The organism is Bacteroidales bacterium (genome assembly GCA_021157585.1).
Taxonomy (GTDB): Bacteria; Bacteroidota; Bacteroidia; order Bacteroidales; family UBA12170; genus UBA12170.
Genome location: JAGGWH010000078.1, coordinates 1 through 46578, shown reverse-complemented (window position 1 = coordinate 46578; position 46578 = coordinate 1). Strand labels below are relative to the sequence as shown.

The 46578-nt window shown below is 31.9% G+C and carries 41 protein-coding genes; 18 read left to right on the top strand and 23 right to left on the bottom strand.

Annotated elements, in window-relative coordinates; all coding sequences use genetic code 11:
- Positions 1-76: 76 nt before the first annotated feature.
- On the bottom strand, positions 77-2209 hold the full coding sequence (locus J7K39_05330) for a histidine kinase (GenBank protein MCD6179307.1): 2133 nt from the start codon (positions 2207-2209) through the stop codon (positions 77-79).
- A 350-nt stretch (positions 2210-2559) separates the two neighbouring features.
- Between J7K39_05330 and J7K39_05325 the strand changes: the two genes are divergently transcribed.
- Together J7K39_05325 and J7K39_05320 are read left to right on the top strand one after the other, a co-directional pair.
- The gene (locus J7K39_05325; GenBank protein ID MCD6179306.1) at positions 2560-3792 is read left to right on the top strand and encodes a peptidoglycan DD-metalloendopeptidase family protein; all 1233 of its coding nucleotides are present in this window, start codon (positions 2560-2562) and stop codon (positions 3790-3792) included.
- A gap of 281 nt (positions 3793-4073) precedes the next feature.
- A complete protein-coding gene (locus tag J7K39_05320) occupies positions 4074-6230 on the top strand; it encodes a S46 family peptidase (GenBank protein ID MCD6179305.1) in 2157 nt (718 codons plus the stop codon).
- Between the two features lie 72 nt (positions 6231-6302).
- Here the strand turns inward: J7K39_05320 and J7K39_05315 are convergent, their stop codons facing one another.
- The 3 genes from J7K39_05315 to J7K39_05305 all read right to left on the bottom strand — a co-directional run bounded on the left by J7K39_05315 (position 6303) and on the right by J7K39_05305 (position 10039).
- Entirely contained in the window at positions 6303-7367 is a 1065-nt protein-coding gene (locus J7K39_05315) for an aminoglycoside phosphotransferase family protein (protein MCD6179304.1), read from the bottom strand.
- Between the two features lie 25 nt (positions 7368-7392).
- Entirely contained in the window at positions 7393-9351 is a 1959-nt protein-coding gene (locus J7K39_05310; GenBank protein MCD6179303.1) for a CHASE domain-containing protein, read from the bottom strand.
- A 247-nt stretch (positions 9352-9598) separates the two neighbouring features.
- Entirely contained in the window at positions 9599-10039 is a 441-nt protein-coding gene (locus J7K39_05305) for a DoxX family protein (protein ID MCD6179302.1), read from the bottom strand.
- 445 nt (positions 10040-10484) lie between these two features.
- On the opposite strand from J7K39_05305, the gene J7K39_05300 reads away from it, so the two are divergent.
- From J7K39_05300 to J7K39_05280, 5 genes are all read left to right on the top strand, one after another.
- Positions 10485-11270, top strand: coding sequence for a hypothetical protein (locus J7K39_05300; GenBank protein MCD6179301.1), 786 nt, complete (start codon positions 10485-10487; stop codon positions 11268-11270).
- Positions 11271-11425: 155 nt separating this feature from the next.
- The gene (locus J7K39_05295) at positions 11426-12442 is read left to right on the top strand and encodes a ketopantoate reductase family protein (GenBank protein ID MCD6179300.1); all 1017 of its coding nucleotides are present in this window, start codon (positions 11426-11428) and stop codon (positions 12440-12442) included.
- A 328-nt stretch (positions 12443-12770) separates the two neighbouring features.
- Positions 12771-12956 carry a helix-turn-helix domain-containing protein gene (locus J7K39_05290; protein MCD6179299.1) on the top strand — a complete coding sequence of 62 codons (186 nt, stop codon included), beginning with the start codon at positions 12771-12773 and terminating at the stop codon, positions 12954-12956.
- Positions 12928-13248: a HipA N-terminal domain-containing protein gene (locus J7K39_05285; protein MCD6179298.1), complete on the top strand. Its 321-nt coding sequence runs from the start codon at positions 12928-12930 to the stop codon at positions 13246-13248. The genes J7K39_05290 and J7K39_05285 overlap by 29 nt, the downstream gene beginning before the upstream one ends.
- On the top strand, positions 13241-14167 hold the full coding sequence (locus J7K39_05280) for a HipA domain-containing protein (protein ID MCD6179297.1): 927 nt from the start codon (positions 13241-13243) through the stop codon (positions 14165-14167). The genes J7K39_05285 and J7K39_05280 overlap by 8 nt, the downstream gene beginning before the upstream one ends.
- On the opposite strand, the gene J7K39_05275 is transcribed toward J7K39_05280, so the two are convergent.
- The 6 genes from J7K39_05275 to rsgA all read right to left on the bottom strand — a co-directional run bounded on the left by J7K39_05275 (position 14157) and on the right by rsgA (position 19472).
- Positions 14157-14900, bottom strand: a complete 744-nt coding sequence (locus J7K39_05275; GenBank protein ID MCD6179296.1) for a putative DNA-binding domain-containing protein — start codon at positions 14898-14900, stop codon at positions 14157-14159. The two genes, J7K39_05280 and J7K39_05275, sit on opposite strands and share 11 nt — an antisense overlap.
- Complete coding sequence (locus J7K39_05270) at positions 14887-15717, bottom strand: DUF692 domain-containing protein (protein MCD6179295.1); 831 nt, start codon at positions 15715-15717, stop codon at positions 14887-14889. The genes J7K39_05275 and J7K39_05270 overlap by 14 nt, the downstream gene beginning before the upstream one ends.
- 100 nt (positions 15718-15817) lie before the next feature.
- Entirely contained in the window at positions 15818-16216 is a 399-nt protein-coding gene (locus J7K39_05265; GenBank protein ID MCD6179294.1) for a hypothetical protein, read from the bottom strand.
- Between the two features lie 242 nt (positions 16217-16458).
- Positions 16459-17877, bottom strand: a complete 1419-nt coding sequence (locus J7K39_05260) for a hypothetical protein (protein ID MCD6179293.1) — start codon at positions 17875-17877, stop codon at positions 16459-16461.
- A gap of 1 nt (position 17878) precedes the next feature.
- Positions 17879-18541, bottom strand: a complete 663-nt coding sequence (locus tag J7K39_05255; GenBank protein ID MCD6179292.1) for a CBS domain-containing protein — start codon at positions 18539-18541, stop codon at positions 17879-17881.
- A 1-nt stretch (position 18542) separates the two neighbouring features.
- Positions 18543-19472: a ribosome small subunit-dependent GTPase A gene (gene rsgA / locus J7K39_05250; GenBank protein MCD6179291.1), complete on the bottom strand. Its 930-nt coding sequence runs from the start codon at positions 19470-19472 to the stop codon at positions 18543-18545.
- A gap of 81 nt (positions 19473-19553) precedes the next feature.
- Between rsgA and J7K39_05245 the strand changes: the two genes are divergently transcribed.
- Positions 19554-20234, top strand: coding sequence for a hypothetical protein (locus tag J7K39_05245; protein MCD6179290.1), 681 nt, complete (start codon positions 19554-19556; stop codon positions 20232-20234).
- Positions 20235-20283: 49 nt separating this feature from the next.
- On the opposite strand, the gene J7K39_05240 is transcribed toward J7K39_05245, so the two are convergent.
- Both J7K39_05240 and J7K39_05235 read right to left on the bottom strand, forming a co-directional pair.
- Positions 20284-21429 carry a glycosyltransferase gene (locus tag J7K39_05240; GenBank protein MCD6179289.1) on the bottom strand — a complete coding sequence of 382 codons (1146 nt, stop codon included), beginning with the start codon at positions 21427-21429 and terminating at the stop codon, positions 20284-20286.
- Positions 21422-22426, bottom strand: a complete 1005-nt coding sequence (locus J7K39_05235) for a flippase-like domain-containing protein (GenBank protein MCD6179288.1) — start codon at positions 22424-22426, stop codon at positions 21422-21424. Before J7K39_05235 ends, J7K39_05240 begins: the two co-directional genes overlap by 8 nt.
- A gap of 10 nt (positions 22427-22436) precedes the next feature.
- On the opposite strand from J7K39_05235, the gene ruvC reads away from it, so the two are divergent.
- Complete coding sequence (ruvC, locus tag J7K39_05230) at positions 22437-22994, top strand: crossover junction endodeoxyribonuclease RuvC (protein ID MCD6179287.1); 558 nt, start codon at positions 22437-22439, stop codon at positions 22992-22994.
- 22 nt (positions 22995-23016) lie between these two features.
- Here ruvC and J7K39_05225 read toward each other — a convergent pair whose 3' ends face one another.
- From J7K39_05225 to J7K39_05205, 5 genes are all read right to left on the bottom strand, one after another.
- Positions 23017-23712 (bottom strand): response regulator transcription factor, encoded by a 696-nt coding sequence (locus J7K39_05225; protein MCD6179286.1) that lies wholly within the window; start codon positions 23710-23712, stop codon positions 23017-23019.
- A gap of 7 nt (positions 23713-23719) precedes the next feature.
- On the bottom strand, positions 23720-25162 hold the full coding sequence (locus tag J7K39_05220) for a HAMP domain-containing histidine kinase (protein MCD6179285.1): 1443 nt from the start codon (positions 25160-25162) through the stop codon (positions 23720-23722).
- A gap of 228 nt (positions 25163-25390) precedes the next feature.
- Entirely contained in the window at positions 25391-25942 is a 552-nt protein-coding gene (locus J7K39_05215; GenBank protein MCD6179284.1) for a CvpA family protein, read from the bottom strand.
- Positions 25943-25945: 3 nt separating this feature from the next.
- A complete protein-coding gene (locus J7K39_05210) occupies positions 25946-26692 on the bottom strand; it encodes an ATP-binding cassette domain-containing protein (protein ID MCD6179283.1) in 747 nt (248 codons plus the stop codon).
- Positions 26689-27429 carry an ABC transporter permease gene (locus J7K39_05205; protein ID MCD6179282.1) on the bottom strand — a complete coding sequence of 247 codons (741 nt, stop codon included), beginning with the start codon at positions 27427-27429 and terminating at the stop codon, positions 26689-26691. The genes J7K39_05210 and J7K39_05205 overlap by 4 nt, the downstream gene beginning before the upstream one ends.
- Positions 27430-27740: 311 nt before the next feature.
- Here J7K39_05205 and J7K39_05200 point away from each other — a divergent pair, with 311 nt between their 5' ends.
- From J7K39_05200 to J7K39_05190, 3 genes are all read left to right on the top strand, one after another.
- Positions 27741-28355 carry a SprT-like domain-containing protein gene (locus tag J7K39_05200; GenBank protein MCD6179281.1) on the top strand — a complete coding sequence of 205 codons (615 nt, stop codon included), beginning with the start codon at positions 27741-27743 and terminating at the stop codon, positions 28353-28355.
- A gap of 25 nt (positions 28356-28380) precedes the next feature.
- On the top strand, positions 28381-30210 hold the full coding sequence (locus J7K39_05195) for an ABC transporter ATP-binding protein (protein ID MCD6179280.1): 1830 nt from the start codon (positions 28381-28383) through the stop codon (positions 30208-30210).
- A gap of 355 nt (positions 30211-30565) precedes the next feature.
- Positions 30566-31570, top strand: a complete 1005-nt coding sequence (locus J7K39_05190) for an aspartate--ammonia ligase (protein MCD6179279.1) — start codon at positions 30566-30568, stop codon at positions 31568-31570.
- A 63-nt stretch (positions 31571-31633) separates the two neighbouring features.
- Here the strand turns inward: J7K39_05190 and J7K39_05185 are convergent, their stop codons facing one another.
- Entirely contained in the window at positions 31634-34753 is a 3120-nt protein-coding gene (locus tag J7K39_05185; GenBank protein MCD6179278.1) for a hypothetical protein, read from the bottom strand.
- Positions 34754-34954: 201 nt separating this feature from the next.
- On the opposite strand from J7K39_05185, the gene J7K39_05180 reads away from it, so the two are divergent.
- The 3 genes from J7K39_05180 to J7K39_05170 all read left to right on the top strand — a co-directional run bounded on the left by J7K39_05180 (position 34955) and on the right by J7K39_05170 (position 37370).
- A complete protein-coding gene (locus J7K39_05180) occupies positions 34955-35725 on the top strand; it encodes a TatD family hydrolase (protein ID MCD6179277.1) in 771 nt (256 codons plus the stop codon).
- 15 nt (positions 35726-35740) lie between these two features.
- On the top strand, positions 35741-36766 hold the full coding sequence (locus tag J7K39_05175; protein MCD6179276.1) for an asparaginase: 1026 nt from the start codon (positions 35741-35743) through the stop codon (positions 36764-36766).
- A gap of 115 nt (positions 36767-36881) precedes the next feature.
- On the top strand, positions 36882-37370 hold the full coding sequence (locus J7K39_05170; protein ID MCD6179275.1) for a dihydrofolate reductase: 489 nt from the start codon (positions 36882-36884) through the stop codon (positions 37368-37370).
- A 96-nt stretch (positions 37371-37466) separates the two neighbouring features.
- Here the strand turns inward: J7K39_05170 and J7K39_05165 are convergent, their stop codons facing one another.
- Complete coding sequence (locus J7K39_05165) at positions 37467-39947, bottom strand: polysaccharide biosynthesis tyrosine autokinase (GenBank protein ID MCD6179274.1); 2481 nt, start codon at positions 39945-39947, stop codon at positions 37467-37469.
- A gap of 14 nt (positions 39948-39961) precedes the next feature.
- Complete coding sequence (locus tag J7K39_05160) at positions 39962-40756, bottom strand: polysaccharide biosynthesis/export family protein (protein ID MCD6179273.1); 795 nt, start codon at positions 40754-40756, stop codon at positions 39962-39964.
- Between the two features lie 294 nt (positions 40757-41050).
- Between J7K39_05160 and J7K39_05155 the strand changes: the two genes are divergently transcribed.
- Positions 41051-41413, top strand: coding sequence for a hypothetical protein (locus J7K39_05155; GenBank protein ID MCD6179272.1), 363 nt, complete (start codon positions 41051-41053; stop codon positions 41411-41413).
- A 155-nt stretch (positions 41414-41568) separates the two neighbouring features.
- Entirely contained in the window at positions 41569-42615 is a 1047-nt protein-coding gene (queA, locus tag J7K39_05150) for a tRNA preQ1(34) S-adenosylmethionine ribosyltransferase-isomerase QueA (GenBank protein MCD6179271.1), read from the top strand.
- Between the two features lie 120 nt (positions 42616-42735).
- On the opposite strand, the gene J7K39_05145 is transcribed toward queA, so the two are convergent.
- The gene (locus J7K39_05145; GenBank protein ID MCD6179270.1) at positions 42736-43140 is read right to left on the bottom strand and encodes an Hsp20/alpha crystallin family protein; all 405 of its coding nucleotides are present in this window, start codon (positions 43138-43140) and stop codon (positions 42736-42738) included.
- Positions 43141-43340: 200 nt separating this feature from the next.
- On the opposite strand from J7K39_05145, the gene J7K39_05140 reads away from it, so the two are divergent.
- Positions 43341-44402, top strand: a complete 1062-nt coding sequence (locus J7K39_05140; protein MCD6179269.1) for a flippase-like domain-containing protein — start codon at positions 43341-43343, stop codon at positions 44400-44402.
- Here J7K39_05140 and J7K39_05135 read toward each other — a convergent pair.
- Entirely contained in the window at positions 44399-45781 is a 1383-nt protein-coding gene (locus J7K39_05135) for an iron-sulfur cluster-binding protein (protein MCD6179268.1), read from the bottom strand. The genes J7K39_05140 and J7K39_05135 overlap by 4 nt on opposite strands.
- A 13-nt stretch (positions 45782-45794) precedes the next feature.
- Positions 45795-46244 carry a ribose 5-phosphate isomerase B gene (gene rpiB / locus J7K39_05130; GenBank protein ID MCD6179267.1) on the bottom strand — a complete coding sequence of 150 codons (450 nt, stop codon included), beginning with the start codon at positions 46242-46244 and terminating at the stop codon, positions 45795-45797.
- Positions 46245-46578 lie beyond the last annotated feature (334 nt).

Below are 46578 nucleotides of genomic sequence, written 5' to 3'. Positions count from 1 at the left end.
TTATTTTTTTCAGCGGTAAAAATACAGAAAAATATAATGAAGTCTTTACGAAAATGGTAGGTGTTATGATTTGTTTTTAATTTTTTTGTGCTTTAGTCGGCAGTAAAACTTCAACCCTTGTACCTACCGCTTTTTCCTCTTCAAATAAATCAATGGTATTGTAAGTTATTTTTGTTTTTTGTAGTTTATTATAGAGTTTAACAAGTTCTTTAATTATACCTAATCCTTTGCCGTTATTGGTGGTTTTTAACTCTTTGCTTTTAGCTCTTCCTACACCATTGTCTTCAATATTTATTTGGATGTTTTTTTCATTCTCCTTGACTTCAATCTTCAAAAAACCGCCTTTACCTTTCGGGAAGAGACCGTGCTTAATAGCATTCTCAGCAAAAGTGTGGATAAGCATTCGCGGAAGCTGAACCTGTTCCGTATCAATTGCTTTATCCACTTTAATGAAATAATCAAAACGCTCCTCGTAGCGGAACTTTTCTAAAGCCAAAAAATTCTCTACAAAATCCAATTCATCTTCTAAAGAAATAGCTATTTTCTCTGCATTCTGCAAGGCGTTGCGATTTAGCTTTCCGTATTTAGAAAGCAAGCCTTTTGCCTTGTCAAAATCTTTTTGATAGAACAGAGATTGGATTGCATTTAAAATATTTAAAGTAAAGTGAGGGTCTAACTGATTGCGTAAACCTTGGTATTGGTATTTGCTAATTTGTTTCTCGGCTTTATACCTCTTTTCCAATTTTTGCTTCTGAACTTTAACCAAAAGATAAAATAACAAATAGCTCAATAAAAAAACGAATGTAATTGTAGGGAATTTCAACCAAGTATAAGGATTTTTATAATAGCGATATTCTATAAAAGCATCTTTTGTGGAAATTCCAAGAACAGCTTTTTCATTTGGCATTAAGGCTACAGAGATTTTAGGTCGAATTGGTAAAGCATTAATCTTAAGTCGATTTAGGTGTTTTAAATCGTCACTCAAAATCATCAAGTCGCCTTTGCTCGATTTCAATATATACTCATTAAACCCATTACCATCTAAATCAATACTTTGATTATAAAATAAAGATATGATTTCGTCATCTTCAATAGATAATTGGTGGATTTTGTTCAAATTTAATTTTTTATCAAGTTCAAAAACGCCCCCTTTATTAGATATTAAACGTGTTTCGCTTTTTCTTTTATCAAAACAAATGGCACTTATTTTTTCCTGCGGATTTTTGGTTGCCGGAATCCTCGTTTTAAGCAAATTCCCCTGCAAATCATAGAGTCTGATTTCGTTAGTGTAAATTTTCTCGTTTAGTAACTGATACTGACATAAACTTAAAATATAGGTTTCATTTTCAAGTTCTATAAAGTCAGAGATAAAATTAGAATATGGGTGCGGCAGCTCAACAGGAGGAAATAAAAACTCCGAATTTTTGGTGTAAACCATTAACCAAGAACTGCTATCTGGATAAGGAATTGGCAAATGATAATTATAGGGCGCCGTTATAACACCTAATACTTCCGGGAAACCATCATTATTTACATCTTTAAACTTGAGTCCGCCTATGAGTCCTGAACCAGATTTTGGCGATCGATAAATACTATCCACATCAATATCATAGACATAAAACGCTCTTGGGCTTTTGGAATATCCTGCAAGAAGAGCAAATAATAATTCTTTATTCCCGTCATTATCAATATCGTGCAGTTCTCCTCCGGCTAACGCTACGTCATATTCATTCTCTTTAAAAGCGGGGACTAAATCAATAAAAATATCACGCCTATCTAAGCCGTTCTTCAACATTACTTCCGTAATATTTAAAAATACAGAATCTTCTACACGATTAAAAGCATAAATTTCATCTTGGATATTGTTATTATAATCTCCAATAATAACTTGGCCGTATTTTAACCAGTGACCACGATAATTAAATTGATCAATACCATATCCACCTTCTCTTGAATTATAATAAATACACGTTGGGGCATAAGCTGAGGGGTTCATCAAATTCACTATTTGGGCTTGTCCGTCGTGATTTAAATCCGCAAAAAAAGTTGATTTTTTTTGATCGGTATTCAAATAGGTATTTGAAACTTCTTCTAAAACATAGACTTCAAACTGAGGAAAAATAAACCAAACGGAAACAAGGCTTACAAGAAGAGCTAAAGTTATTGGATGAAAAAGCTTGGAGAGGAAATCATTTTTAGAAAGGTTCATAATAGTCTTATAAAATTCGTCTAAAAGTTCCCCACAAACTTTTAATTAAATGATAAATACTATTTCTCCTCCCGATTCAACGTGTTATACAGCCAAAATTATATGAAAAATATTGAAAATCAAAATAATTTGTTAAAATAAAGCTGAAATATGACGGTAAATAACAAGAATATGAATCTTAATTATTTCCCCATCTTGAAAAACACTCTTACATTATAATTTCTTAGGATGGTAAAATTTGTAAAATTCTTAAACCCTGCATTTCGCTCCTATGGAGCTGTAAATTTATAAAATCCAATCTGCCAAAAAATAAGCTTTTCTCTTACCTTTGCAACTCAAATTTTTCAAGAATGAATAAATCTTTTATATATATTTTATTATTTACTGTAATAGTATTTGCAGTATCTTGTAATTCACCACAAAAACAAATCAATAATTCTGAAAAAGAAACTGTATTAGCCAAACCCGTATTGCTTTTTAATATTCCAATAGATTCTTTTTTAGTTGAAAAAGAAAAGGTAAAACGTAATCAAAACCTATCGGATATTTTACTTAAACAAAATGTGTCTTATTCTAAAATTGCACAATTGGTTAAGGTGGCAAAACCCGTTTGTGATGTTCGGAAAATAAAAGCAGGAAATAATTATTACCTTTTTAAAGATCTGGATTCGCTACAAACACTTCATTATTTTGCTTATGAAAAAAATAGAGTTGAGTATGTTATTTTTGATTTAAGTGATACTATTAGTGTAACTGCCGGAAAAAAAGAAATAATCCGCGTATTAGATACTATTGAAGGCACTATAAACTCTTCCTTATGGAATTCTATGATTGATAATAAGGTCAATCCTGAATTAGCTAATGAGTTATCGGACATTTACAGTTGGACCATCGACTTTTTTGGAATTCAAAAAGGTGATTCGTATTGTGTTTTCTACGAAAAAATGATAGTTGATAAAGATACTTTTGGCATTGGAAAAATATTTGCTGCTCGATTTAATCATATTGGAACCGACTATAATGCTTATTATTTTGAACAGGATTCTGTTGGAGAATATTTTGATGAAGAAGGTAAAAGCTTAAGAAAAACATTTTTAAAAGCACCACTAAAATTTAAACGTATCAGCTCGCGTTTTTCAAATAGTCGTTATCATCCTGTTTTAAAAATTCGCCGACCTCATCATGGAGTTGATTATGCAGCAGCTTCCGGAACACCTGTTCACACTATTGGTGATGGAGTAATTATTCGTAAAGGCTACCAAAAAAGAGGTGGTGGTAATTATCTTACTATCAAACATAACGGAACTTATTCTACAACATATATGCATCTTAGAGGTTTTGCTAAAGGAATTTCTGTAGGAAAAACAGTAAAACAAGGCGATTTGATAGGCTATGTCGGGCAAACGGGATTAGCTACCGGTCCTCATCTCGATTTTAGGGTTTATAAAAATGGTCATGCTATCGATCCTTTGAAGTTGAAATCACCATCAGCAAAACCTGTAGACTCATTGCATTTACAAGATTTTTATTCTTTAAGGGACAGCTTAAACAGAATTATTGCCTCAAATAAAACGAAAAAATAGTTTTACAGAAAATAAATGTGTTAGTGAGAAATGGGTTTATCTTTTTCTTAAAATTGGAATAACCATCTTACCATAGATGAGAAGATTATAAACCCAGCGTTCATTATCGTGCAATTTAGAGTTAATAAAAATTTGGTAATCAAGCTGTTTGACGGCTTAAATATTTTTGAAACTGCAAAAAATTCAGTTTATTTGCAATACAATTTTAGAATCACAAAAAACACAACTAACAAAATATTTATTATAAAAGACAAATAAATTAAATCAAAACTAATCAACACATGAAAAAATTACTCATTTTTATTTTTGTGCTTAGCCTTGGATTCCAATCCAGTGTTAAAGCCGATGAGGGTATGTGGGTTCCTATGTTCCTCAAACAGCTAAATATCAAAGATATGCATAAAAAAGGCTTTAAGCTTTCTGCAGAAGATATTTACAGCATTAACAAAGCCAGCTTAAAAGATGCTATTATCATTTTTGGTGGTGGTTGTACCGGTGAAATTGTTTCGCCTGAAGGTTTGATTTTTACTAATCACCATTGTGGTTATAGTTCAATTCAAAAAGTAAGTACCATAGAACACGATTATCTAAGCGATGGTTTTTGGTCTAAGAACAAAGATGAAGAAATACCTATTGACAACCTAAGCGTTAAATTTATGAGAAGCATGAGCGATGTTACTGCTCAAATGCTTGCCGGTGTTAGCGATACTATGACAGAAAGCGAACGCTCTGCTGCCTTAGCTAAGATTGAAGCTAAACTTATTAAAGAAGCTACAGATGGAAATGATTATCAAGCTATTATTCGTAGTTTCTTCGCAGGAAATGAATATTATATGGTTGTCTATGAGGTGTTTACCGATATTCGCTTAGTAGCAACACCTCCCGAAGCTGTTGGAAAATTTGGTGCCGATACAGATAACTGGATGTGGCCTCGTCATACCGGCGACTTTTCTATCTTCCGTGTTTATACTGCTCCCGATGGAAGTCCTGCAAAATTTGCTGAAGAAAATGTTCCAATGAAATCGAAATGGCATTTACCTATTTCTATTAAAGATACTAAACCCGGCGATTTTGTTTTTATTATGGGTAATCCGGGAAGCACTCAGCGTTATTTAACTTCTTACGGTATTGATTTAGCTATTAATGAAAGTAATCCTACGATAGTGAAAATACGTACAGAAAAATTAAATATTATGCGCGAATTTATGGATGCCGATCCTGTTGTTAGATTACAATATGCATCTAAATTTGCCGGTATTGCTAATTACTGGAAATATTTTCAAGGTCAAACAAAAGCCTTAAAAGCAAATAAAGTAGCCGATATAAAACGTCAGATTGAAACTGAATTTCAGGCTTGGGCCGATGCCGATGAAAATCGCAAAGCTAAATACGGCAACGTAATGACCGAATATAAAGAGGCCTACGAAAGTTTAAAAGAATTTAATTTAAGCAATTGGTATTTCAGAGAAGCTTTTTACCGTGGCTCCGAATTATTGCCTTATGGTGCACGTTTTGCTAAGTTAGGCAGATTATTAGCTGCCGATACTGTTGATCAGGAAAAAGTAGACGAAACAATTACTCATTTAAGGGAAGGCATTAAAGATCATTTTAAAAACTATTATATGCCTTTAGATAAAAAGATGCTTGGTGAAACTATGCGTTTATATTATTGGGGCGTTCCTTCCGATCAAGTTCCTGCAATTTTAAGCAAACACGCTAAAGAATTTGAGGGTAAATTTGAAAACTGGGCAGACGAAATATTTAAAAAATCTTCTTTTACTTCTGCTGAAAAAGTAAATGCTCTTTTAGATAATCCTACTGCAGAAAAAATTAATTCCGATCCTGCAATAAAAATTTGGAATGCTTTTTTCAAAACTTATCGTACTATGCAACCAAAAGCTGCTCCTGCTTATGAAAAATTAGCAAAAGCTGAACGTTTGTATGTTGCCGGTTTAAGAGAAAAAGATCCAAATAAAAAATATTATCCCGATGCTAACTTTACCATGCGTTTAACTTATGGAAAAATTGGTGGGTATCGTGCTTCTGATGCCGTTGAATATAAATTTTATACAACTACAGACGGTATTTTAGAAAAAGAAGACCCAACAAATCCAGAGTTTGTTGTTCCGGCTAAACTAAAAGAACTTATTCTGAAAAAAGATTTTGGTCGATGGGCTAATAAAAAAGGTGAAATGCCTGTTGGCTTTTTAAGTAATAACGATATTACCGGTGGTAATTCCGGAAGTCCTATTATGAATGCTCGCGGACAGTTAATTGGTCTTGCATTTGATGGTAACTGGGAAGCTATGAGTGGCGATATTTCTTTTGATAACAAACTACAGAAAACTATTAATGTGGATATACGTTACGTTATGTTTATTATCGATAAACTTGGTGGAGCTCAAAATATTATTGATGAATTAACAATTATTGAATAATCAGGTTTTTATCAAAACAAAAAAAGCGACTCCTGTTTATGGAGTCGCTTTTTTGTTTAATATAAGATTCTCTTATATTGTCTTCTGAATAATTTTTTGCATTTCTCTTTCGTGCAACTTCATACTTTTAAGTAAAGCAAATTGGTTTTTTGCGCGTATTAGGTTATGTTCTGTATATTTAATTTTATAATAAATATCGTTATTAAGGTAGTCCGTTAAAAACCTAAGCCCCATAATAAACACCATATATTTTGTTCCTAAAACCAAACTTTCAATTTCATCTTTTAATAAGATGCTTTTACAAGAATGAAGAAATCCTTTAGCAAAAGCTTCAAAATTTTCCGTAAGGAAATACACTTTACTAAGGTCGCCATCATCTTCTTCTGCTGAAGAACAAATTGTTCTTACCGAATCGCCAAAATCATAATGTACCAAGCCCGGCATAAGAGTATCTAAATCAATAACAGCTATAGCTTTTTCATTTTTATCAAAAAGCGCATTCGATAATTTGGTATCATTATGTGTTACTCTTAATGGAAGCTTTCCTTTATCTTTTAGTTTTTGCAAAACGAGTATTTCTGCTTTGTTTTTATTTACAAATTCAACAGCTGCCTTTGCAGATTCCAATCGCTTATCTCTGGCTTGTTTAATTGCACTTTCAAACTGATTAAGGCGATAATGCATATCGTGAAAGCGAGGGATTGTTTCTGTTAGTTTTTCAGATTCAAAATCGTTGAGTAAATAAAAAAACTGTCCGTATAAACGCCCTGCTTCTTCTGCAATTTTAGTATTGGGTGCTTTTAAATACACACGACTATCGAATATAAAAACCATTAAATTCCAATAGTCATTATTTGTATCTACAAAATAATATTCTCCGCTTTTTGTTGGAATTAAGCGGATGATATTTTCTTGCACTTTCGTTCGTAAAAAATCGGTAACTAAAACTTTGTTTTTGATTAAGTCGGGAATATTTTTAAAAACGTTTGAATTTATTCTTTGTAAAACATAATCGGGCGAAGCCGAACTAAGTGTACGAATAAGTATGGTAGTATTTATATGTCCGCTTTCAATTGCTTCGGCTTTTTGAAAAACACCTTCGTGATTAAACTGATTAAAAATACTTTCTATACTCATAATTTCATGTGCCAGCGGTCTTATTTTATCCTTTAGAGATAGGTATTGTGAAACAAAATTTACTTCCTTTTTCCGGCTCACTTTCAGCCCAAATTTTTCCATTGTATTTTTCTACAAACTCTTTGCAAAGCAGTAATCCTAATCCCGTTCCTTTTTCATTCTCAGTACCTAAGGTTGATATATTATCATTAACCTGAAAAAGCTTGGGAAGTACTTCTTCCGAAATACCAATGCCATTATCAGTAATACAAATCTCAACGGCGCCTTCTATTTGTTTAACATCAATTATAATTTTTCCTTTTGCATACGTAAATTTAATAGCATTATTAAAAAGGTTTGCAATTATAGTTTGTAGTGTAAATTTATCAGCATTGATATTTAATTGAGGAGGAACATTTATTTCAATAGTAATATTCTTGTTTTCGGCTGCAAACTGATGGGCTTCAATAGACTCAATAATTAGTTTTTTTAAATTCAATGATTCTTTAGATAATTTAATATTATCACTTTGAGAATTAGCCCAAAGCAATAAATTTTCTACTAAATTGAAAGCGTTTTTTGATGACTCGTAGATGTTGTTTATCAGTTTTGTTCTTTGATGGGGTTCGAATTGTTTATATTCTGATTTTAATAAATCGCTATAGCCAAGAATAATATTAAACGGACTTTTTAAATCGTGAGCAATTATAGAAAATAGCTTATCTTTTGTAGCATTTAGGGCTTTAAGTCTTTTTTCCGACTCAATAATTTTTTCGCGAGCATTTTTCTGTTCTGTAATATCAACCGCATGAAAAATAACACGATGTTCCGATTTCCACGATATTCTTGTTGCAAACCATTTCTTATCAGCTCCAATTTGTAAAGAATATTCTATTTGCACCAGATTTTTTGTTTTTAAACACTTTTTTATTGCACTATGGAAAAAATCAGCCTCTTCTTTATTGAAAATATCGGAAATAGTTTTTTGAAGCATCTCTTCTTTTGGACGTATTAACAGTGCTGTATTTGAAGTAGGAATTTTAATATATCTACCTTCCTCATCATATTCAATAATCAAACTGTTCAATGAGTGAAATATAGCTCTTAATTCCTGTTCATTTTCTTTTATTTTAATAATAGACCGACTTATAAACCAGATTAATACGCTGATAATAAAAGTGCTAAGTAGTAAAAAATATAGCAATACATGATCTTGATTGAGATAAGAAGACCAACCTATTTCGGGAACGGCAGCAAGAACCCAATTTCCGTAGGGTAAATCAATATTTACCGTAACGGGATTTTTTGTAAAAACACTTTCGTTTCCCCACCAAATATCACCCTGATCACCTTTGCCATCATACCCTCGAATAGAGAATAAAAAGCCCGCCTCACGCTCTAAAAGCGAAGTCTCCTCAAGTAGCTTATCTCGGCGAATAACAATATCGGTTACTCCCCAAAAGTTACTACCTTTTGGTTTTGTTTTATCAAAAATAGGCGTATAACTGATAAAGGCAATACCACCTTCCACCAGTTGTACGGGACCTGCAACAAAAGTCTTCTGGGTTTCAATGGTTTTTTCAACAATCTCTCTCCTTTTAGGATGTGCCAACAAATTTAAACCTATGGCGGCTTCATGTCCTTTTTTCGGAAATATAGCATCAATAATACAGTCTTTCGCCAGAGCCATTGTGCTAATTACAGAATCGTTTTTTATAAGTTCTGCCGCTAAATTATAAAACTCACTAGTGGATATATCAGGTCTTAACGAAACATATGCTGCAACACTTTTTGTATAATAAACCCGAGAATACAAGGCTCTTTCTAAAGAGGTCTTTTTGGTCATTAAGGTTTCAAGCAAACGTGTTTTTACATCTTTTTCCCAATAATCCTTTTTATAGTTGGAATAGCTTAATGCCATTATGGTAAGGATTGAAAAAGAAAATAGCGCAATAAGAAAAGGTAATATCTTTTGAATCCTATTTTTAAGCTTGATTTGTTTCATATTGAGGTATTTTGACCTTAAGTAATTCCCTGCTTCGTGTTTTTGTTAAAAGTAAATCATTGATACTAAATAAACTATTATGCTTCGTTTTCAAAACTAATTATTTTTCAAATACAAAACACGATATCAGGATTTCCCCGATATGTTTACTATAAACAGGTACGGTTAGAAAACAAAAAAAGACAAATAATATCTGCCTTTTTATTTTGATGTCTTACCATTTAATCAAAATTTCCGGTTCTTTCATTTATTGTAAGCGTTTAGAAATTAAATGGTCGATACTTATTTTCCCGGCACCATTAATAAGCAAAGCGAAAAGCATAAGCATATAATAAAGTGGAATTTCAAAACCATTATTTCCGGCTTCAAAGCCATTACTAAAATGAACTGTAACAATAGCCACAATCATAGTAATGATTAAAGGAATAGAAATAAAACGCGTGGCTAAACCAAGAGGTAATAAAATTATGGCTGCCATTTCTGTACTCGCTGCTAAATAAGCATTAAGTATTGGGAATGGTATTCCCATAGAAGCAAACCATTCGGCTATACCGCTGATATTTCCCCATTTCATAGTTGCCGGACCATAGAAGCCGTAGGCTAAAATAATACGGAAAAATAAGGCCGGAATGTCGTTTAAAACCGATAAACTGGCTATTGCTTTTTGATAAATTGCTAATACATTCATTTTTATATGTTTTTAAATATTAATTGTTTTTTATTATTAGTCTGCAAAAATGGATTTCCTGACAGCATCGAGATTTAAAAAAACAACTTAAAAACAAGCCGTAGATTTTTCTTATAATCTATAAAAGTTTTATCTTTGGAAAAAGGAAGTAAATACGGTACTATATATCCTTCCAAATATAAGAGATATATACATGTTTTTAAAAAAACATTAGCAAAATATATACAATAGAAACAATGATTAAAGTAATTGTAAACCTAATAAAAAAAACTAATGTAGGGTAATCAAGTAAACGGTTTTCGCCTTAATCAATAGCGGTTACACCTCTTGCTAAAACAAATAATATTTTGAGGAGAATAAGTATATTTTTCATAAGAATTATAAAATGGCAATAAAATCTAATCCATATAAAACGACCGCCACAAGGTGTTGGTTTTTACTAACAATGTCACTATTTTCTTTTATTGGCTTGGTAATACTTAATATCTATATTGCTTATTTGGCAATAGAACAATTTCGAGGAGACGGTTGGTCATTTTTGGGAGGACTAATTATAGGCACATCTTATTTAGCAACAATACCTATACTAATATTCTCCGGCTTGTCAATTCGTATGATTCAAAATGATAATAAAAAGAAATATTATTTCCCTATCATTTTGGGGATTATTAGTATAATAATGGGCATATTACTGCATAATGCAACAGCATTGTATGTTTACATTATACTTGCCGGCTTTTTATTGCTTATTTCAACTTTTATTTGTGCTAAGGAAAAAGATATATCTGATGATTCAGACAAAAAAGAGCAAACACAAAAGAAGCTGATTACACCTGAGAATGGCATATTTAAATTACTCAAGGCTTTTCAGGTAGTTGGTTTAATATTGTTATTTTTTTTAGCATCTTCTGCTATTGGTAGTTTTTTTATACCAAAGGAAACAGCTGATAATAACCGTTCATTTGCAATGTATTATATAATATTCAGCTCTGTGATTTTCATTTTACATCTTGTTGTAACTTTTGCCTTCTTTAAAAAGAAAAAGTGGGCGTTACACTTTAAATATATCGAAAGTTATATAGTATTATCAATATTGATTATCACAGCTGTTGCGGGGGAAATATCAGAAGGAGGAAATCTTCTGATTATACTTGGGTTTAGTCCTTTTATTGCAATGTTTATCTATTTAATCATAAATTACAAAAAACTAAAAAAATCAAATACCTTTTAATTCTATTCACAGATATATTTTTGTTTTTCCACACGATAAATTATCATCCTAAATTACAAAACACACAAATATTATAAAGAAGAAGAAATCTTCCTTAAATTTGAATGCACAACAACATATATATCATTGAACGGATGCTAATTAAATAAAAGATTATGAATATAGCAATTTACGGAGCAGGCTCATTAGGAACCATTTTAGGTGCATATATCACTAAAAAAGGAATAGATGTCGATTTAATTAGTCGTAACAAATCTCATATTGCCGGATTAAAAGCAAATGGAGCTCATATTATTGGCACTGTTGAAATGACTGTTGCTGTAAAGGCACTTCTTCCCGAAGAAATATCAAAAAAATATGATATCATATTTTTAATGACCAAAACCATAGATAATACAAACACTATTAAAAAATGTGCTTCTATGCTAACTAATGAAGGTGTTATCTGTACAATGCAAAACGGATTACCCGAAATTTCAGTAGCAGAGATAATAGGCGAAAATAAAACCTTTGGGTGTTCTGTTGCCTGGGGAGCAACACTAATTGGAAATGGCGTATGCGAACTAACATCAGAGCCCGATAGTATAACATTTAGCTTGGGTTCGTTCAGCAAAAATGCTGATGTAAATAAAGTTAATACTATAAAAAATATTTTAGAATCTATGGGTCGCGTTGAAGTTGAAAACAACTTTATTGGTGCTCGATGGTCAAAATTATTAATTAATAGTTCATTCAGCGGTATGTCTGCGGTTTTAGGCTGCACTTTCGGCGAAGCGGCAAAAAACAAAGCTTCAAGATTATGCATTCAAAGAATAATTAAAGAATGTATTGATGTTTCGGATAAAGCAAATATTAAAATAGAGCCTGTTCAAGGTAAAGATATTCGCAAATTGCTTGATTATAAAACAAAAATAAAAGAATACATTTCTTTTTTAATAATACCTATTGCTATTAAAAAACACAGACTTTTAAAAGCCAGTATGCTTCAGGATCTTGAAAAAGGCAAAAGATGTGAAATTGATGAGATAAATGGAATCATCTGTAAATACGGGGAAAAATATCATTTTCCAACACCATATAATGATATGGTTGTTGACATTATTCATAAAATGGAAGACGGTAAAATAAAACCCGGTTTTGATAATTTAAAACTGTTTGATAGCCTTAGATAAATAATTCCAAGCTTCTCAGTATCTATTCCGAAAGCCGTTAATTTATTGCAAATCCAAGAATAAGTTTGGAATTCAAAGCCGCTTTTAAAAATTGCCTTAAAGCAATTATAACACTTCCTTTTTACTGCTGTAACGGTAATAACAATAAAATATCCTTGTATTGTAATCATAGCAATCTTGTAAGTCATTATTTCCCTCTATAGCGGTAATTATTGTCTGATTTTAAATAAAAATCTTGCATTCTTATTATTAATATATTATATTTGCTGCTATGACAGTAAAATACGAATTACATAAGATAATTCTTTTTCATAGAAAACAAGCCAAATTGAGTAGAAACGAACTGGCGGAATTAGCAGGCTTGGGTAAAACAGTGATTTACGATCTTGAAAAAGGCAAAAAAACTGCTCGGTGGTCAACTATAATAAAGATTCTAGAAGCCCTGAATATAAACATACATTTTCAAAGCCCTTTAATGGATGATTATGAAAAAAGCGCTAATAAAAACACATAATGTTATAGCCGGAATTCTAAAGGAAGAAAGCCGGAACCACTACATTTTTCAATATGATCAGGCTTACGAAGGTGCTCCAATATCACTTACCATGCCGGTAAGGGATACGTCTTATGTATTTGATTCGTTTCCCCCATTCTTTGATGGTTTACTACCCGAAGGTGTACAGCTAGAGGGATTATTAAAAAAATATAAAATAGATAGGAAAGATTATTTTGAACAATTATTAGTGACAGGACAAGATTTAGTAGGGGCTGTAACCGTAGAAAAAATCAACTCCGCAGATGAATAGATGTCCAATAACATACGAGTTATGTCAAGATAAATACAGTAAATCCGGTCTTGCAAAACTGTCACCACGCTTGACAGATTTAACAGATTTGCCTTTTACGGCTCAAGAACAAAGACAAGAGGCTGCTTCAAGGTCTGGTAAGATGTCTATACAAGGTGTTCAACCCAAACTTAGTGCTAAATTATCAATAAAAAATAGAAGATTTGAGATTGTAGATAACAGAGGTACTTTTATAATCAAACCACAAAGCGATATTTTTAGAGAAGTTCCGGAAAATGAAGATTTAACTATGAAAATGGCTAAATCTTTTGGAATAGAAGTTCCTCTCAGCGGTTTGGTATATTCTAAAGATGGGAGTCTTAGCTATTTTATTAAACGCTTTGACAGATACGCAAAAAACAAAAAACGTCATCAAGAAGATTTTGCTCAATTAACGGGGAATACGCGAGAAACCAAGTATGATTGGTCGATGGAAAGGCTAATTCCCGTTATAGAAAGCCATTGTACATTTCCTTTGCTCGAAAAAAGAAAGTTATTTCGAAGAGTGCTATTTTGTTTTCTAACAGGAAATGAAGATATGCACCTCAAAAATTTCAGCTTGATAGGGCGCAACAATAAAATAGAACTAAGTCCGGCTTACGACTTGCTTAATTCCACTATTTCTATGGGTACAGCCACCGAAGAATTGGCTCTGCCTATCAATGGAAAAAAAAGAAAAATTAAAAAAGAATTACTGTTTGATTATTATGGAAAAGACAGATTGAAATTAAGCGAAAAAACAATATTGTCAGAAATAGAAAATCTATTTATCAAAAAACAGGAGCTAAAAAACCTGATTCAGATTTCATTTCTATCCACAGAAATGAAAAAACAATATACTGAATTATTTGAGGAAAGATATAAAAGACTTATTTCGTAAACCCAAGAATAAGTTTGGAATTCAAAGCCGCTTTTAAAAATTGCCTTAAAGCAATTATAGCATTTTCTTCCGAAGCATATTTTTTAAATATTTCGAGCAAAGCCTTAAAATCAGCCTTTTCATTAGCAAGCTTTTCAAGAATTTCCAAATGTGGATATTTGATATCTGTAAACAGAACCTTTCCCGTTTTCGGCTCTCTATGTAAGGAAACAAAATACTGTCCCGCATCTTTATCCGTAATATTTGATGCGTTTTTTAGATGAACAGGGTAAGACAATGGAATAATGGTTAGTTCAGGATTTATTACAAAATTATCCGTGCTCAGAGTACCCGTTGTGACATGGATTTCGACTTCCTTATCTTCCATCATATATATTTCAACTTCAAACCACTCCAATAAGAGTAAATCTTTAAGTTGAGGATATTTATGAAGAAGGGGATAATTAGCCTCCTGTAGATAGTTGGGCAGTTCTTTTGGCATTTTCCAAACCAATGGCGATTGGCATTTATGACTGCTGAAAAAATTATCTACCATATTATTCCACTCGTGTTTTTCCAAAAGATCATAAGTAAGCGGAAAAGCAGATTGCAGGCTGTCGTCGACAATGCTGTAAATAAGATTACGGTATCTGTCCACCCTTTTTTCATTTACACCGGGGATGGAAATGTAATTTCCACTACGGCAATACTGCGCTAAATTACTTTGATATTTATGGGTTTTAAGCAGTTGCATAAGTCGGTATTTTAGTTGCGTTTGCTATTATGGCTTTCAATCGCATAATTTCTTCTTGTAATTCCGGCAACTCGGGAATATTAAAATCTCTTTCTAAAAGAACCGGGACATCACGTTGAATTTGTTTTAAGGTAAAGTCGAATAAATCATAAACAGTATCGATAATAGCTTCGCCATGAGTATCAATAATAAGATCATCGGATACTTTTGTATGTCCCGCCATATGGATGTATTTTACCCTTTCCAGCGGAAGCTGTTTTATAAATTCATTAGGATTGTATTGATGATTAAAACTATTTACATATACATTGTTTACATCAAGAAGCAAATCACAATCCGCTTCAGCTAAAACGGCATTGATAAATTCTATTTCGCTCATTTCAGCGGCAACAGACGTATAATAACTTACATTTTCGATAGCAATTTTTTGCCCCAAATAATCCTGTACTTGACGTATTCTATTAGCCACATGTTTTACTGCATCTCCGGTAAAAGGAATGGGAAGTAAATCGTAGAGGTGGGCATTATCGCATTTAGAAAAGCTTAAATGCTCTGAATAAACCAAGGGTTTATACTCTTGTATAAATTCTTTTACTGATTTTAAAAAAGAGTAATCCAACTCATCGGGACTACCAATAGAAAGCGATAATCCATGCAAGAAAAGCGGATGTTTTTCTGTAAGTTCCTTGAAAATCTTTTTCCAGTAACCGCCAATGCCCATCCAGTTTTCGGGAGCGACTTCAATAAAATCGGGCTTCAATAAGGTTCCTTCTAAGAACTCCTCCGAAAAATCTTTTCTAAATCCTATTCCTACCATTTGTTGTTGTTTTTCATATTGAGCGTAGCCGAAAAATCTATGTATTTTATAAAGATTTTTCGACTGCGCTTAAAATGTTAGAGTATAAATAATTTGATACTTATTTTTTCTCGCCACATTTTCCTTCACCACACTTAGCTTCTTTAGACTTGGACTCTGCTTCTGTTTTGGCTTTAGTAGTTTTTGCTTTTGGATCTTTTTTTGTTTTGTCAGCTTCACCACATTTAGCTTCTTTTGCTTTTGACTCAGCTTTAGTGGTTTTTGCTTTTGTAGCCTCTTTCGTTTTACTTTCCTCGCCACATTTTCCTTCACCACACTTGGCTTCAAAAGTATTGAATGCAAAATCAGTAGTATTTAAAAGCTTGGCACGAATCTCAGAACCGCTTCCTAATTCATCAAAAGAAAGTACATTTGATGCATTAACACTAAATGCTGATCCTGCTACAATTGCTCCGGCTACTAATGCGCCTCTAAAAATGTTCTTTTTTGTATTTTTCATGATTGTAATTTTTGTTTGATTTGTTTGCAGGAATTGTCGCTACTTTTTAAAAACCTGACAATAATTATTAAATATTATTTTTATAACAATATAATTATTTGATTTTAAGATAAATACAAATGCATTTTATGAAACATTATAATGTGTTTGCAATAAGAAATGTCTTAATGAAAGCAAAAAGGGATAATACTTGAAAAGAAAATTAAAGTGTTGGTTGTTGTTTTAGTAGACTGTATTTGATTTTATATTGATGCCATAAAACTGATAAAAAAGCCTCTTTCGTTTAGTTTATTAAATGAGTATTCAAAACGAATCACAATATCATAATACGAAACAAAATTTAATCCCGCACCATAACCCAATAACACTTCATTTTGCAGAGTATTTGAAAGTTGAGGAAGTTCGGTTGTGGAATAAGCCAAATCGGTAAAAAGACTTAAATAAATCGACCAGTGAATTTTATTAAATTTACTTGGAAGAATAGGTAGGTTAGTTAGTTGATTTTGAAATAAGGCATATTTTAAATCAGTTTTTATAAGTCCAAAATTCTGACCATCAACTACATAATATTCATAGCCTCGCACAAAGTCTCTTCCATATCCTAAGCCGGTATTTAAAAAATAAGGATTACGTCCGGTATTAGCAATACGACCGGTAAAACCACCGGCAAAATACAATTGATGACCTAAATTCCAATACTTACGTAAATTAGAGGTAAGCGATAATAAGTCAATATTTGATTTTTGGGAAATACCCAACCCCCGTTTTACCAAAATAGCATCTAAATAATAACCTTTTAATGGGTAAGTACGGCTATCGCGATGATCATTTTTATAAAAATACGTTAATGAGAAATATTCGAAATCATTATTTTGATCCGGATCAAAATCGGGATTTAACTGAAACACCTTATCGTTATATTGATGATTATTATATTCTAATGCACAATAATGCGACGTATGAATATTTTTACGAATATTTATAGCAGCATAAGCATAATACTCTTCTTTAAGATAATCTTCACCACGATAGCGAACGGGTTTATTGTTAATGGTTTGGTAGGTAACTTCATGATTTCGCTTAAGACCGGCACCTAAAATAATACCAAAAGTCTGCGGTTTATTTATAAACGGAATATCATAATGAAAACCAAACTGTTCATCATATCCACCCTGAAGAATAAGTTTCAAAGCCTCTCTCCGACCCCGGAAATTCTCCCAAGTAAAAAATAAACCATAATTAATTTTAGATAAATCTTTTGTTTCCCACCAGGCGTTTGGATTTCTTTCGGCTAATTCCACGACAGGCATAGGCCAAATATACCAACGCTCATTTAAATCTATATGTACATTAGCATGTATTTTTCCATTAGAAACAACTTGGACATCACGAATTTCTACAAAATTAAATAAAGAGCTGTTATTTAAGTTTTCTTTACTTTTTTTTAAGGCTTCTTTAAAAGCCTTATAACATAAGCTATCGCCCGCATGAATAGTTAACTCTCTATAAATAATTTTATCGCGTGTAATTTTATTTCCACTAAGATAAATCTTGTTAACGTAAACCATTTTTGCAGAATCGGCACAAGAGGGTTTCGTTTTTTGAGCAAAAAGAAAAGTTATACTAAAGAGTAGAAATAAAAGGACAATAAAACGCTTCATCTTATATGTTCAAATAGTTCATTAGGGCATCGTAATTATCTTGCAATTTGGCATTAAGATTTTCATGTGAATAAAACGCTCTTACTTTATAGTCATATCTATCAAAGGTTTGTAATATCGCTTCAATGTCCATGGTATTTAGTTTTAATGTTACTTCCATTTTTGTGGAATCGTGGTAGGTGCGAGAATATAAATTAATAAGTTTTGAATTATTTGATTCTATAATTTGTGCAATTTGTGATAAGGAATAATCATGAATATTCATTTCTAAAACAATAATTCCTCCCGGGTTAACAACTCCGGTAATTTCTGCTAATCGACTTACTAAAGTCCATGAATGTATAGATCCTAAATATTGGTTTTCTCCATCAATAACGGGCAATAAACTTAAATTATTTTGTTGAAAAGCAGTTAATACATCATATATATGTTTGTTTTTTGTAATTGCAATCTGAGATTTGGCAATTGGATGTGCTCCCACAGCCTCTTCAAATTGATTATAAGCATAAATATCATTTTCGGAAATAAGTCCTAAAAACAATTTATCGTTTACAATGGGCAGATTCTTAACTTTAAATTCTTCCATTAAACTTAATGCCGTTAATGCGGTATCAGAAGTCTTTAATGGTACAATATATTCACTTATCAATTCTATCGCGAGCATTTTAATATGGTTTTTCGGAAAAATAATCATCCTTAATGATGGCAAGATAGTTATTATATCTCGATTCGGCAATTTCACCATTGTTAACAGCCTTTATTACGGCACATTCGGGTTCATGGGTATGTGTACAATTACTAAATTTACAACTTGAAGAAAATTGCCGAAATTCCGGAAAATAGTTTGGTACTTCTTCGGGAATAAAATCCACCAATCCAAATCCTCTAATACCGGGAGTATCAATAATATATCCACCAAAATCTAATGGGTGCATTTCGGCAAAAGTAGTAGTATGCGTTCCTTTTTCATTAGATTCGGATACTTTGGATGTTTTTAATTGCAAGCCGGGTTGAATAGTATTTACTAAAGCCGATTTCCCCACTCCGCTATGTCCGCTAAATAAACTGGTTTTATTTTTAATAAGTTTTTTCAAGGGTTCTATTCCTTCTTTATTTTTAGCTGATAAAGCAAAACATTGATAACCAATCTTTCGATATAAACTCATCCACTTTTCCAGTTGTTCATTTAGCTTTTTATCGTGTAAATCAATTTTATTAAATACTAAAACAGCAGGAATATGATAAGCTTCTGCGGTAAGTAAAAACCGATCGATAAAACCCGTTGAAGTTCTTGGGAAGGCTAAAGAAATAACCAAAATGGCATAATCTATATTAGCTGCAATAATATGACTACGACTGCTTAACTTTGTCGCTTTTCTAACAATATAGTTTTGTCGAGTATGAATTTTATTGATAAAGCCAACCCCCTCTTCCTTTTGTACAATAAACGATACCTTATCGCCGGCAGCAATAGGATTAGTGCTTTTAATACCTTGAGTTTTGAAACGTCCTTTTATTTTACATTTAAAGATATTTCCTTCTATTGTTTTTACAAGATACCAGCTACCTGTCGATTTTATTACTATTCCTTCCAAACTATTGTAAATTAATATACTATATATTCAGCGGTAAATTTACAAACTATATGTATATTCGCTTTAGAAATTATCCTCATTATGAATATTCTTTTAATTATTTCCGTTTTGCTTGCTCCTTTAATGGGTTTACTCTTGTTTTTTTATGTGCGTTACAGATTTAAACGTGGTGATATTGCCCTTTTTTATCGCAGCTACTTTTGGGGGATACTTAGCGTTATTATCCCTGCAATAATTTATCTAATCCTGTATATTCAAGGGTATACAGCACTTAGTAATTTAAGGCGAATTTTATTTTACTCCTTTGTTGGGATTGGTTTTGGTCAGGAATTTGGGAAATTTATTATCCTTAGGTATTTAGTATTACCATCCTCGAATTTCCGTGGTCCTTCTGATGGCATATTGTATAGTTTAATGATAAATTTTGGGAGTTTAAGTTTACTTAGCATCTTAAGTCTGATTCTTTTTCCTGAAATACCACCATATATTCTTATTGCTAATGTGTTTGTAAGCATCATTTTTGCGGTACTTATGGGCTTTTTTGTTGGTATGGGTAAAGTACGTCATAATAGATTTGTAGATTCTTCTACCGGTTTAATAGGTGCTGCTTTTTTTCACGGCAGTTATCAATTTATTATAGAAACTCGCGATTTTAAACTTATGGTTATGTTTCTTGCAGGAAGTGCTATTATCACTCTTTTACTACTATTTAAATCTATCAGTATCAGCGATGAAGTAAAAAACGATAAGAGTATTTCGTAAAATTTATCGGATTACCTTTTATTTATAATAATTTCATAAGATTAAAAAACTAATATTTTCTTCCCTTCCATTCATACGAGAAAAATAGCGCAGATAAGTTGCTAATAACAACAAATAAAGGATAAAAAAGCTGAACTAAAGGATATATCCAGAGTAAATATTTTTGTTTATACCACTGTGCAACAATAGATAAGAAAAGAAAATCAACGCAAAATTTAAGACCAAACAAAAGTAAGAAGACAATTAGATATTTAGCATTAAAAATGCAGGCGATTGCAGCAATTAGGATATTTATATTTACTATTAAAACTAAAAGAGAAATCGTAATTAGCCAAAAATCTTTAAACGATTTTGATTTGCTAAGCCAACGTTTACGCTGATTGAAAAACGATTTAATATTAGGCTGTGCCTGCGTATAAACAACGCTATCGTTATCAAATTCAAAAGCAATACTCTTTGCTCCAAAATGTTTTTTAAAACTATGTAGAAGAAATAAGTCATCGCCGGAATTTTCTTCTTTTAATAAAGCATCAGCAGATAATTTCAGAAAAGACTTTCGCTCGAAAGCTAAATTTGCTCCATTACTTAAAATTGGAATAGTTGCCGCAGTAGTTGCGGCTGTTGTTGCAATTAGACTTAAGTTTTCGAGAGATTGAGATAGAGAAAAAATTGTTTTTTCTTTATTTATCAAAACGGCAGCCGAAACCATTTTTATTTTTGGATTTTGGAAAGATTGAATACGACTTCTAATATTTTTTGTATCGAATTGACAGTCGGCATCGGTAAGTAAAATATAATCGCCTTCGGCTTTAGAATAAGCTAAAGTTAAAGCTTCTTTTTTACCAAAAGCATTATTTTTTTCTTTACCCAATTCAAATATTTTTACGGGATATTCCCTTTGGTTTTTTTGAAACGTTCTGACTAAACTTAAGCTATTATCGTTGCTTGAATCATCAACAAAAATAATTTCCATTTTAGATTTCGGATAATCTTGTTTTAGTATAGATTGAAGCAATAAAGGAAGCGCTTTTTCTTCGTTACGAAATATTATGACCAAACTAATAAACGGCTCATAATCAGTCTGTTTTTGCTTTTTTTGTTTGAGTATAAAAACTAATACTAACCATAGGATAAATCCAACATAAGCCAAAATTATTAGAACAGAAAACAGCAGAAAAAAACTTTGCTCAATCATTCTTTCTAAAGAATTTTAGTTCGTACACAAAGAAGGTTCCGAAAATAGCGGGAATAGCCAAATTTATAAGCCAAAGTGCGCTACTGGCGGCAATTACATTAGCTTCTATAATATTTATAGATAATTCAGCAGGACCAAATGTTTTTAAAACAAATAAGCTTATCAAACCACGAATTCCCAATTCGGCAATTGCTATCGTTGGAACAGTAGTAAGGGTAAAGAATAAAATAAAAATAATTAAAAGTCCGGAAAGAAAAGGCAAGGGAATCCCAAAGCTGTAAAAAACAAGATAAAATTGAAAGGAATAAACCAAGAACCGTAAAAGGCTCAGGCCTAAAACTTTCCATAATTCGTGGGTCTCAAAATTTTGTAAGATTTTCAGATGTCTAACAAAGCGCCAGCGTTCAAGGAATTTGAAATGACTAAAAAAGGTATGTAATATCCCAATATTCAAAAACACCAATACCAAAGATAAATTAATCAGTATCACCAAAATAGCAATTAATATCAGACTTAAATTATTAAAATTAAGATAGGCATTATTTATATTTGGAAGAAAAAATAGTAGAGCTGTTGATCCTAAAATTAATGTTATGAAGAGTTGACCAATATTACCAATTATTGTTGCAAAAATACCATCAATACGATCGCCTTTTTTCAATATAAATACTCGACCAAAAAAATCGCCTATTCTATTTGGAGTAAAAAAGCTAATTGCCGATCCGGTAAGTACTGCCTTAAAAGCAGTAAGAACTCTGATTTTTTCTACTTTTCGGATTAGAAATTGCCATTTAATACTTTCTAAACCCCAATTTAAAGGCATAAGGAAAAATACTACACCTAAAATATAAATCGATAAATTAGTATCAAGTATATTTAAATTTAAGTCGCTAAATTTATTTTTCACAAAAAGCTCATAAAATAAAAAGCCATAAGTAGCAAGTACAATCATTGTACGTAAAAGAAGGTTGATGCTTTTTTTTATCTTTGCGTTCATCTATATGGCTATTGTAAAAACAGATCGAATAATTTTAGGCATCGACCCGGGTACAAATATAATGGGTTATGGTCTTATTCACCAAAAGGGGAATAAAATTGATATGATTACTATGGGTGTTCTTAAACTTGGGGGCTATTCTAATCATCCGATGAAATTAAAGAAAATTTTTGAAAGAACACTCGCTCTTATTGATGAATATCAACCCGACGAAATGTCTTTAGAAGCCCCTTTCTTTGGTAAGAACGTGCAGTCGATGTTAAAATTAGGGCGAGCTCAGGGTGTTGCTATGGCGGCAGGATTGTATCGCAATGTGCCTATTTTTGAATATGCTCCGCGAAAAATCAAGATGGCTATTACCGGAAAAGGAACGGCATCTAAAGAACAAGTTGCGGCAATGCTTACCAATCTTTTAAAAATAAAAGAACAAGCAGAATATTTAGATGCTACCGATGGTTTAGCGGCTGCCGTTTGTCATTACTTACAAAAAAATCCTTCTATCGAAAGTGACAGCTATACGGGCTGGAAAAGTTTCGTCAGTAAAAATCCAAAGCGAGTGAAAAAGTAATACTTATTTACACATTTTCAATCTATTCCGTAATCAGTTTAAAACCAACCCCATGAACATTTAATATTTCAATTGTAGGATCGCTTTTAAGATATTTCCTTAGTTTAGTAACATACACATCCATACTACGCGCATTAAAATAACTATCGTCATGCCAAATCTGCTTTAAAGCTACGCTTCTATCTAATGTTTCGTTTCTTTGAGCACAAAGCATTTTTAAAAGTTCGGCTTCTTTAGAGGTGAGTTTTTGGCTATCTCCATCGGCAGATAAAATATGTCGTGTTACATCAAAAGTAAATTTACCTATAGTATAAAAGTCTTTATTAGTATTTGTTTTATTTGCTTGCGTTCTACGTAAAATAGCTTCAATCCGAACTAACAATTCTTCCATACTAAATGGTTTAGTAAGATAATCGTCGGCACCAATTTTAAAACCTTCCATTTTATCTTCTTGCAGTGATTTAGCGGTTAAAAACAAAATAGGAATATTTTTATCTGTTTCACGAATTTCACGAGCCAAAGTAAAACCATCTTTTACAGGCATCATTACATCTAAAATAAGAAAATCGTACTCTTCTTTTTGAAATTCCACAAGAGCTTCTTGACCATTGACGCGAAGAGTAGTACTGTATTTTTTAGCTTCGAGATATGCTTTTAAAACAGTTCCTAAATTTTTATCATCTTCGGCTAATAGAATTTTAATATCTTTTTTTTCCATTTTAAGCTTATTTTAATATTGTGTTATAAGGTAAATAAATTGAAAACTTACTTCCTTTTTTAAGTTCACTTTCTAAAGTAATTTTTCCGTTATGCTTATCAACAACGGTTTTTACATAACTTAATCCTAATCCAAATCCTTTTACATTATGAATATTACCTGTTGGTACTCTGAATAATTTATCGAAAACCTTTTTCTGATTAGATTTACTAATACCAATACCATTATCTTTTACTGAAATTAAAATTCCCTGACCCATTGTTTTTGTTGAAATATGAATGATTGGTGCCCAAGGAGTATATTTATTTGCATTATCAAGAAGGTTAAAAACAATATTTGTAATATGAATTTTATCGGCTTGTATAACAGCTTTTTCTGCATTTAAGTCAGTATGAATTACACCACCTTTCTTTTCAATTTGTAAATTGATTTTAGAAATAGCATCATTTAAAGCATCATGAATATTTATACTTTCGATATTTAAAATGATTTCACCTTTTTGAAAACGTGCACTTTGTAATATTTTTTCGGCCATACCTGATAATCTGCCATTTTCTTCAGAAATAACTTTTATATACGAATCGTAAAGATGTGGCGTTTTAACAATATCCTTATCTGATAAAGCCTCACAAGCAAGTGAAATAGTAGATATTGGGGTTTTAAATTCGTGTGTCATATTATTAATGAAATCGTTACGCATTTCAGAAACTTTTTTCTGTTTAAAAACTGTTGACACCACATAGGTAAACGAGAATATAATTGCTGAAATCAGAAAAAACGATATTACAAGTAAAACCCATAAACGAGTTATTAAAAACTGTTGTTCATTAGGGAAATAAATCATCAACATATCATGTTGTGAAAAAATATCACCCGGAAAAAGCATATATCTGAAAGGTGATCGTAAAACCTGCTCAGGGTATTTACCGGTTTTTTGTATAACCAACCTATTTCGGTTAGGACTATAAACTGCAAATTCGTATTTGGTATTTATGTTCGCACGACGGAATTCGCGTTTTAGAAGAGAATCGAGTTGTTTAATGTCGATACGATTTTCGACTAAATTATTTATACTCAATCTTTCTGATTGTGAAAAAAGATTTTCTATAATACGTTGCGAGCTAAAACCACTGGAATTAATATCGTTTATGCTTGGAGAAGGAGAAAAATTTAAAAGGCTGGAGATTATTGATTGATTAACAGAATCGATAGCATTATTTAATAATAATTTATTTTTTGAAAGTAATTCTTTTTGTCGTGTATAAGTTAAAGCGCGGTCTATTCTTTCCAAATCGTAAATAGTTTTGGAAACAACGGCATCAACATCACGATTAAAAATGGCCTGTTTAACCATAATCGTGTTTTTGATCCAATAAACCTGAATTATCATTAGGCTAATTAGCGCAAAAGACATTAGACTAATAATAAAATAAATTACTTTTTTATTCATAAACCAAAGAATATTAAAGCAAAGATATAGCTGAAACACATTGTAAATAAGGGTTTAACTTTCTTTAACGCTTCTTAAAAGCCCTTAACATTTACGACTTAGTGTTTGCTGTACTTTTGCTTTTGTAATTGAATGAATTTTCTCATAGTTCATAAAATTTAATCAACGTTAAAATTAGTTGAATTTTGATTTTTGGTTTAAAAGTGCAGAAGGCAAGCTGCACTTTTATTATTTTAGTACTTCGTCAACTGTTTCTTCGGCTTTGTTTTTAACTTCTTTTAAAATCCCATCCTCATCATTAATTCCATCATACAAATTAATAATTGTTGGTGCTACATCTTCAATATAAGTATATAATATTGATTCCGAAGTCAGTGACGGACTAAATATATATCTGTTTTTATCAAATTTATTTACAAAATAAATGATAAAGCTTAAAAAGATAACTGCTTTAAGAACACCGAAAAAACCGCCAAAACTTTTATTTAAAAAACTTAGGGCTACTAAATCAATAACTTTTTCAAGCAGTTTTCCTAAAAGATTTATTACTATTACAACCAAAATAAAAGTAATTATAAACGATAGTATACTTAGATATTTTTGATTCATTTCAAAATGCTCAGTCAAAAAATTAGCAGTATAAGTTGAAAAATGCAAGCTAACATAAATGCCCAAAAATAATGCTGCTAATGTGGTTAATTCAATAATTAATCCTTTAGAAAATCCTTTATAAGTAAGCCAAATAATTGGTATGATAAAAATAATATCGAGTACTCCCATAATTTATTTTTTTAATCGTTTGGTAAGTTCTGTGGCAAAAACAAAAGTGTTTAATTCGGGATTATCATCAGTTAAAATGGTGTCTTTATTTCCCTGCCACCAAAGTCTTCCTTGATGTATAAAACTAATATTATCACCTATTTTTAGAACAGAATTCATATCGTGTGAGTTAACAATGGTAACTATATTATACTCTTCCGTAATTTCAGCAATTAAACCATCAATTACATTAGCTGTTTTAGGATCGAGACCCGAATTAGGTTCATCACAAAATAAATATTTTGGATTATTGGCAATAGCTCGCGCAATAGCAACTCTTTTTACCATACCGCCACTTAATTCGCCCGGATACATTTTATTTACATTTTCCAGATTAACACGTTTAAGGACTTCGTTTACACGATGTTTTTTTTCCTCAAGGCTTTGGTGGGTAAACATATTGAGCGGAAACATTACATTTTCTTCAACGGTATAATAATCAAAAAGAGCTCCGCCCTGAAAAAGCATTCCTAATTCTTTTCTGATTTCTCTTCGTTTTTTATGTCCTATAGAGGAAAAATTTCTACCATCAAAATCAATATGACCCTCATCTACTTCGTGTAAACCTACAAGGCATTTTAATAAAACCGTTTTTCCAGCACCGCTTGCACCGATAATAAGGTTATTTTTACCGCGTTCGAGTTTTATAGAAACATCTTTTAATACCTGTGCCTCTCCAAATTTTTTCGATATGTTAAATGCCTCAATCATGTTAATAAAAGTTGAGTTAAGAGAAGGTTAAAAAGGATTATTAAAACACTGGCATAAACCACTGTTTTTGTGCTTGCTTTACCAACCTGTATAGAACCGCCTTTAACAATATACCCTTGAAATCCGGCCATAGTAACAATAATAATAGCAAATACAGCTGTTTTTATTAAAGCATAAAAAACTGTAAAGCTTTCAAAATCGAGCTGAACGCCACTAATAAATTCTGAGGGCGTAAGTAAAGGAGTAAATAAAGCAACTAAATACCCGCCAATAATACCAATAAATATTCCGAAAATAATAAGTGCAGGAATAATAAAGACCGCCGCAACAAGCTTAGGAAGAATTAGAAAGTTAGCAGGATTTATCCCCATAATCTCCAAAGCATCAATTTGCTCTGTAATGCGCATTGTTCCTATTTCAGAAGCAATACTGGAACCAACCTTTCCGGCAAGAATAAGGCTCACCATAGTGGGTGCAAATTCCAAAACAATCATTTGTCTGGTCGAAAAACCAATAAGAGTTTTAGGCAATAAAGGATTATCAATATTATATGCAACCTGTATGGCAACTACCGCACCCGAAAACAGGGAAATAATTGCTACTATACCAAAAGAATCAACACCAATAGCATAAAGCTCTGCGTTAAGGCGTTGAAAAAATATTCGCCAACGATCGGGCTTAGAAACCACTTGCCACATTAATAGCAAGTAAGATCCAATATGTTTAATCAGGTTCATTAAAAAAATATTTTTGCTAAAATAAGCATTATTACCCTCTTCTGTTAACGCTTTAGGCGAAGAATTTTTTTAAACAGTAAGAACTCTTTTTTTATCTGATAATTTTTTCCGTGATTTGAAGTTATAAATTAAAGGCATTTATAAATGAATAAACATATATATTTCGGGATAATTTTATTGATAAGTTTATTTTTATTTGCTTCCTGTAAAGCTACATCGATAAAAGGTATGAGAAAAACATCCAAAAACTGTAATTGCCCTTCTTTTTCACAAAGCACAAATTCACTTGTATTACCTATTATTAGCTTAATATGAATTACAACAAAAATATTATTGCCAACTATATTCCTAAAAAAGCCGTTACTCCTATTGTAGAGTGGTTACAAAAGAATAATGTACAGCTAAAAATTAGCAATATTAGAAGTACTAAATTAGGCGATTTCAGAGCAGCACAAAATGGTGGTTATCCGCGTATAAGTGTAAATTACAATTTGAATCCATATGCTTTTTTAATTACTCTCGTTCATGAAATGGCTCATGCCGAAGTGTATAAAAATAATAGTCGTTTTAAGCGAATAAAACCCCACGGAAAAGAATGGCAAATGACTTTTTCTCAAATGATGCAACCGTTTTTAAATGAGAATATTTTTCCCGAAAGCCTTCTTCCTGCCGTAAAAAGGTATTTCCAAAAACCAAAAGCATCCAGTGTTTCTGATCCGCAATTAATGCGTGCTTTAAAAACTTTTGACGTACAATCAGAAAATCCACAATTGGATGATTTACTTATAGGAGATAAATTTATTTTTAGAAATATTCCTTTTGAAGTGGTAAAAAAAATGCGTACTCGTTTTCAATGTCGAAATATAAAAAATAAACGCTTATATCTTATTCACGGATTAGCAGAAGTAGAAAGGCTTCCCGAATAGAAGAATTGCTATCTTTGTTTACCGTATGAAAAGTTTATTAAAAATATTAAAATATGTAATTCCTTACTGGAAATATGCCCTGTTAAATATTATCAGTAATTTATTATCGGTAATATTTTCTTTGGTTTCTTTTACTTTCTTTTTACCCGTTTTAAATATGCTGTTTTCTACGGAAGCTTTTCCTAAATCGGCTCCCGAAATAGATATAATGGACTTCGATACAATTAAAGAAAACCTCTATTATTATTCCGGTTTTATGATTGATAAATATGGTGCTATTGATACTTTAATGTATATCTCTTTAATGATTTTGGGACTGTATTTTTTTAAAAATTTATTTCGTTATATGGGAATGTTCTTTATTGCACCTATCAGAAATGGTGTTGTGAGAGATTTGCGTAGCGATATGTATAATAAAATACTTATTCTTCCATTGGCTTATTTTTCTGAGCAACGCAAAGGCGATATTATTTCGCGTATGAGTTCTGATGTTCTTGAGGTGGAATGGTCTATTTTAAGTTCTTTAGAGGCTGTTTTTCGTGAGCCTATCACCATTATCTTATTTGTAATTACACTGTTTTTCCTTAGTCCTGCTTTAACAGTTTTTGTATTAATAATGCTTCCGATAAGTGCTATAATAATTGGTGTTATTGGCAGGTCTTTAAAACGCAGCTCCGAAAAAGGACAAAAAAAATTAGGGAATATCTTATCTATTATAGAAGAAACTATAGGCGGCTTGCGTATTATTAAAGGCTTTGCTGCTATTGATTCTGCTAAACACAAATTCCAAGAAAATAATAATATTTATACCCGGTTAATGATTGGTCTTTACCGAAAGCGCGATCTTTCTTCGCCATTGAGTGAATTTTTGGGCGTATCTGTAGTTGTGTCTATTTTATGGTTTGGCGGACGATTAATATTGGGAGAAAATGCATCTATCGATGCTGCTACTTTTTTGGTTTATATTGGCATTTTTTCACAGATTTTACCTCCGGCTAAAGCTATAACAGCGGCTTTTTATAATGTACAAAAAGGCGCGGCTTCGGTAGAACGTATTGAAGAAATATTAAATGCCGAGGAGCAAATTGTAGAAAAAGAAAATGCCATAGCAAAAAAAGATTTCCAAAGCGAAATAGAATATCAAGGATTAAGTTTTGATTATATCAAGAATAAATCGGTACTTAAAAATATCAATATAAAAATAAAAAAAGGTCAAACTATTGCTCTTGTCGGAGCTTCGGGAGGGGGAAAATCTACTTTGGTAGATTTATTACCCAGATTTTACGATCCACAGCAAGGAAAAATAACCATAGATGGTATTGATATTAAAGATTTGATAATTAATGATTTACGTTCTTTATTAGGTATAGTAACTCAAGAATCTATTTTATTTAACGATACCGTTTTTAATAATATTGCACTTGGTGTTGAAGATAAGGTAAGTAAAGAAGATGTAATTGCTGCGGCAAAAATTGCAAATGCACACGACTTTATTATGCAAATGGAAAACGGATATCAAAGTAATATTGGCGATAGAGGACAAAAACTTTCCGGAGGTCAACGACAACGTTTAAGCATAGCCAGAGCCGTTTTAAAAAATCCTCCAATTCTAATTCTTGATGAGGCAACCTCAGCATTAGATACCGAATCCGAGCGTTTAGTACAAGACGCATTAGAAAATTTGATGAAAAATCGCACCTCTTTAGTTATAGCTCATCGTTTATCTACCATCAAGAATGCCGATGAAATTGTGGTTGTAAATGATGGCAAAATTACCGAACGCGGTACACATAAAGAGCTAATTAAAAAACAAGGTGTTTATGCACGTTTGCACGCGTTACAAAGTTTTGAATAGAAAATATTTTTTACTTTTTAGATTTTTTCTTTTAATTTTTCTTCAAAAATTAAATAATAAGTTTACATTCGTAGTCTAAATAGAGAGTAATGACAAGTGTACATAATAATAATTCCAATAATAATTCCAATGTTAATACATTGCGAAAACGGAAGCTTATTGTGTAACGATATAAAAAAATAACAAAAAAGCCTTCCGAAATTCGGAAGGCTTTTTTGTTTTAAAACAGTTCTATTATGAAACAAATCAATTTGAATATAAATAATAATACTTAGCCGTGCTATATCATCATCGAGCCTGTCCGTCAGTCGATGGTCAGGCTTTTTTTTTGAAAAAAACTAAAACAATCTATATTATGAAAAACGACATTTTAAAAACAGAAGAAGCAATCAGTCTTGTAAAGGAAATTTTTACACAAGAATTATCAAAACAATTAAATCTGACAAAAATATCATCACCTATTGCGGTATTGGACGGCACAGGCATTAATGATGATTTAAACGGTAGCGAAAGAACCGTTAAATTCCCTGTTAAAGCTTTGAAAGAACAAAGTGCTGTAGTTGTAAACTCTTTGGCAAAATGGAAAAGAATACGTCTTAGTGAATTAGAAGTAGAAGAGGGAAAAGGAATATTAACTGATATGCGTGCGCTTCGTCCGGATGAGGATTATAGTCCTATACACTCAATTTATGTAGACCAATGGGATTGGGAAAAAACTATAAGTGCAAAAGACAGATCGTTAAGTGTTTTGAAAAAACACGTAGAACAAATTTACGAGGCTCTTACAACTACCGAAATACAACTTGCTTTAGTAAATCCTCATCTTCAGGCTGTTTTACCCACAAAAATCACTTTCATTCATTCCGAAGAATTATTAGAGAGATATCCTAAACTAAGTGCTAAAGAAAGGGAAACGGAAATCGCAAAAGCCTTTGGTGCAGTTTTTATTATTGGTATTGGAGGTAAACTTAGTGATGGGAAAATTCATGATGGTCGTGCACCGGATTATGACGATTGGAGTTCGGAAAATGAAGATGGTTATTATGGTCTAAATGGCGATATTATAGTTTGGAATCCTGTTTTAAAAACCGCTTTTGAGATTTCGTCTATGGGGATTCGTGTTAATAAAACTACTTTATTGAATCAGTTAGAAGAAAGAGGAGCCTCGGATAGAAAAAACCTGTATTTTCATTCTCTCTTACTAAACGATCAATTACCACAAAGTATTGGTGGCGGTATTGGACAATCGAGAGTTGTAATGTTTATGTTGAAAAAACAACACATTGGTGAGGTACAAGTTAGTCTTTGGCCCGATAGTATTAGAGAAGAATCTTTAAAAGCTAATGTTCACTTATTGTAGGTTCCTTTTGATTTTAGTGGGAGTGCGACATAAAACCGCACTCTCACTAATCAATATTTTAATTTAGTTCTCAAACGAAGAAAAGAAATCCAAATTCTTTTCTTTTATCATTGTTTGATAAGTTAACCATTCGCCTGCAAAAAAAGCATCAATATCACCAACGTATTTATCAATGGCTTCTTGGGCTTTTTTAACAGCTAATTCCTCACGTAAACCCGGAGCATCAATATAAGCCATTAATCCCCAAGATGCCTGACGTAAAATATTTGGTAGAAGTTTCTGATTACGGAAAATGCCTTGTACTTTAGGTTGCTTCAATAAGGCGGCAAAATCGTTTAATTGCTTAGAAATCTTTTTATGTAAATCTTTTATGTCTTTATTTTCATCACCCTCTAAAGGTTTAATAATCGTCGAAAGATTTTTAACAATGGTTTGTGCATCTCTAACTTTATCGGCAGCTTTAGTTGCCTTTTCTACTTCGGTATTAAAAGCTGTTTGCATAGCTGCTCGCGCTTCTAAATTTTTTATTTCATAATCAATCCTATGATCAAATTTTACGTTTACATTTGATGTGCAACTATTAGTATTATACGATAACTTCACTTCATATTCACCAGGCAATACCTTACCACCTCTTGGTTCGTGCAAATTATTCTTAGGCTTAGCTTGCTGAGGAAAACGTACTCCTTTTTTATTGAATCTCCAATAAAAACGGTTAATCCCTTCCTTGGGGCTTTTCCGAATAGTAGTCATCAAATCACCTTTAGCATCAAAAATCTCAATAAGAACGCTGTCTTTAACTCCTTCAACAGGATTAGCGATATAAGAAATCATTGCTCCCTGTTTTTTATTTTCTCCATAAAATAAAGCATCGGCACCAAATCGCATTCCCGGAGGCTGTTTAAATATATTCATTTCTGCATCCGGAATAGGAAAAAGATAAACAGGTTTTTTGAGTAAAGCAAGACCTTCTTTTGCTAATTCTCGTAAAGGTTCAATATTGTCTATAATATAAGCAGCACGTCCAAAAGTTCCAATAATTAAATCGTTTTCGCGTGGATGAATTCTCATATCCATAGTAGAAACAGTTGGATATTTATTGGTGTATTTGCTAAAAGTTTTTCCGGCATCAATACTGATATATAAACCACTTTCTGTTCCTACAAAATATAAATTCTCAGCCTTAGTATCTTGAACAAATGATAAAGCATAACCCTTTACTTTTTCTTTACTAACAATATTTGTCCATTTTTTACCGTAGTCTTTAGTATGAAAAATATAAGGAGCCCAATTATCACGACGATAGTCGTTAATTACAACAAAAGCTTCAGCTTCGTTATAGGTAGAAGGATGTATTTGTGGAATCCAAGATCCTTCGGGAACACCTTTAATATTTTTAATTTTATTTGTCCATGTTTTGCCTCCATCGGTAGTTAATTGTAAATTTCCATCATCGGTACCAACCCAAATAATATCTTTATTTAACGGACTTGGGGCAATGGCAATAATGGTTGTATAATTTTCTGCTCCGGTAGCATCATAAGTTAAACCTCCACTCTCCATGGATTTTTGTTTGGTAGAATCGTTAGTGGTTAAATCGGGTGAAATTATTGTCCAAGTATCGCCTCTATCACTACTTTTATGTAAATATTGACTTCCAAAATAAAGACCATTATTATTAAAAGGATCGGCAGCTATAGCGGCATTCCAGTTAAAACGTAAATCTTCACCATCGGGATGAACGGGTTGAACAAATTTGCTAAACCCTGTTTCTAAATCGTAGCGCATTACGTTTCCTTGCTGACTCATAGTGAAGCCATAACGAGAATTTACTCTGTCGGGAACAACATCAAAACCATCGCCAAAAGATAATTCTTGCCAATATACGTTTTGTATTCCTTGCACATTATACACTTGGCTGGGTCCGCGCCAAGAGCCATTGTCTTGCATACCGCCATATACATTATAAGGAGTTTCCATATCGTAATTGATATGATAAAATTGAGCAAGAGGTAAATTACGTATAAAACGCCAAGTTTTTCCTCTATCGCGCGACATGGTTAATCCGCCATCATTACCATCAATAATAAAGCTTCCGTCTTTTGGATGCATATACCAAGCATGATGATCGGGATGAGCTTTAGCATAAGGCATCATTGTTTTAAAAGTACGGCCGCCATCATCGCTAACATCAACTAAAGAGTGAAGATTATAAATGCGATTTTCATTTTCGGGATCGATATGAATTTCACCATAGTAAAAAGGCCTACCGCCAATATTTTTATCGGCAACCATTTTAAACTTCTGACCACCATCTTCTGATCGGTATAAAGCATTATGTTTTGACTCCACTAAAGCATAAACAACGAGTGGATTATTTGGTGAAATACCTAATCCTATTCTTCCTAATTCACCTTTAGGAATACCGTTTTTTTCCGTTAAAAGTTGAAAGTTTTCTCCGGCATCGTGAGTAACATATAATCCTGAACCGGAACCACCCGATTTAAAAAACCAAGCTTCTCTTTCGAACTGCCACATACTAACAAAAAGCTTATTTGGATTAGAAGGATCCATAATTAATTCTCCAACTCCGGTTCTATCGTTTATGTATAATATTTTTTTCCAATTTTTTCCACCATCGGTAGTTTTAAAAAGACCACGCTCTTCGCTGGGACCCCAAGCAGAACCCTGAACACCGGCATAAACAGTTTTAGAATCTCTTGGATCGATTAGGATACGATAAATATTACGCGAGTTTGGCAAACCCATATGTTTCCAGGTTTTTCCGCCATCCATACTTTTATAGATACCGTTTCCACTACTTTGGCTGTTTCTCGGGTTTCCTTCGCCCGTTCCAACCCAAATAACATCTGTTGCGCTTTGATCGATGGTTAACGCACCTATAGAAGCAAAATCCTGATGATCAAAGATGGGATTCCAACTAACACCACCATTATCAGATTTCCAGACACCACCAGAGGCTGTTCCGATAAAAATAATATCGGGCTTTGAAGTTACTACATCAATAGCCGTAACACGACCGCTCATTCCTGCTGGGCCAATATTACGAGCTTTAATACCATTAATTTGTTCCATTGTAAGACTTTGAGCAAAAGAAATACCCGATAATAAAGTCAATACAAAAAGAAAACTAAAGCGAATTTTTAGAGATAAATTTTTCATTAATTATGTGTTTGGTTACTGTTTTATTTACAAAAGAGAAAGCGTCTTATGATTTTAAAATCAAATTTAGCTCAAATCTTTTCGGTTTTCAAAGATGCAAAAAAGCAAGAACAATACAAAATAGATTACCCATCACCCACCTCTCCACGTCTTTTTTTCCACCTCTTCTATTTTTTATAAGAAATAAAATACCTTTGCGCCATGACTTTTATAGATACGCATAATCATATTTATTTAGCCGAATTTAATCAGGATCGTTCAACCGTAATTGAAGAGGCTATTAGTCTTGGAGTAGAAAAGTTTTTATTGCCAAATATCGACAGCTTCTCTATCGGCTCAATGCTTCAACTTTCAAAAGATTATCCTGATAATTGTTTCCCTATGATGGGATTACACCCCACTTCGGTAAAAGAAAATGTTGAAGAGGAATTAGCTATTGTAGAGAAACTTTTAAATGAAAATACTTTTGTTGCCATAGGCGAAATAGGCATAGATTTATATTGGGATAAGACGTTTTTTTCTGAACAAGAAGAGGCTTTTCGTTTTCAGGTTAAGCTTGCCAAGAAATATAATTTGCCCATTGTTATTCATTCTCGCGATTCCTTCAATGAGCTATTTAATATATTGGATGATATTCACACACCCGAATTAAAAGGAGTTTTTCATTGCTTTACGGGTAGTGAGGAACAAGCACATAAAATTGTAAATGACTATGGTTTTAAGTTAGGAATAGGCGGTGTGTTAACGTTTAAAAATTCGGGTTTATCCGAGCAAATTAAAAATATAGACCTAAAGCATCTCATTTTAGAAACGGATGCTCCTTATTTAGCTCCAACACCTTATCGTGGTAAACGCAATCAACCGGCATATATTCCGCTTATAGCGAAAAAATTAGCCGAAATAAAAGGAATTTCTATTGATAAAGTCGCAGAAATTACAACAGCAAATGCTGAAGAATTATTTAATTTATAGATAAAATATTTGGATATGAAAGCAGCCATATTGGTTATTTATACCGGAGGAACTATTGGGATGTTTAAAGATATAGAAACAGGCTCGTTACGTCCGTTTAATTTTGATGAGCTGTATAATTATATGCCATCATTGGAATTATTTGACTTTAAAATAGATTCTTACTCTTTTGATCCTATTATCGATTCGGCAAATATTAGTCCGGATTATTGGATAAAATTAGTTGAAGTTATTTCGGAGAACTACGAAAAATATGACGGTTTTGTTATTCTTCATGGAACAGACACTATGAGTTATACTGCTTCGGCTTTAAGTTTTATGCTCGACAATTTAAATAAACCCGTAGTTATAACCGGCTCGCAATTACCTTTGGGAATGGTTAGAACTGATGGACGAGATAATTTTATTACCAGTTTGGAAATTGCCGGAGCTAAGTCTGACGATATTCCAATGATTCCCGAAGTATGCATTTACTTTGAGAATCAATTATTTAGAGGAAACCGCACGCATAAGTTTAATGCGGAGAATTTTGACGCTTTTAAATCGGTAAATTATCCGGCATTAGCCGATGTTGGCGTTTATATTAAATATCGGGAACAAAATATTTTAAAACCAAAATTTAAACGATTAAAAATCAATACTAAGCTCGATAATAATATTGTTGTGCTGCGATTATTTCCCGGTATTTGTCCTAAAACAGTTAAAGCAATACTTTCTATCGATGGAATAAAAGGTGTTATTTTGGAGACTTATGGAGCAGGAAATGCACCTACGGAAGAATGGTTTTTAAATGAATTAAGAGCTGCACTTAATGCAGGTATTTTAATTGTAAACGTTTCGCAATGCAGAGGCGGTTCCGTAGAAATGGGAAAATACGAAACCAGTCTCGATTTAGCCGATATGGGCTTAATTAACGGTAAGGACATAACGGTAGAAGCCGCACTAACAAAAATGATGATGATATTAGGTTTAGATATTTCTAAAGAAGAAGCCAAAAAACTAATGGAAAAGAATTTAAAAGGCGAAATGCGTGAAGATTAATTTCGAGATGTTTTAATAAAACGACTCAATGCAAATTACATATCTTTGTGAATGCAGCTGATAAGTTTCGCATTGTAAGGAATTATAAATTAACACTAAAAGTATTAATAAGTCTATGTTATCAATAATAGTTGCAGTAGCCGAGAATAATGCCATAGGAAAAGATAATAAGTTAATTTGGCATCTGTCAGACGATTTAAAAAGATTTAAGGCTTTAACAACATCCCACACCATTATTATGGGTCGTAAAACATTTGAATCTTTACCTAAAGGAGCATTACCCAACAGAACTAATGTTGTATTAACAAAAAATAAAAATTTACGTTTTGAAAATTGCGAAATGATATTTTCTATTGAGGATATTATTGAAAAATACGGAAGCGATTCCGAAGAACATTTTATTATAGGTGGCGGTCAGTTATATAATAGCTTATTGCCTTTTGTTAAGCGAATTTATTTAACACGTGTCCATCATAGCTTTGATGCTAATGTTTATTTTCCTGAGATAAATATGAAAAATTGGGAAATAGAAAGTGAAACGCAGCACAAAGCTTCAGAAAAGAATGAATACGATTTTTCATTCATCAATCTTCTAAGGAAATAAACACAGAATTTTATCCCTATTTTAATTCTAACCGCTATTCGTTATGAAATAAAAAAGACCGTCTTTTCGGACAGCCTTTTGATATCAATTTAAGTATTATGATTTTTGAAATACCCGTTTTATTAAGGAGGGTTTTTCTATGTCTTTATCATCCGAATAATAACCATAGCCATAACCGTAACCATAACCGTAACCATAGCCGTAACCATAGCCATAACCGTAACCATAGCCGTAACCATAGCCATATGCATTTCTTGATAATCGCACATCGTTAATCAGAATATTTACATTTGGTATTTTACGACTTTCAACATCATTAATAATGGAAGCAAATACTTTTTTATGAGTAAAGTTTTGACGTACGATAAACAGATTTACATCAGCATATTTCATCAGAAGAAAAGCATCTGTTACCAAACCAACGGGAGGCGTATCTATAATAATATAATCGTAAATCTCTTTTACTTTGGCAAATAATTCGGTGCTTTTGCTCGAGGCAATAAGTTCGGCGGGATTTGGAGGAACAGGACCACCCATAATAATATCCAGATTATCTATAGAGGAAGGCTGAATAATATCTTCGAGTGAACTTTTATTTATCAGATAAGAAGAAATACCTTCGGTATTTGACAAACCAAAATCTTGATAAATTTTAGGTTTACGTAAATCGAAGCCAAACAGTAAGGTTTTTTTGCCGTACATAGCATAAATACTTGCCAAGTTAATAGAAGTATATGTTTTACCCGCACCTACCATATCAGAAGTAATAAGAATGGTTTGCTGGTCTTTTCCCTTAGCCAAGTATTGCAGATTAGTTCTAATAGAACGGAAAGACTCGGCAATTGAAGATTTTGGCGAAGTAGCCACTACTATCTTAGATTCTTTATTAGAGTGAATAGTATGTCCGATAATAGGTAAATTAGTAACCGATTCAACATCTTTTCTCTCGATAACCTTATCGTTAAGCATATCTTTTCCCATAATATATCCAATAGGAAGTACTGCACCTAATACCAATGCTATTAAGTAGTTTAACGATTTTTTTGGATAAACCGGCGAGCCGGCAGATTCTTTCCTTGCTCGGTCAACAATTTCGTTATCGGGTTGATTTGAAGCTGCTGTAATTTGAGCTTCCGAGCGTTTTTTAATCAGATACTCATACATAGTATTGCTCAGCTTAAAGCTACGTTCCATGTTGAACAGCATACGTTGTGTAAGCGGCAATTTATTTATTTCTCTTGTTATAATTTTAATACGCTCATCAATATCATTTAACGAAATTTTGGATGTTTTAATGATATTATCGATATTTTCCAGCATCGCTCTTTTCTGGTTATTTATTTGTAAATCGAGCTGAATTACAGATGGATTTTTTTCGGTTGTACGATATAATAATGATAGTCGTTCTTCGTAAAGAGCGGACAGGTTACTTACAAATCCTGAAATTACCGGATCGTTAATTCCTAATGCTGTGGGAACAATTATATCGTCGATATTGTTTTGTGCCTGAAGAATATAATCACGCAAATTTTTATAATACTTATCACTTAACAAAAGCTCCGCTTTTTTTTGCGTAAGCTCTTTCATATGTTCAAAAGTTTGTTGCGCCTGATAATCAATATTCATTACTTCGTTTTTGGCACGAAAATCCTGAATTGTTTGCTGTGCAGAGTCTAAGTTTAAACTTAGACTGGTTAATTGGTTATCAATAAATTCGATAGTTTTTAGAGATATCTGATTTTTCTTATCTAAATTATTGGATAAATAAACTTCGGTAAGCGTATTTAAAAAATCAACGGATTTTTCAATATTATTTCCTTTTAGTTTTATTTCGAGTATTGACGATTCTTTATTAATAGGTTCTATTTCAAAGCCTTTATATTTAGAAACCAGACTATTAACACTATTAAATACAAAATACATGTTTTTGTTTATGTCTTTCTCTTCATCAAACTTATCCGTAAGTTCTATACGGAATTTATAATGCTCTGTTTCTATATTTTGTCCGAAAAAATACTCTTCTTTTAATTTAATTTGTTTAAGACCGTCACCTTCAATTTTTTTATCTTCAACATAATCGTAAAGATCAATATTTTCACCTTCGGCACTCATTGTAAAGCTTGTGGCAGAATTAATATTAATATTAAAATTAAGAGTTAACGGTTGGGCATGTTTCTTGTCGTAAACTACTTTAAAAGGAGTATCTTTATAAAGTTCTTTTGAGATAAAATTTTCTTCGCCATAATATGAAATATCAAAAGGAAGTTGTTTTATTGCAATATAAGCTAATCTATAAGACTTTAATTTTCCTATTTCGTTTTCAACATTTTGCATACTATTTCTAAATCCCAGCCCAAGCAGAGCTTGAGGATCTGTACTATTTCTATCTTCAACTAATACCGTTGTTGAAACTTCGTATACGGGTTTGGTATATTTATTAAATAAGAAAGCAATTATTAAAGCAATAAAAATAGTTAATACAAAGAAATACCAATGTCTATAGAGTTTAAAAAATAATGCTTTATAATCTATGGCCTCTTCTTGATAAATATCTTGCGGATTAAAGTTCTCGTTCACGGCTTAAGGGGGATTTATTTTTGTAAAAAAGTGATGATTAAGATAACACTCGAAATAGTTGAAAACAACAATGAGTAAGGGAAAGTTGCAAATCCATATTGCTTACTTGGTAGAGGTTCAATATAAATTACATCATTAGGCTTAAGGTAAAAATAAGGTGATTCCAAAATGTTTTCACTGGTAAGATCAAGAGTAATCATTTCGTGACCGGCATTGGTTGAACGAAGTAATTTTACCGCTTTTTTATTACCGTAATCAGAAATATCACCTGCCAAAGAAATTGCTTCAAAAAGACTTATTTTATCCTGATAGATTTTATATTCACCCGGTTTTTTTACTTCACCTACAAAAGTTATATTAAAGTTTACAAGTTTTACTATTACTGTGGTTTCTTTTAAATAAACATCTACAGCTTTTTGAATTTGTTTTATGGCTTCACTTTGAGTTAAATTAACAAGTTTTATTTTTCCAATTAAAGGAAAATCTATTTCCCCATTAACATCAACAGTATAGCTGTTTAAATAAATACTTGCATCGTTATATGAATTTGTTGTGCGGCTTCCGGAAGTAGAGTTAAACAAATCGCTTGCTTTTTGATCTAAACTTCGGATATTGATGTATATATTATCGCCATAATTAAATCGATAATCTTCAATATCTGCATTGCTGAACTCACTTCTATTAGGTGAGTCTTCCACTGACGGCTGAAGATATTTAATTTCTTTTTGTGAAATACAAGATGAAAAAAACAGACTTAGAACAATTAACAAAGTCGCTGTTTTGAATAAGGAATAAAGTGTATTTATCATTTGTAATTTGTTTTCTACTGCGTTAATTATATTTCTTAAGGAATGTCAGACATTAAAATATTTGTTTTTTTAACTCTAAACCCTATTACTAACTGTTTCAGGGTATTGAATATTAAACATATATATATGACTAATTTAGTATAGGCAAAAGTAAGTTTTTTTCGCTTAAACGCAAATATGATTTATTGTATAAAGATTAATAGGCATGCAGACAAAAAACATTTAAAATGTATTGTTTTTTTTGTAAATTCGAGCTTTAAGCTAAAATCGATATTCTCGAATTAATTTTTTCTCATGGAACGTTTATGTTTATATTGCCAAGAGCCTATCAGTGGTCGTATTGACAAAAAATTTTGCTCAGATCAATGCAGGAACGCCTACAATAACGAAAAAAATGCAACTGCAGAAAATCATGTACGTCGCATTAATGGTATTTTACGTAAAAACAGAAAACTACTAGAAGATACTAGTGGTAAGATTAATAAAAAAGTTATTTCTATCGGTTCTTTAACTAATGCCGGTTTTAACTTCAATTATTACACATCTTCTTATACCACAAAAAAAGGTCATATTTACTATTTTTGTTATGAATATGGTTATCTAAAATTGGGCGAAAATAAAGTTATGATTATTAAACGCGATAATTTTGATAACTGAAATAAAAAGCTCTCATACAGAACAACTTTAAAATAAATCATTTATGCCTTGACACGTGCGTAAAAATACATTACTTTTGCACCCCGTTTTAAAAGGCTAAATTCCTATTTTTAGGTGCGCAAACGGAAACAAAGTGTTTTATTAGAAAGCTTTACATGAAACTATCAAAATTCAAGTTTAATTTACCCGAAGAATTAATTGCTAACTATCCTATAGAAAACCGTGACGAATCTCGTCTAATGGTTTTACATCGTGACACAAAAAAAATAGAACATCGTAACTTTAAAGATATATTGGAATATTTTGGTGACGGTGATGTGTTTATGCTGAATAACACTAAGGTTTTTCCTGCTCGTTTACATGGCGAAAAAGAAAAAACAGGTGCAAAAATAGAGGTGTTTTTATTACGCGAATTAAATCGCGAGTCTAGATTATGGGATGTATTGGTTGATCCTGCCAGAAAAATTCGTATCGGAAATAAACTCTATTTCGGAAACGATGAATTAGTTGCAGAAGTTATAGATAATACTACTTCAAGGGGTAGGACTTTACGTTTTTTGTTTGACGGAACTTACAAAGAATTTAAAAAAACATTAAAACGCTTAGGTGAAACACCATTACCCAAAGTACATATGCGCCCTATTGAGGCTATTGATGATGAGCGATACCAAACAATTTATGCTAAACACGAAGGTGCTGTTGTAGCACCAACTGCCGGTTTACATTTTAGTCGTGAAATTTTAAAACGTTTGGAACTCCAAGGTGTTAATTTTTCCGAACTTACACTTCATGCGGGCTTAGGAAATTTCCGTGCTATCGAAGTAGAAGATCTTACAAAACACAAAATGGATTCCGAGGAATTATTTATAAGTCAGGATGCTGCTGATATTGTTAATAAAGCCATTAATACCAAACGTCGTGTTTGTGCTGTTGGCACAACGGTAATGAAAGGTATGGAATCTTCAACATCTATTTCAAGCCACCTTAAACCGTTTGATGGTTGGACAAATCGTTTTATTTTTCCTAATTACGAGTTTAAAATTGCCAATTCGATGGTTAGTAATTTCCATTTACCTTATTCTTCCATGTTAATGATGGTAACTGCTTTTGGTGGTTATGACTTTATTATGGATGCTTATAAAGTAGCTATAAAAGAAAAATATAATTTCTTTACTTATGGTGATGCTATGCTTATTTTATAATAAACACTATATATAAAATTAAGAGACCGTCTCAAAAGGACGGTCTCTTTTTGTTATTCCCATAAAAAAACCGAGTAAAACCCGGTTTTAAAAAATCAAATCAATCAACTAATCTAAAATTTATGCAATAGCTATAAGCTTTTTAAGCTTTTGCTCTTCTTTCTTTTTAGGTATTTCTAATCGTAGTATACCATCTTTTTGCTCGGCTTTAATAGCTTCGCCATCAACAGTTTTTGGTAAACTAAAAGAACGACTAAAAGACTCTATTGAATATTCTTTTCTCCATTCTAAATCATCATCTTTTGGTTCAACTTCTGCTGAAATGGTTAATACATTATCGTCCAATTCAATGTTGATTTGCTCTTTTGTATATCCGGGAATTAACAAATCTAATTCAAAATACTTGTCTGTTTCTCCAATATTTACTGCAGGCTCATAAGTTGAACGATTAAATTCACCCTCAAAAAAATGATTCAATAAATTTCCAAATGTTGGTTCGTTGTTAAATTTCACTAAACGTAACATGATATTTCCTTTCTTTAATTAATTTTATTATTTAATATTTTTTTACCCTTGTTTCTTTTCCCTTTTTTCAAATTTTATACCAACATATTATTTATGACTATTTGTCAATAATTATAAATATTGTCTGACTATTTGTCATATTATATGTTTTATTTTTTTATTTATGACTAGCGATTCTTTGATTACCTTTGTTGAGATTTATGCAAAAGATTAAAACCGAGAGTGGTAAAAAAATATTAGATTCTCTAAAACCAAGCCGAATTATCCTACCTATTGTCATTGGTTTAGGAGTAGCGGCTTATTTATTATTTAGGAATTTTGATGTCGATCAGTTTTCTTTTTTTCAATGGTCAGCAGGGGCGGCATTATGGATTTTTGTCGCAGTATTAATGATGTTTGTCCGGGATCTTGCTTACATTATCCGTATTAAAATTTTAACAGGTCACAAATTAGGTTGGCGCCAGGCTTTTGAAATAATTATACTTTGGGAATTTAGTTCGGCAATATCTCCTTCTGTTGTTGGGGGAACCGCACCGGCGATTTATTTTCTTTTTAAGGAAAAAATAAGTGCAGGAAAAAGTACAGCTATTATTTTAACGGCTATATTTTTAGATGAAATCTTTTTCATTATTTCCATACCCATTCTTTTACTTGTTTTTGGAAATAATATTTTTCCTCTTCAAGATCATTTTAGTCAGCTTAAATATTATTTTTGGTTAGGTTACGGATTAATATTTATCTATACGGCACTATTAGGATATGCTATTTTTATAAACCCTTATGTTGTTAAAGCAATATTTAGATGGCTTTTCCGCTTTCCTTTAATAAAACGTTGGCAAGATAATGTTTGTTTATTATCCGATCAGTTAATAGAAACTTCTAAATGGTTTAAGACAAAAAGTTTTTCGTTTTGGCTTAAATCTTTTTTTGTTACTGTTGTTGCTTGGACGGGTCGTTACGGAGTAATTAATTTTATGTTTATGGCGTTCTTTATGGGAAGTTTAGGATTATATGAACATTTATTAATATATGCTCGTCAGTTAAGTATGTGGATATTGCTTTTGGTTAGTCCTACACCCGGAGGAAGCGGTTTAGCAGAAATTTTCTTTAGCGATTTTTTAGGTGATTTTATTCCTAATCAAAACTGGGTTGTTCCTATGGCTTTACTTTGGCGTTTAATTACTTATTATCCATACTTATTTATTGGAGCAATTATTTTACCACGTTGGGTAAATAGAGTGTTTCGTAAGAAAAAAAACTAATTTGTCTTATTCTTTTCTATCCACTGATCGTGAAAAGATTTTTCGGCAAAAGGAGGAAATTTTCTGTTGTTTCCCCAAAGTTTTTTTATGAAAAGCGAAATGAAAAAATTCTTTGTTTTAGAACTAAAAAAATCAAACCATTTTCTATTCATTAAAAATTTAGTACTTCCTTTAACCGTTATTCTTTCTATTGTTGTGGTATGTTTCTGAGCAACAGCATCTCGACGATTTAATAATAATAAATCGTGCAAGGGAATATTAACCGGACAAACTTCAGTACAGGCACCACAAAGTGTAGAAGCAAAACTTAAGTGTTTATAATCCTTCATACCCAATAACCAAGGCGAAATAACAGAACCTATGGGTCCGCTATAGGTTGCTTCATAAGTATGTCCTCCAATATTTTTATATACGGGACAAACATTTAAACAAGCTCCACAACGAATACAAGATAATGCTATTCTTTGTTCTTCTTGTGCAAGCAGTTCGCTACGTTTATTATTTAAAATAATCACATAACTCTCTAAGGGTCCGTCTTTTTCATTAGCTTTTTTAGGACCGCTAATAATACTATTGTAAACAGTCATACGCTGACCTGTTCCGTGACTGCTTAATAATGGCCAAAAAATATCTAAATCGTTTATACTTGGTATTATTTTTTCTATTCCCACAATAGCGATATGAACAGGTGGCATAGACATGCTTAAAACACCATTACCTTCATTTTCTGTAAGCGCAATAGATCCCGTATCTGCAATTAAAAAATTAGCTCCTGTAATACCAATATCAGCATTATAAAATTTTTCTCTGAGTTTTAATCTTACTTTGTTTGTAATTTCTTCAGGACTCAAATTTTCATTCCACCCCATTTTTTCATTAAACAAAAGAGCTATATCCTCTTTTGATTTATGCATAGCTGGAGTAACAATATGATAGGGTTTTTCGTTGGCTAACTGAACAATATATTCTCCTAAATCTGTTTCTAATGATTCTATTCCATTTTTTTCAAGAAAGGCATTAAGTTCTATTTCTTCAGTAGTCATCGATTTCATCTTAACTACGTGCTCGGCTTTATGTGTTTTTATAATTTTAAGCACTTCGTTTTTAGCTTCTTCAGCGTCAACTGCCCAAATAACCTTACCACCGTTTCTTGTAAAATTTTGTTCAAATTCTATTAAATATTGATCTAAATCGTTAATTACTTTTATTTTAATATTAGCGGCTCTGTTTTTGGCTAAGTCTAAATTATCATATTGCAACAATCCCTTTTTAAAAGCTTCATTATATCTTCCTATATTAAAATTTATCTTCTTTCTGTGCTCCAGATCAAAGGCTTTTAGTTTTGATTCTTTTAAAAATTTTTCTGCAATTAGCGACATATTTTTCTTTCAATTAAAGAGTTTGTGAAATTTTTTTAACACGTGTATTATGTCTGCCACCTTCAAATTCAGTATTTAAAAATACTTCTATCATTTTCCAGGCAATATCAAAATCTACAAATCTACCCGGAATAGAAATAATATTAGCATCATTATGTAAGCGTATAAGTTTTGCTTGTTCTACCGACCAGCATAATCCGGCTCTAACACCGGCATATTTATTAGCCGTAATTTGAGCACCATTTCCGCTTCCGCACATAATTATTCCAAGAGGGTAAACGCCTGTATCTATAGCTTTAGCAAGTGGATGAATTATATCGGGATAATCTACACTTTCTTCAGAAAAAGTACCAAAATCTTTTACTTTAAAACCAGCTTTTTGAAGTTTATCAATTAAGAATTCTTTCATCGCAAAGCCTCCATGATCAGAAGCAATTGGAAGTGTAATGGTTTTATCTATCATTATATTTTTTTTTGCAAATTTAAAGATATTGCTTAGCTAAGCTTTGTAAATACTTAAAAATAATTTATATGTACTTTATTTTCAATAAAAATACACAATTAATAAAAACACTCTTAACATAATGTTCATTTCCTGTTAATAATTGTTTATAAATTGTCTTTTATTAACAAGCCTCCTACATTATTCTATAAAACATAAAACTTATACTATTTTATTCAGATTTATTACTGACTTATAAACAATTTGAAATACAATTTTTATCTATTACTTTTTAACTTTATTAATATTAACACTATGTTTATAAGGTTTAAAATATTTTAATAATCAACTATAT

What these genes read in the sequence shown, in the direction of transcription:
- J7K39_05170 (MCD6179275.1), top strand. Translation starts at nt 36,882, where the DNA reads ATGTTATCAATAATAGTTGCAGTAGCCGAGAATAATGCCATAGGAAAA.
- J7K39_05305 (MCD6179302.1), bottom strand. Translation starts at nt 10,039, where the DNA reads ATGAATGTATTAGCAATTTATCAAAAAGCAATAGCCAGTTTATCGGTT.
- rpiB (MCD6179267.1), bottom strand. Translation starts at nt 46,244, where the DNA reads ATGATAGATAAAACCATTACACTTCCAATTGCTTCTGATCATGGAGGC.
- J7K39_05215 (MCD6179284.1), bottom strand. Translation starts at nt 25,942, where the DNA reads ATGGGAGTACTCGATATTATTTTTATCATACCAATTATTTGGCTTACT.
- J7K39_05260 (MCD6179293.1), bottom strand. Translation starts at nt 17,877, where the DNA reads ATGAAGCGTTTTATTGTCCTTTTATTTCTACTCTTTAGTATAACTTTT.
- J7K39_05205 (MCD6179282.1), bottom strand. Translation starts at nt 27,429, where the DNA reads ATGAACCTGATTAAACATATTGGATCTTACTTGCTATTAATGTGGCAA.
- J7K39_05160 (MCD6179273.1), bottom strand. Translation starts at nt 40,756, where the DNA reads ATGATAAATACACTTTATTCCTTATTCAAAACAGCGACTTTGTTAATT.
- J7K39_05270 (MCD6179295.1), bottom strand. Translation starts at nt 15,717, where the DNA reads ATGGTAGGAATAGGATTTAGAAAAGATTTTTCGGAGGAGTTCTTAGAA.
- J7K39_05195 (MCD6179280.1), top strand. Translation starts at nt 28,381, where the DNA reads ATGAAAAGTTTATTAAAAATATTAAAATATGTAATTCCTTACTGGAAA.
- J7K39_05320 (MCD6179305.1), top strand. Translation starts at nt 4,074, where the DNA reads ATGAAAAAATTACTCATTTTTATTTTTGTGCTTAGCCTTGGATTCCAA.
- J7K39_05330 (MCD6179307.1), bottom strand. Translation starts at nt 2,209, where the DNA reads ATGAACCTTTCTAAAAATGATTTCCTCTCCAAGCTTTTTCATCCAATA.
- J7K39_05300 (MCD6179301.1), top strand. Translation starts at nt 10,485, where the DNA reads ATGTCACTATTTTCTTTTATTGGCTTGGTAATACTTAATATCTATATT.
- J7K39_05185 (MCD6179278.1), bottom strand. Translation starts at nt 34,753, where the DNA reads ATGAAAAATTTATCTCTAAAAATTCGCTTTAGTTTTCTTTTTGTATTG.
- J7K39_05315 (MCD6179304.1), bottom strand. Translation starts at nt 7,367, where the DNA reads ATGAGTATAGAAAGTATTTTTAATCAGTTTAATCACGAAGGTGTTTTT.
- J7K39_05140 (MCD6179269.1), top strand. Translation starts at nt 43,341, where the DNA reads ATGCAAAAGATTAAAACCGAGAGTGGTAAAAAAATATTAGATTCTCTA.
- J7K39_05245 (MCD6179290.1), top strand. Translation starts at nt 19,554, where the DNA reads ATGAATATTCTTTTAATTATTTCCGTTTTGCTTGCTCCTTTAATGGGT.
- J7K39_05180 (MCD6179277.1), top strand. Translation starts at nt 34,955, where the DNA reads ATGACTTTTATAGATACGCATAATCATATTTATTTAGCCGAATTTAAT.
- J7K39_05295 (MCD6179300.1), top strand. Translation starts at nt 11,426, where the DNA reads ATGAATATAGCAATTTACGGAGCAGGCTCATTAGGAACCATTTTAGGT.
- J7K39_05240 (MCD6179289.1), bottom strand. Translation starts at nt 21,429, where the DNA reads ATGATTGAGCAAAGTTTTTTTCTGCTGTTTTCTGTTCTAATAATTTTG.
- J7K39_05200 (MCD6179281.1), top strand. Translation starts at nt 27,741, where the DNA reads ATGAATTACAACAAAAATATTATTGCCAACTATATTCCTAAAAAAGCC.
- J7K39_05235 (MCD6179288.1), bottom strand. Translation starts at nt 22,426, where the DNA reads ATGAACGCAAAGATAAAAAAAAGCATCAACCTTCTTTTACGTACAATG.
- J7K39_05145 (MCD6179270.1), bottom strand. Translation starts at nt 43,140, where the DNA reads ATGTTACGTTTAGTGAAATTTAACAACGAACCAACATTTGGAAATTTA.
- J7K39_05175 (MCD6179276.1), top strand. Translation starts at nt 35,741, where the DNA reads ATGAAAGCAGCCATATTGGTTATTTATACCGGAGGAACTATTGGGATG.
- J7K39_05280 (MCD6179297.1), top strand. Translation starts at nt 13,241, where the DNA reads ATGAATAGATGTCCAATAACATACGAGTTATGTCAAGATAAATACAGT.
- J7K39_05210 (MCD6179283.1), bottom strand. Translation starts at nt 26,692, where the DNA reads ATGATTGAGGCATTTAACATATCGAAAAAATTTGGAGAGGCACAGGTA.
- J7K39_05275 (MCD6179296.1), bottom strand. Translation starts at nt 14,900, where the DNA reads ATGCAACTGCTTAAAACCCATAAATATCAAAGTAATTTAGCGCAGTAT.
- J7K39_05285 (MCD6179298.1), top strand. Translation starts at nt 12,928, where the DNA reads ATGAAAAAAGCGCTAATAAAAACACATAATGTTATAGCCGGAATTCTA.
- J7K39_05325 (MCD6179306.1), top strand. Translation starts at nt 2,560, where the DNA reads ATGAATAAATCTTTTATATATATTTTATTATTTACTGTAATAGTATTT.
- J7K39_05225 (MCD6179286.1), bottom strand. Translation starts at nt 23,712, where the DNA reads ATGGAAAAAAAAGATATTAAAATTCTATTAGCCGAAGATGATAAAAAT.
- J7K39_05190 (MCD6179279.1), top strand. Translation starts at nt 30,566, where the DNA reads ATGAAAAACGACATTTTAAAAACAGAAGAAGCAATCAGTCTTGTAAAG.
- J7K39_05155 (MCD6179272.1), top strand. Translation starts at nt 41,051, where the DNA reads ATGGAACGTTTATGTTTATATTGCCAAGAGCCTATCAGTGGTCGTATT.
- J7K39_05265 (MCD6179294.1), bottom strand. Translation starts at nt 16,216, where the DNA reads ATGAAAAATACAAAAAAGAACATTTTTAGAGGCGCATTAGTAGCCGGA.
- J7K39_05255 (MCD6179292.1), bottom strand. Translation starts at nt 18,541, where the DNA reads ATGCTCGCGATAGAATTGATAAGTGAATATATTGTACCATTAAAGACT.
- queA (MCD6179271.1), top strand. Translation starts at nt 41,569, where the DNA reads ATGAAACTATCAAAATTCAAGTTTAATTTACCCGAAGAATTAATTGCT.
- J7K39_05220 (MCD6179285.1), bottom strand. Translation starts at nt 25,162, where the DNA reads ATGAATAAAAAAGTAATTTATTTTATTATTAGTCTAATGTCTTTTGCG.
- J7K39_05135 (MCD6179268.1), bottom strand. Translation starts at nt 45,781, where the DNA reads ATGTCGCTAATTGCAGAAAAATTTTTAAAAGAATCAAAACTAAAAGCC.
- J7K39_05310 (MCD6179303.1), bottom strand. Translation starts at nt 9,351, where the DNA reads ATGAAACAAATCAAGCTTAAAAATAGGATTCAAAAGATATTACCTTTT.